The sequence below is a fragment of the Streptomyces sp. NPDC002206 genome, from assembly GCF_053593595.1.
In genome coordinates, this window is sequence record NZ_JBSFCW010000017.1 from 57,672 (window position 1) to 113,330 (window position 55,659).

General features: G+C 67.1%; 48 protein-coding genes and 11 pseudogenes (1 of these 59 cut by a window edge). 33 read left to right on the plus strand and 26 right to left on the minus strand.

All coding sequences use genetic code 11. From position 1 onward, the window contains the following. The 3 genes from alsS to ACWCP8_RS26630 form a co-directional block, all read left to right on the plus strand. Positions 1-54: the end of an acetolactate synthase AlsS gene (gene alsS, locus ACWCP8_RS26620; protein ID WP_451118559.1), read on the plus strand. Its footprint begins 1,629 nt before the window's first position; only the last 54 of its 1,683 coding nucleotides appear in the window; its start codon lies off the left edge, out of view; its stop codon occupies positions 52-54. A 527-nt stretch (positions 55-581) separates the two neighbouring features. Continuing rightward, the gene (locus tag ACWCP8_RS26625; protein WP_352269346.1) at positions 582-1,793 is read left to right on the plus strand and encodes a PP2C family protein-serine/threonine phosphatase; all 1,212 of its coding nucleotides are present in this window, start codon (positions 582-584) and stop codon (positions 1,791-1,793) included. Between the two features lie 179 nt (positions 1,794-1,972). Then, the gene (locus ACWCP8_RS26630) at positions 1,973-2,221 is read left to right on the plus strand and encodes a hypothetical protein (RefSeq protein ID WP_451118561.1); all 249 of its coding nucleotides are present in this window, start codon (positions 1,973-1,975) and stop codon (positions 2,219-2,221) included. Between the two features lie 65 nt (positions 2,222-2,286). On the opposite strand, the gene ACWCP8_RS26635 is transcribed toward ACWCP8_RS26630, so the two are convergent. Further along, entirely contained in the window at positions 2,287-3,147 is an 861-nt protein-coding gene (locus ACWCP8_RS26635) for an alpha/beta hydrolase (protein ID WP_352269343.1), read from the minus strand. Between the two features lie 484 nt (positions 3,148-3,631). On the opposite strand from ACWCP8_RS26635, the gene ACWCP8_RS26640 reads away from it, so the two are divergent. Then, positions 3,632-3,880 carry a GNAT family protein gene (locus tag ACWCP8_RS26640; RefSeq protein WP_352269342.1) on the plus strand — a complete coding sequence of 83 codons (249 nt, stop codon included), beginning with the start codon at positions 3,632-3,634 and terminating at the stop codon, positions 3,878-3,880. Positions 3,881-4,100: 220 nt separating this feature from the next. Here the strand turns inward: ACWCP8_RS26640 and ACWCP8_RS26645 are convergent, their stop codons facing one another. Then, complete coding sequence (locus ACWCP8_RS26645) at positions 4,101-4,622, minus strand: DinB family protein (protein WP_352269341.1); 522 nt, start codon at positions 4,620-4,622, stop codon at positions 4,101-4,103. 590 nt (positions 4,623-5,212) lie between these two features. After that, positions 5,213-5,308, minus strand: a pseudogene (locus ACWCP8_RS26650) (RidA family protein); the annotation flags it as partial. 327 nt (positions 5,309-5,635) lie between these two features. Between ACWCP8_RS26650 and ACWCP8_RS26655 the strand changes: the two are divergent. Beyond that, positions 5,636-6,487 (plus strand): class I SAM-dependent methyltransferase, encoded by an 852-nt coding sequence (locus ACWCP8_RS26655; protein WP_451118564.1) that lies wholly within the window; start codon positions 5,636-5,638, stop codon positions 6,485-6,487. Positions 6,488-7,403: 916 nt separating this feature from the next. Here the strand turns inward: ACWCP8_RS26655 and ACWCP8_RS26660 are convergent. Then, positions 7,404-7,541, minus strand: a pseudogene (locus ACWCP8_RS26660) (helix-turn-helix transcriptional regulator); the annotation flags it as partial. A 674-nt stretch (positions 7,542-8,215) separates the two neighbouring features. Between ACWCP8_RS26660 and ACWCP8_RS26665 the strand changes: the two are divergent. From ACWCP8_RS26665 to arfA, 4 genes are all read left to right on the plus strand, one after another. Next, a complete protein-coding gene (locus ACWCP8_RS26665) occupies positions 8,216-9,514 on the plus strand; it encodes an extracellular solute-binding protein (protein ID WP_352269339.1) in 1,299 nt (432 codons plus the stop codon). 11 nt (positions 9,515-9,525) lie between these two features. After that, entirely contained in the window at positions 9,526-10,548 is a 1,023-nt protein-coding gene (locus ACWCP8_RS26670; protein WP_352269338.1) for a carbohydrate ABC transporter permease, read from the plus strand. Beyond that, positions 10,548-11,450, plus strand: coding sequence for a carbohydrate ABC transporter permease (locus ACWCP8_RS26675; RefSeq protein ID WP_352269337.1), 903 nt, complete (start codon positions 10,548-10,550; stop codon positions 11,448-11,450). Before ACWCP8_RS26670 ends, ACWCP8_RS26675 begins: the two co-directional genes overlap by 1 nt. 134 nt (positions 11,451-11,584) lie before the next feature. Continuing rightward, positions 11,585-13,084, plus strand: coding sequence for an arabinosylfuranosidase ArfA (arfA, locus tag ACWCP8_RS26680; RefSeq protein ID WP_352269336.1), 1,500 nt, complete (start codon positions 11,585-11,587; stop codon positions 13,082-13,084). A 120-nt stretch (positions 13,085-13,204) separates the two neighbouring features. Here the strand turns inward: arfA and ACWCP8_RS26685 are convergent. Further along, positions 13,205-13,420: pseudogene (locus ACWCP8_RS26685) on the minus strand (ATP-binding protein); the annotation flags it as partial. Positions 13,421-13,797: 377 nt separating this feature from the next. Between ACWCP8_RS26685 and ACWCP8_RS26690 the strand changes: the two are divergent. Then, on the plus strand, positions 13,798-14,682 hold the full coding sequence (locus ACWCP8_RS26690) for a fructosamine kinase family protein (protein ID WP_451118567.1): 885 nt from the start codon (positions 13,798-13,800) through the stop codon (positions 14,680-14,682). A gap of 675 nt (positions 14,683-15,357) precedes the next feature. Here the strand turns inward: ACWCP8_RS26690 and ACWCP8_RS26695 are convergent. After that, the gene (locus ACWCP8_RS26695) at positions 15,358-16,275 is read right to left on the minus strand and encodes an NADP-dependent oxidoreductase (RefSeq protein WP_451118646.1); all 918 of its coding nucleotides are present in this window, start codon (positions 16,273-16,275) and stop codon (positions 15,358-15,360) included. A gap of 192 nt (positions 16,276-16,467) precedes the next feature. Here ACWCP8_RS26695 and ACWCP8_RS26700 point away from each other — a divergent pair. After that, positions 16,468-16,678, plus strand: a pseudogene (locus ACWCP8_RS26700) (GntR family transcriptional regulator); the annotation flags it as partial. Here ACWCP8_RS26700 and ACWCP8_RS26705 read toward each other — a convergent pair. Next, positions 16,582-16,821, minus strand: a pseudogene (locus tag ACWCP8_RS26705) (IS481 family transposase); the annotation flags it as partial. The pseudogenes ACWCP8_RS26700 and ACWCP8_RS26705 sit on opposite strands and share 97 nt — an antisense overlap. A gap of 484 nt (positions 16,822-17,305) precedes the next feature. Here ACWCP8_RS26705 and ACWCP8_RS26710 point away from each other — a divergent pair. After that, complete coding sequence (locus tag ACWCP8_RS26710) at positions 17,306-18,331, plus strand: C40 family peptidase (RefSeq protein WP_352269332.1); 1,026 nt, start codon at positions 17,306-17,308, stop codon at positions 18,329-18,331. Between the two features lie 254 nt (positions 18,332-18,585). On the opposite strand, the gene ACWCP8_RS26715 is transcribed toward ACWCP8_RS26710, so the two are convergent. From ACWCP8_RS26715 to ACWCP8_RS26735, 5 genes and pseudogenes are all read right to left on the minus strand, one after another. After that, a complete protein-coding gene (locus ACWCP8_RS26715) occupies positions 18,586-19,941 on the minus strand; it encodes a serine/threonine-protein kinase (protein ID WP_451118570.1) in 1,356 nt (451 codons plus the stop codon). A gap of 384 nt (positions 19,942-20,325) precedes the next feature. Then, positions 20,326-20,932: pseudogene (locus tag ACWCP8_RS26720) on the minus strand (ISAzo13 family transposase); the annotation flags it as partial. Between the two features lie 286 nt (positions 20,933-21,218). Beyond that, positions 21,219-22,349, minus strand: coding sequence for a site-2 protease family protein (locus ACWCP8_RS26725; protein WP_352269330.1), 1,131 nt, complete (start codon positions 22,347-22,349; stop codon positions 21,219-21,221). A gap of 162 nt (positions 22,350-22,511) precedes the next feature. Beyond that, positions 22,512-23,051, minus strand: a pseudogene (locus tag ACWCP8_RS26730) (methyltransferase); the annotation flags it as partial. 77 nt (positions 23,052-23,128) lie between these two features. Continuing rightward, a complete protein-coding gene (locus tag ACWCP8_RS26735; RefSeq protein ID WP_329157625.1) occupies positions 23,129-24,283 on the minus strand; it encodes a magnesium and cobalt transport protein CorA in 1,155 nt (384 codons plus the stop codon). Positions 24,284-24,523: 240 nt separating this feature from the next. On the opposite strand from ACWCP8_RS26735, the gene ACWCP8_RS26740 reads away from it, so the two are divergent. Next, positions 24,524-25,309: a VOC family protein gene (locus tag ACWCP8_RS26740; protein WP_352269328.1), complete on the plus strand. Its 786-nt coding sequence runs from the start codon at positions 24,524-24,526 to the stop codon at positions 25,307-25,309. Positions 25,310-25,484: 175 nt separating this feature from the next. Here the strand turns inward: ACWCP8_RS26740 and ACWCP8_RS26745 are convergent, their stop codons facing one another. Next, positions 25,485-25,937: an SRPBCC family protein gene (locus tag ACWCP8_RS26745; RefSeq protein ID WP_352269327.1), complete on the minus strand. Its 453-nt coding sequence runs from the start codon at positions 25,935-25,937 to the stop codon at positions 25,485-25,487. Between the two features lie 436 nt (positions 25,938-26,373). Between ACWCP8_RS26745 and ACWCP8_RS26750 the strand changes: the two genes are divergently transcribed. The 3 genes from ACWCP8_RS26750 (at position 26,374) to ACWCP8_RS26760 (ending at position 28,131) form a co-directional block, all read left to right on the plus strand. Beyond that, the gene (locus tag ACWCP8_RS26750; protein WP_352269326.1) at positions 26,374-26,646 is read left to right on the plus strand and encodes a DUF5133 domain-containing protein; all 273 of its coding nucleotides are present in this window, start codon (positions 26,374-26,376) and stop codon (positions 26,644-26,646) included. Positions 26,647-27,039: 393 nt separating this feature from the next. Then, the gene (locus tag ACWCP8_RS26755; protein WP_451118573.1) at positions 27,040-27,468 is read left to right on the plus strand and encodes a methyltransferase; all 429 of its coding nucleotides are present in this window, start codon (positions 27,040-27,042) and stop codon (positions 27,466-27,468) included. A 42-nt stretch (positions 27,469-27,510) separates the two neighbouring features. Further along, positions 27,511-28,131 carry a hypothetical protein gene (locus tag ACWCP8_RS26760; RefSeq protein WP_451118575.1) on the plus strand — a complete coding sequence of 207 codons (621 nt, stop codon included), beginning with the start codon at positions 27,511-27,513 and terminating at the stop codon, positions 28,129-28,131. Between the two features lie 98 nt (positions 28,132-28,229). On the opposite strand, the gene ACWCP8_RS26765 is transcribed toward ACWCP8_RS26760, so the two are convergent. Then, the gene (locus ACWCP8_RS26765) at positions 28,230-28,520 is read right to left on the minus strand and encodes a Mu transposase domain-containing protein (protein WP_451118577.1); all 291 of its coding nucleotides are present in this window, start codon (positions 28,518-28,520) and stop codon (positions 28,230-28,232) included. 154 nt (positions 28,521-28,674) lie between these two features. Here ACWCP8_RS26765 and ACWCP8_RS26770 point away from each other — a divergent pair, with 154 nt between their 5' ends. Next, a complete protein-coding gene (locus ACWCP8_RS26770) occupies positions 28,675-29,211 on the plus strand; it encodes a hypothetical protein (protein ID WP_451118579.1) in 537 nt (178 codons plus the stop codon). Further along, positions 29,208-30,001, plus strand: a pseudogene (gene istB, locus ACWCP8_RS26775) (IS21-like element helper ATPase IstB). The gene ACWCP8_RS26770 and the pseudogene istB overlap by 4 nt, the downstream one beginning before the upstream one ends. 154 nt (positions 30,002-30,155) lie before the next feature. Here the strand turns inward: istB and ACWCP8_RS26780 are convergent. Together ACWCP8_RS26780 and ACWCP8_RS26785 are read right to left on the minus strand one after the other, a co-directional pair. After that, positions 30,156-30,941, minus strand: coding sequence for an alpha/beta fold hydrolase (locus ACWCP8_RS26780; protein ID WP_352269321.1), 786 nt, complete (start codon positions 30,939-30,941; stop codon positions 30,156-30,158). 154 nt (positions 30,942-31,095) lie between these two features. Next, a complete protein-coding gene (locus ACWCP8_RS26785; protein ID WP_352269320.1) occupies positions 31,096-31,635 on the minus strand; it encodes a 2'-5' RNA ligase family protein in 540 nt (179 codons plus the stop codon). Positions 31,636-31,836: 201 nt separating this feature from the next. On the opposite strand from ACWCP8_RS26785, the pseudogene ACWCP8_RS26790 reads away from it, so the two are divergent. Then, positions 31,837-32,317: pseudogene (locus tag ACWCP8_RS26790) on the plus strand (carboxylate--amine ligase); the annotation flags it as partial. Between the two features lie 220 nt (positions 32,318-32,537). Here ACWCP8_RS26790 and ACWCP8_RS26795 read toward each other — a convergent pair. Further along, positions 32,538-32,794: pseudogene (locus ACWCP8_RS26795) on the minus strand (transposase); the annotation flags it as partial. 485 nt (positions 32,795-33,279) lie between these two features. On the opposite strand from ACWCP8_RS26795, the gene ACWCP8_RS26800 reads away from it, so the two are divergent. From ACWCP8_RS26800 to ACWCP8_RS26810, 3 genes are all read left to right on the plus strand, one after another. Then, positions 33,280-34,011: a histone protein gene (locus ACWCP8_RS26800; protein WP_451118582.1), complete on the plus strand. Its 732-nt coding sequence runs from the start codon at positions 33,280-33,282 to the stop codon at positions 34,009-34,011. 6 nt (positions 34,012-34,017) lie between these two features. Then, positions 34,018-34,971 (plus strand): SRPBCC family protein, encoded by a 954-nt coding sequence (locus tag ACWCP8_RS26805; RefSeq protein WP_451118584.1) that lies wholly within the window; start codon positions 34,018-34,020, stop codon positions 34,969-34,971. A 1,118-nt stretch (positions 34,972-36,089) separates the two neighbouring features. Then, entirely contained in the window at positions 36,090-36,263 is a 174-nt protein-coding gene (locus ACWCP8_RS26810; RefSeq protein ID WP_352269316.1) for a CsbD family protein, read from the plus strand. A gap of 1,126 nt (positions 36,264-37,389) precedes the next feature. Here ACWCP8_RS26810 and ACWCP8_RS26815 read toward each other — a convergent pair. After that, a complete protein-coding gene (locus ACWCP8_RS26815) occupies positions 37,390-37,821 on the minus strand; it encodes a nuclear transport factor 2 family protein (RefSeq protein WP_352269315.1) in 432 nt (143 codons plus the stop codon). Between the two features lie 87 nt (positions 37,822-37,908). On the opposite strand from ACWCP8_RS26815, the gene ACWCP8_RS26820 reads away from it, so the two are divergent. After that, positions 37,909-38,478 carry a PadR family transcriptional regulator gene (locus ACWCP8_RS26820; protein WP_352269405.1) on the plus strand — a complete coding sequence of 190 codons (570 nt, stop codon included), beginning with the start codon at positions 37,909-37,911 and terminating at the stop codon, positions 38,476-38,478. Further along, entirely contained in the window at positions 38,465-39,283 is an 819-nt protein-coding gene (locus ACWCP8_RS26825; protein WP_451118587.1) for an SGNH/GDSL hydrolase family protein, read from the plus strand. The genes ACWCP8_RS26820 and ACWCP8_RS26825 overlap by 14 nt, the downstream gene beginning before the upstream one ends. A gap of 212 nt (positions 39,284-39,495) precedes the next feature. On the opposite strand, the gene ACWCP8_RS26830 is transcribed toward ACWCP8_RS26825, so the two are convergent. The 4 genes from ACWCP8_RS26830 to ACWCP8_RS26845 all read right to left on the minus strand — a co-directional run bounded on the left by ACWCP8_RS26830 (position 39,496) and on the right by ACWCP8_RS26845 (position 42,458). Then, a complete protein-coding gene (locus ACWCP8_RS26830; RefSeq protein ID WP_352269311.1) occupies positions 39,496-39,681 on the minus strand; it encodes a hypothetical protein in 186 nt (61 codons plus the stop codon). 221 nt (positions 39,682-39,902) lie between these two features. Further along, positions 39,903-40,253, minus strand: coding sequence for a VOC family protein (locus ACWCP8_RS26835; protein ID WP_352269310.1), 351 nt, complete (start codon positions 40,251-40,253; stop codon positions 39,903-39,905). A 772-nt stretch (positions 40,254-41,025) separates the two neighbouring features. Next, entirely contained in the window at positions 41,026-41,226 is a 201-nt protein-coding gene (locus tag ACWCP8_RS26840; RefSeq protein WP_451118590.1) for an integrase core domain-containing protein, read from the minus strand. A gap of 20 nt (positions 41,227-41,246) precedes the next feature. After that, complete coding sequence (locus tag ACWCP8_RS26845) at positions 41,247-42,458, minus strand: HEAT repeat domain-containing protein (protein WP_451118592.1); 1,212 nt, start codon at positions 42,456-42,458, stop codon at positions 41,247-41,249. A 400-nt stretch (positions 42,459-42,858) separates the two neighbouring features. Here ACWCP8_RS26845 and ACWCP8_RS26850 point away from each other — a divergent pair, with 400 nt between their 5' ends. Continuing rightward, the gene (locus tag ACWCP8_RS26850) at positions 42,859-43,452 is read left to right on the plus strand and encodes a DUF6215 domain-containing protein (RefSeq protein WP_451118648.1); all 594 of its coding nucleotides are present in this window, start codon (positions 42,859-42,861) and stop codon (positions 43,450-43,452) included. A 103-nt stretch (positions 43,453-43,555) separates the two neighbouring features. Here ACWCP8_RS26850 and ACWCP8_RS26855 read toward each other — a convergent pair whose 3' ends face one another. Next, the gene (locus tag ACWCP8_RS26855) at positions 43,556-44,272 is read right to left on the minus strand and encodes a class I SAM-dependent DNA methyltransferase (protein WP_352269403.1); all 717 of its coding nucleotides are present in this window, start codon (positions 44,270-44,272) and stop codon (positions 43,556-43,558) included. 500 nt (positions 44,273-44,772) lie between these two features. Between ACWCP8_RS26855 and ACWCP8_RS26860 the strand changes: the two genes are divergently transcribed. Beyond that, positions 44,773-45,258: a MarR family winged helix-turn-helix transcriptional regulator gene (locus tag ACWCP8_RS26860; RefSeq protein ID WP_451118594.1), complete on the plus strand. Its 486-nt coding sequence runs from the start codon at positions 44,773-44,775 to the stop codon at positions 45,256-45,258. A 366-nt stretch (positions 45,259-45,624) separates the two neighbouring features. Here the strand turns inward: ACWCP8_RS26860 and ACWCP8_RS26865 are convergent. After that, positions 45,625-46,274, minus strand: a pseudogene (locus ACWCP8_RS26865) (FMN-dependent NADH-azoreductase). A gap of 160 nt (positions 46,275-46,434) precedes the next feature. Here ACWCP8_RS26865 and ACWCP8_RS26870 point away from each other — a divergent pair. The 4 genes from ACWCP8_RS26870 to ACWCP8_RS26885 all read left to right on the plus strand — a co-directional run bounded on the left by ACWCP8_RS26870 (position 46,435) and on the right by ACWCP8_RS26885 (position 49,141). Next, positions 46,435-47,103: a nitroreductase gene (locus tag ACWCP8_RS26870; protein ID WP_352269301.1), complete on the plus strand. Its 669-nt coding sequence runs from the start codon at positions 46,435-46,437 to the stop codon at positions 47,101-47,103. Between the two features lie 99 nt (positions 47,104-47,202). Continuing rightward, positions 47,203-47,931 (plus strand): SDR family oxidoreductase, encoded by a 729-nt coding sequence (locus ACWCP8_RS26875; RefSeq protein ID WP_451118596.1) that lies wholly within the window; start codon positions 47,203-47,205, stop codon positions 47,929-47,931. Between the two features lie 641 nt (positions 47,932-48,572). Then, a complete protein-coding gene (locus ACWCP8_RS26880) occupies positions 48,573-48,830 on the plus strand; it encodes a hypothetical protein (RefSeq protein WP_451118598.1) in 258 nt (85 codons plus the stop codon). Beyond that, complete coding sequence (locus tag ACWCP8_RS26885; RefSeq protein ID WP_451118600.1) at positions 48,827-49,141, plus strand: transposase; 315 nt, start codon at positions 48,827-48,829, stop codon at positions 49,139-49,141. Before ACWCP8_RS26880 ends, ACWCP8_RS26885 begins: the two co-directional genes overlap by 4 nt. 143 nt (positions 49,142-49,284) lie before the next feature. Here ACWCP8_RS26885 and ACWCP8_RS26890 read toward each other — a convergent pair whose 3' ends face one another. Next, entirely contained in the window at positions 49,285-50,973 is a 1,689-nt protein-coding gene (locus ACWCP8_RS26890; protein WP_451118602.1) for an FAD-binding oxidoreductase, read from the minus strand. Positions 50,974-51,104: 131 nt separating this feature from the next. After that, on the minus strand, positions 51,105-51,905 hold the full coding sequence (locus ACWCP8_RS26895; RefSeq protein ID WP_451118604.1) for an IclR family transcriptional regulator: 801 nt from the start codon (positions 51,903-51,905) through the stop codon (positions 51,105-51,107). Positions 51,906-52,013: 108 nt separating this feature from the next. On the opposite strand from ACWCP8_RS26895, the gene ACWCP8_RS26900 reads away from it, so the two are divergent. The 3 genes from ACWCP8_RS26900 to ACWCP8_RS26910 all read left to right on the plus strand — a co-directional run bounded on the left by ACWCP8_RS26900 (position 52,014) and on the right by ACWCP8_RS26910 (position 55,399). After that, positions 52,014-52,979 carry a 5-dehydro-4-deoxyglucarate dehydratase gene (locus tag ACWCP8_RS26900; RefSeq protein ID WP_451118606.1) on the plus strand — a complete coding sequence of 322 codons (966 nt, stop codon included), beginning with the start codon at positions 52,014-52,016 and terminating at the stop codon, positions 52,977-52,979. Next, positions 52,976-54,271 (plus strand): glucarate dehydratase family protein, encoded by a 1,296-nt coding sequence (locus ACWCP8_RS26905; protein WP_451118608.1) that lies wholly within the window; start codon positions 52,976-52,978, stop codon positions 54,269-54,271. Before ACWCP8_RS26900 ends, ACWCP8_RS26905 begins: the two co-directional genes overlap by 4 nt. Positions 54,272-54,925: 654 nt before the next feature. Beyond that, positions 54,926-55,399: a carboxymuconolactone decarboxylase family protein gene (locus ACWCP8_RS26910; RefSeq protein ID WP_326608056.1), complete on the plus strand. Its 474-nt coding sequence runs from the start codon at positions 54,926-54,928 to the stop codon at positions 55,397-55,399. Positions 55,400-55,659 lie beyond the last annotated feature (260 nt).

Below are 55,659 nucleotides of genomic sequence, written 5' to 3' on the forward strand. Positions count from 1 at the left end.
TACGCACACAACACAGAACTCTTCGCGCAACTCCACGACAGCAATCTGAGATGACGGGCCGACGACCGCGGCTCCGTCGCAGCTCCCTCGGTACGCAGAGGCCCCGGGCACGGCGTCATGAGCGCCCGCTGCTCGCAGCCGGGAAGCCGCAGGGCCCACCGGACAGTCATACGCCGCGTCGGGGGAGACTGACCGCGCCGTGGCGCCAGAGCATGGAGATCCTCATGAGCAACAGCACCGTGCCGGCTCCCGGAACCCCGGCACCCTGGAGACCCCGCTGCGCAGTCGCGGTGCGGCCGTCACACGGCGGGAACGGCGGACCTCGGCCTGGCCGGACGCCTGCGGTCCACGGTGGTGACTGTCGATCAGCAAGCCAACTGGTCCGGTCGGTCGACCCGGCCCACGTTGCCCGATCAGCCGCGGTGAGGCGAGGTGAATGACATGACGCCGACCGAGGCTGCCCTCCGGCCCCACAGGACACCTGTCATGCCAGCCGGACCAGCCCCATGTCGTACGTGGCAGGAGGGTCTCATGACGACGCAGACGACGCAGACGCACATCGTGACAAGCAGGAGGTTCTCATGACGATGCAGACGCACATCGTGACAAGCACAGGCCGCGCGACTGCCGCGGGACTTGCCGTCAGCTTCTCGGCGGTACGGCTACGACCGCTCGTCGCGGTCGTGGTCGCCTCGGCCGTCCTGCTCGGCGTCACCCTGGGGGGCGTGATCGTCCCCGCGGACGTCCACCTGGTAGTGCTGCTGGTGGTGGTGCCGGCTCTCACCGCTCCGGCAGACAACACGCGTACCACCGTCAGTATGACCGCCCTGGCCTGTCTCGGCCTGGTTGCGGTCGACGTCGACGACGGTCTGCCCAGCTCACCGATCCTCCCGATCGACGTCCTGGGCCTGCTGGTCGTCTGCGTCCTGGTCCTCGTGTTCCGGCGCCTGCGGGACGTGGACCATCGAACGCTTCATGCGGTGCGCTCCGTCTCGGAGACAGCGCAAAGGGCGCTGCTGCCCCCGTTGCCCTGCCGTGTGGCAGGTCTGGAAATCGCCACTGCCTATCGCTCGGCCGCCGCCCACGCACACATCGGCGGAGACGTGTACGCCGCCGAACGTGTCGACTGCACGGTCCGAATGTTGATCGGTGACGTGCGGGGCAACGGCTTGGCGGCAGTCGACGACGCCGCAGCCGTCATCGGTGCGTTCCGCGAAGCCGCGCACCGCGACGTGCAACTGGAGCATGTCGCCCTGTCCCTGGACGCCAGCGTGCGCCGCCATGTCGACCAGGCCGGCCAGACGGACAGCAACGCCTCGGAGCGGTTCATCACCGCTCTCGTCCTGGAGATACCCGACGACCTCGACGTCGTCCACGTGATCAGCTGTGGCCACCCGGACTTGATGCGCTCTCACGGCACAGACGTGGACCTCCTCGAAGTGCCGCAGCCGGCACCACCGCTCGGGCTGGGCGGCGACCAGGCGGCCTATCAGGTCAACACCTTCGGATTCGAGCCGGAGGACACGCTGCTCCTGCACACCGACGGCCTCCTCGAGACCCGCGACCCGGCGGGCGTCTTCTACCCGGCGCTGGACCGTTTCGCGCTCCTCGCCGAGGACGAGCCGCACCACCTGATCGAGCGCCTCATGAGCGACCTGACCGTCCATGCGGGCGGGGAGGTCCAGGACGACGTCGCCATGGTCGCGGTGCGCCGCCGGGCCGCACCGTCCACGGCGGGTGCCGACGAGGACGGCCACCATGCTCTCCTCGGGATCGACGGTTCGTCCTGCTGACGGTGCCCCCTTTTCGGCCGGTGGCGGCGGCCTGCTGGTGTGTGCGGACCACTGCGGAGTCGATCTGGACCAGCCAATCGACGTCACCGGCCGCATCGGCCTTGGTCTGGACTTGGAGGTGGGGTGGGATCACTCGCGTATCGCCACGAGGAAGACGGAACTCGTCCAAGGAGCCGGCGGTGACGTCGTCGGTGTCGTCGGACAGCGCGGAAGAGGGTCCTCTCTGCGACCGCGACCAGCAGACTGTCGTAGGGGTGGTTCTCGACGCGAGCTTGGCGACGCTGGTGTGTGCGCCCGTCGCTGCGGCCGCGCTCGGCGGCGAGGTCGAGCGGGTGCAGGTGGCCGACCGCACCTTCCGACGGGCCCGACCCTCGTCAGCCGCCTCCGTCCTGGGCGAGGGGGGCTCCCACTTGACGAAGCGGAGTTAGCCTCCGAATTCTCGAAAAGTACTGCCGTTGAAACCGCCACCCGCGCTGCCCCACACCGCGCTACGTCATTTCACCGCCGCGATCGCCGACTGAATGACCTTGCTCACGGCAGCCGGATCGGACACCAGGGTCAGATGCGAACCGCCTGGGTAGACAGTCACCTTCGCCCCCGCGCGACGCGCCATCTTCTTCTCCGACTCCGGTGTGATGATCTGGTCCCCGCTGCTGATGAAGTACCAGGAGGGGATCGTCTTCCATGCCGCAGCCTTGGAGGGGGTGTTGAAGGCCACTGTGCTGGCAGCCCGCTGGGTGGCCCACAGGTTGATCGCCTGGTCACGTGGCACGCTGCTGGCAAACTTCGTGACGAATACGTCCTTCTTGAGATAGAGGTTGGACGCCTTGGCGGGGGCGTCCGCGTACGACACGACGTCGTACAGCTTGGACGGCGGCCCCGACAGCGCGGACGTCGAGCCGCTGAGCTGCCCCGTCGTCTCCCCGACCGCCGGAGCGGCCGCGTCGACGTATACGAGTGCCTTTACGTTACTCACTCCTGCCGCGGCGTTCGTGATCACCGACCCGCCATAGGAGTGCCCCACCAGCACGATTGGCCCCGAGATGCTCTTGAGGAAGCCTTTGACCGTGCGCGAGTCGGTCGTCAGGTTCTGCAACGGGTTCCCGATGGCACGCACTGTATAGCCCGCGCGGCGCAGGATGTCGACCTCGCCGTTCCAGCTCGACGTGCCCGCCCAGGCCCCGTGCACCAACACCACTGTGGGCTTCGCCTGCGCATTGTCCGCTGCTTTGGCAGCCGGATGCCTGACTGTCGTGGCGCCGTCAGGAGGGGACGCAGCCATGGTCACAACAGTGACTGTGGCCACCGCCAGAGTCATCGGGATGAGCCGCCGCCGTGTAGTGGACGCCTTCATCAGAAGCCTCCTTGCTACAGCTTTGCCGGGGAACGCGTCCTCAAAAGGATGAAGGGCCAGCGCACAAGTCGGAAGCGAACCGCGCTTCAGCCAGCGACACGTCCCGAACCGTTCTCCCGACGTTAGCGCCAGGCCGCTGCATCGGCACCCGGGGCCACGGGGCCCGTCCTGTCGGCGCAGATCCGCCATGGTCACAGCGCCAGCGAAGGCTGCCCCCGCCCGACCGGCGTGCCCCAGGCACCCGTAGTGCAAGGCGTGGCTGGTCACTTTCCATCCGTTGTCTTGCGTGGGTATCCCCGGCTTCAGGCGGGGAGGGCCGCCCGGATCGCCGTCTCGACCACGCCGCCCGCCGTCTGACCGAGGCGATCACACGCGTGCCGAGGAGCGGCGCCGGCGCCGGCGCCTGGCCGCCGCCGGACGAGGCCGGCATGGTCGAGGTCGGCTGCTCGTGCCCGGGTACCGCCGCGAGGGCTATGCCCGCGCCATGCTGACGGCGCTGCTCGTCAGGGCGGCCGCCGAACCCGGTGTCAGGACCGTGCGGGCCACTATCAGATCCGACAACAACGCCTCCCTGGCCACCATCGCGGGCTTCGGTTTCACGCGCGTCGGCGAGCAGGGGGACGAACGCGACGGGCTCGAGATCGTCTTCGAGGTCCCGGCAGACGCGATTCAGGCTGAGCAGCTTTACGGCCTCGGCGGACATGGCGATCGTCCTGGTCGGGCCGTGACATGAGAAGGGCCGTGCAGGTTGGGTGAGTTGTGAAGCTGACCTGGGCCCGTGCAGCCTGCCCTGTCCGGGGTCTCCCGTGCACATTTCGGCGATTTACTCGAAGAGCTCGCTGGCCCGTGGGAAGCCGCCCGGGAATCCGTACTGCGTGCCGAGCGTGGCGGACCTCGTCAGCGGCGCATCCGCATCAACGCCGACAAGCACCGCGGGGGCAGTCGGCGACCCGTCACACCTGCGCGCCAAGGGTGAGCTGCGCGCGGTGGAAGTCAAAGTGCTTGGTCGGATATTGATACACCTCTTCGAGGGTCATCACGTCCTTGAAGAACGGATCCCACCGAGTCGGAAAACCCATCGTCCGGGCCAGCGCCGCGTCCGGCTCGGCCTCCAGATGACGATGAAGTGCCGCAAGCGTGCGATCGAGCTTCGCTCCCATACGCCGGTGGTTGTAGAACCGGGCGCCACCCACGGCACCGAGGTAATTGATCACATCGAATGGTCGTGTGCTGGCGTTCAGTGAACCGGCCCAAGCACGACTTGCGCCCGGCGGGAGGCGACCGAACAGGCGCACCAGCGGAAGCAATGCACGTACGACGATGTAGCCGAACAGCATGTGGTAGAGCAGTTGCTCGTTGGTCCAACGGGTTCCGTCGCTCCGGCGACTCAAGTCCTCCGGAGTGGCCGAGTCCAGGAGCTGGTGGAAGGACGCGCTGGTTTGTCGCAGCTCTGCGTGGACGAGTTCCCTGTCCATTCATGCCTCCTGCTCACAGGCATTGGGGTCGCTGCCTCATGATGACGCTCGCCGCGGCACCCAGCACCAGGTCCGGGCGAGAATTTTGCGGACAACAAACAACATCAACCCTGTCCATAACTTCGACTCGAACCACCACCCCGGCCGGGGGCCGGCGCCCGTGGCGTGCTCGCGTGGTGGTGCCGAGCGCCTCGGGATGGTGGCCGGCGCAGCAGCGCGGATCGTCGAGCCGTTCCACGGCCAGTAAATCCGTCAGGGCGCACGGTCCGTGATCACACGGCCCGGCATACGAAGGCACCGGGGCCGTCAGGACGAGCGGCTCCCCGGGGGCCTGATGTTTACGAAAGTCCACCACGGACCTGATTATGTTGGTGTTTGTCGGTACCTCCGTACCAGGTCCTGTTCGGTCAGCAGGCGGGCTGGCTTTATCGAGCAGCACTGAAGTCACTTGTCGATGGGTCTGGGAGGCGCGTCAATCCACGGAGGGGTGGTGTTGATGAGTTCGGGAGGCGCTGGATCTCTTGCCGGCGCAGCATCGGGATGCCGTTGGTGAAGGCTGCTGATCAGGCGGCCACAGCGTGTCAGTGGGCTCAAGAATCGAGCATGGCGGCGACGGCCTCGATCTCGACGAGTTGGTCCTTGTAGCTGAGCACGGTGACGCCCATCAAGGTGCTGGGGACGTCATGCCATAGTCGTTGGGTCCTTCCCCTCGGGTGTCGAGCTCAGGCATATTGCCAACGCCCCATCGGTTCCTGCCTTCCCTTTTCTTCGCCGCCCCCACGCGCAGCGCCGTCACTTCTGCTCGACAATCACGAGCCGAGAGATCACCAACTGACTTCGGAACCCAGGCTCTGGTCCACTTCGTGTGGTCGCGTACACAGGGTGACTGTTGATCTTCGCCTCATGGTGGTTTTAGTGGTCGTAGGCGGTCAGTGCGCGCATGACTGGCTGGCCGCGCATGAAGCTAGCTCCCCTCATCAGGCCCCTTGGAATCGATCACCTAGGCTGGCGCGGTGACTGATGAGCAGGAGCGGGTGCAGCCGTCGGGTGTGTGGGCCACGGCGGTGGGGGTGGCCAGGGTGCGGGCGCTGGAGACCGAGCGAGAGAACGCACTGTTCCGCGACCCACTGGCACAGGCCTTCGCCACCGCCGGCGGCCTGTGGCCCTCCTCGCCGCCGCTGCCCGATGACGAGGCCGCTCGACGCCGCCGGCTGGCCGTGTCGTTCTCCATCGTCATCAGGACGAAGTTCCTCGACGACCTGTTGCAGCAGGCCTCCGCGTCCGGGGTCCGGCAGGTCGTGCTGCTCGGCGCCGGGATGGACAGCCGGGCCTTCCGGATGGACTGGCCCGAGGGCACCCGGCTGTTCGAGGTCGACACCGCCGCGCCACTGGACTTCAAGGCTTCGGTGCTGCGCCAGGAGCGGGCCGTCGCACGCTGCGAGCGGATCACCGTCGCGGTGGATCTGCGTGAGGACTGGCCAGGCGCGCTGGCCGCCGCAGGGCACGACCCGGCCGTGCCGACCGCGTGGATCGCCGAAGGACTACTGATCTATCTGCCCGAGGACGCGGTGGAGCTACTGCTGGCCCGGATCAGCGCGCAGTCGGCGGCAGGCAGTCGGATGGGGCTGACGTTGGGCTCGCGCGGCGTGATCGAGCGCTTCGGCGCGGACGCCGTGCCGGGATCGGCGGCGTCCATGTGGGTCTCGGAGATGCCTGACGATTCGGTGGGCTGGCTGGCCGGGCACGGCTGGGAGGCCGACAGCCACACCCTGCGCGAGCGCGCTGCCGCCTACGGCCGCCCGATCAGCACCCCGCCGCAGCGCGAGGAGCGGCCCGGCGGACTGATCTCGGCGGTCCGTCGGTAGAGCGCCTCTCGGTTCCCTAGATGATCGATTCCAAGGGGGTCTGATGAGTGGAGCTAGCTTCGAACTCCTGCGCAAACGAGTCCTGTTGGCGTAACCGAGAGTCACGCGACGACACGAAGTGGACCAGAGCCGGAACCCATCGACAAACGCTGTTCCCAGAGATCGACGACGCCAGCGGGCGGTACGCAGGGACAGGTGCCGGACTGTCTGTAAGCGCTTCACGAAAGAACAGCCGCGACGGGTCGGCCGTCCCAGGGCAGGGTGGCCGGTACCGGGGCACCGCGACCGCGACCTGGACTGTGAAGTGGCCGCGCCGGCTCTCGGTGACGGCGGAGAGTTCACCGAGACCCGGCAGGCCGCGTTCAGCGCGCGGGTCGTTGATGTCCAGGTCCTGTGAGAAGCCGGGCCGCCTGAGCCGGATTGGGGACCGCCGCCGGGTCTACCTCCTCGTTGAGTGCCGAGGCGTTCCACGATCCCGTTGAGAGGGTTCTCCGCGAAGTACCCTTTTTCAACTGCCGTGTTGAGCACTTCGCTGAGTGCAGCCCGCTTCCGCCATGCCGTTTTTGCCGCAGCGGCCTTGCCGTCCAACTGGCGACCCAGCGCATCAAGCGCTCGTCGCAGCACGTCGGCTTCCGCAAGCGCACTCACGGGAGTTCCAGTGATCCAGCCCAAATCCTTCTGCCACTCTTCGACTGGTTCTTGGTCCCACGCGTTCTTGTTGAACGCCCACGAATACGGGGCACGTCTCAGCACCCGCGGCTCGGGGTATGCCGCGCCGGGTTGGACCAGCGCAGGCGTGATCGTGGCAAAGGCGTCGGCCAGAGTACGGCGCGTGTTTCCTGGCGTTCGTTCCCAACTTGGAAGCGGCTCAGCCGACCAGGGCGCTCGCGCGTGTCGCGGAATCGGACGTTGTAACTCATCGGCAAATTTCAGAAGCTTTCTCGCACACATCCCACCAGGCATCCAAATCCGTTCGACGGCATCGGAGTTCACCATTGGGCAGTTTGATCATTCGGGGTGCCTGGCTGCGGGCGGGCAGACGGTAGAAGGCCGCGTCGGTGTGCGGCCGGTGCAAAGAAACCGGAAGGCGGCACCGGGCCCTGCAGCTTCGGGCCCTTGCCGACGACCCGGACGTCATTCCCTTACCCGCGCAGCGCATCCATCGCCACGACGTCCTCAGCGGGCTGATCCCTGAGTACCGCAGCACCGCCTGCGAAGATCACGACGGTCCGGAGCGTGCCCCGCTGGACCGGTACGGGGCTCCTCCTCTCCCTTTGCCCCGGTTTGCTTCGGATCGGCTGGTGGCCGGCCGATCCGAAAGTTGCGACACATCTGCGAATGTTTTCGTGACCGTAAGGTCCGACTGACGAGACGTCAAGGGATCGCGCAGCGCGGACCGAAAACGGACGGGCGCGATCCGTGGAGAGCGTCGAAATGTTTCGGTAGCCAACCCTGACGGGCATTTATAAGTTTCGGTGAACTTTCGGAAATGATTCATTGACTGCCGCTCTGCGCTGAGCGCATACTCTCCAGCGATCGGCACCTCCCCGTAATGGACACGACTCCATACGGTCACACCCGTCCACCTGGCACGTCCACACGCGCATGCCCGGAGCCGGAAAGCAGGGGTTGCAGTGGTCGTCACTACTCCCGACCCTCACTGTTGCCACGGCCGTCATGCCGCTTCGCACCATTTGTGTCAATTACGACAGATCAGGGATTTCCACGATGACGAGGAAAACACGCAGCGCGACGGCTGTCGCGATCGGCTTGGGCATCGCACTCGCTGCCACCGGCTGCGCCGGCGGCAGCGACGGCAACGGCAGCAGCGGTTCGTCCGATGGCAAGGTCACGTTGACCGTCTGGGAGAACGCGCAGCCCGGGCCCGGTGCGGAGTACTGGAAGGTCGCCGCGAAGGCATACCACTCGCTGCACCCGAACGTCACGGTCAAGATCCAGGCGGTCCAGAACGAGGACCTCGACGGCAAGTTGCAGACCGCGCTCAACTCGAACTCCGCCCCGGACATCTTCCTGCAGCGCGGTGGCGGCAAGATGCAGGCCATGGTCAACGCCGGCCAGCTCCAGGCGCTGAACCTCACCGACGCTGACAAGGCAAATGCAGGCGCGGCAGGTGTCGCAGGCTATTCGATCGACGGCAAGGTCTACGCGATGCCGCTCGACACCCAGCCCGAGGGCATCTACTACAGCAAGGACCTGTTCCAGCGGGCCGGTATCACCTCGACGCCGACGACGATGGACGAGCTCGAGGCCGATATCGCGAAGCTGAAGGCGATCAAGGTCGCGCCGATCGCGGTCGGTGCCAAGGACGCCTGGCCGGCTGCGCACTGGTACTACAACTTCGCCCTGCGCGCGTGCAGCCAGGACACCATGGCGGCGGCTGCGAAGTCGCTCAAGTTCACCGATCCGTGCTGGACCAAGGCCGGCGACGACCTGGCTTCGTTCCTGAAGGTCGACCCCTTCCAGAAGGGTTTCCTGACGACCTCGGCGCAGCAGGGCGCCGGGTCGTCGGCGGGCATGCTCGCGAACCACAAGGCGGGCATGGAGCTCATGGGCAACTGGAACCCCGGTGTGATCGCCGGCTTGACCAAGGACCAGAAGCCGCTCCCCGACCTGGGCTGGTTCCCCTTCCCTGCCGTGGCCGGTGGCCAGGGCGACCCGACCGCCATCATGGGTGGCCTCGACGGATACTCGCTGTCAAAGAACGCACCGAAGGAGGCCCTTGGCTTCCTCGAGTGGCTTGTGACCAAGGACCAGCAGGAGGCCTACTCCAAGGCCTTCTTCACGATTCCGGTGAACAAGGACGCCCAGGAGGTCGTCACCGACCCCTACAACGTCTCGGCACTGCAAGCCTTCAACAAGGCGGCCTACTCCATGATGTTCCTTGACACCGAGTACGGCCAGAACGTCGGCAACGCCATGAACACCGCCGTCGTGAACCTGCTGGCCGGCAAGGGCACCGCCGCCGACATCGCCAAGGACACCAACGCTGCCGCCGCGAAGGGCTGAGTAAGCAGACGATGAGCAACACCCTGGGTACTGACACGGCCACCGGCCGCCAGTCGCAGGGCACGCCTGGAGTCGGGGGCGCGGCCGAGTCCGCGTCCCCGGCTTCGCTGCGAGCGGCTGCGCGCCGCCGCAGCCGTGCCAAGATGCGACTCGAGATCGCGGTCCTGTCCGGACCGGCGATCATCATGTTCTTGGCCTTCGTGATCTTCCCGGTGGCGCTCGCTGCGTTCTACGGCTTCTACCGGTGGCACGGCTACGGAGCGCCCACCGACTGGGTCGGCCTGAACAACTACAAGCTGATCCTCACTGACCCCGCGTTCCAGCAAGTTCTGTGGCACAACGGCCTGATCCTGGTGCTCTCACTGGTCATCCAGGGCCCGCTGGCGATCATCCTCGCGCTCCTGCTCAACCAGAAGATCCGCGGTCGCTCGATCATCCGCGTCCTGATCTTCGCGCCCTACGTCATCTCCGAGGTCATCGTCGGCACCGGCTGGAGCCTGATGCTCCAGAGCAGCGGCGCCGTCAACGACCTGCTGCAGAACATGGGCCTGGGTTTCCTGCAGACTGAGTGGCTCTCCAACCCGAAGCTGGCCATCTGGACGCTGATGGGCATCATTTCGTGGAAGTACATCGGCTTCGCGGTGATTCTGATGCTCGCCGGCCTGCAGTCGATCCCCGAGGAGCTCTTCGCGGCCGCTCAGATCGACGGCGCCTCCTACTGGCAGATCCAGCGCCGCATCACGCTGCCGCTGCTGGGGCCGACGATCCGCATCTGGGCGTTCCTGTCGATCATCGGCTCGCTGCAGCTGTTCGATCTCGTCTACATCATCTGGGGTCCATACGTCGCGGGCACCGCGGGCACCTCGACCATGGCGATCTACATGGTCGCCCAGGGCCGCAACGCGGGCAACTACGGCTACGGCAGCGCCATCGCGGTCGTGATGTTCCTGATCTCGCTCGTCGTCGCGCTGATCTACCAGCGCTTCGTCCTGCGCCGCGACCTCCAGGGTGCCGTCACTGAAGGAGCCATCTGATGAGCGCGACGACCGCCAACTCGGCGTCTTCCTCCGCCGCGGAGCCGTATGCGCCCATCGGCCGTCGCGGCAATCGTGACAAGCCGCAGAAGTGGGGGAATCCCTTCACCTACTTCATCGCGCTGCTCTTCATCGGGGTCTGCATCGCACCAGTGCTCTACATCGTGCTCGGCGGATTCCGTACCAACTCGCAGATCAGCACGAGCCCGGCCGCCCTACCGCACCCCTGGGTCGTCAGCAACTACATCAGCGTCCTGAAGTCGGTGACGTTCTGGGGTGAATTCGCGAACTCCATCATCGTCGCGCTCGTGAGCACCGTCGGCACCGTCGTCCTCGGCCTGATGGTGAGCTTCGTGCTCGCGCGCTACGACTTCAAGCTCAAGGGCGCGATGTATTCCATGTTCGCCGCCGGCCTGATGTTCCCGATGGTCATCGCGATCACCCCGCTGTACATCGTCATCAAGGAACTCGGCCTTGTCGACAACCTGTTCGGCGTGATCGTCCCGCAGATCGCCTTCGGCCTGCCGACGACCGTCATCATCCTGGTGCCGTTCCTCAGAGCCATTCCGAACGAGATCGAGGAGGCCGCCGCGATCGACGGTGCAAGCCGACTCGGATTCTTCTTCCGCATGGTGATCCCGCTGTCACTGCCCGGTGTGGTGACGGTCGGCATCCTCGGGTTCATCGGCAGCTGGAACAACTACGTCCTGCCCCTGTACGTCCTCAACTCGCAGGCGAACTTCACCCTGCCGCTCGGCGTCCAGGCCTTCTCCTCGCAATACTCCGTGGACACCGCGAGAGTCCTCGCGTTCACCTCACTCGCAATGCTGCCCGCACTGATCTTCTTCGCGATCTTCGAGAAGAAGATCGTCGGCGGTCTCACCGGCGCCGTGAAGGGCTGAAACCGGCACCGGTATCTGCACCGGACCGTCTCACGCCTGCCCCTGCCGTACCTCCGGCAGGGGCAGGCCGCTGACCGGCGGCATCGCTCAGCCCGCGGCGCGCCCCGCGCCATCCCATAGAAAGGACCATTGAATTGCCCCGCGCCCACATCGAGCTCGACAAGCAGGCCGTCATCGCTCCTGTCCGACGCCGCACCTTCGGCTCATTCGTCGAGCACCTCGGCCGCTGCGTGTACACCGGGCTCTACGAGCCGGAACACCCGAGCGCGAACGATGAAGGGTTCCGCATGGACGTCGTCGAACTCGTCAGGGAGCTCGGCAGCACGACCATCCGCTACCCGGGCGGCAACTTCGTCTCCGGCTTCCGCTGGGAGGACTCGGTCGGCCCGCGCGAGAAGCGCCCGGTGCGCCGCGACCTCGCCTGGCACTCGCTCGAATCGAACCAGTTCGGCCTCGACGAGTTCGCCAAGTGGCTCAAGCTCACCGACTCCGAGCTGATGCTGGCGGTCAACGTCGCCACGCGAGGCATCCTGCCCGCCCTGGACCTACTCGAGTACGCCAACCACCCGTCTGGCACGGCGCTGTCGGACTTGCGCATCGCCAACGGCACGCCGGACCCGCACAACGTGCGCATGTGGTGCCTCGGCAACGAAATGGACGGACCGTGGCAGACCGGCTTCATGACGGCGGACGACTACGGCAAGATCGCCGCCCGCACCGCCGCCGCGATGAAGACGGCCGACAAGGACCTCGAACTCGTCGTCTGCGGCTCCTCCGGGTCCGGTATGCCGACATTCGGCGACTGGGAGCGCACGGTGCTCGAGCACAGCTACGACTATGTCGATTACGTCTCGTGCCACGCGTACTACCAGGAGCACGACGGCGACCTCGGCTCCTTCCTCGCTTCGGCGATCGACATGGACTACTTCATCGACACCGTCGTCGCGACAGCCGACCACGTGGGGTACAAGAAACGCTCAAACAAGAAGATCAACGTCTCCTTCGACGAGTGGAACGTCTGGTACCTCAAGGAGCACCAGGAGTCCGAGGAGGTCAACGACGAGTGGCGCTACGCCCCTCGGCAGCTCGAGGACATGTACACGGTGGCGGATGCCGTCGTCGTCGGCAACCTGCTGATGACGCTCCTCAAGCGCAGCGACCGCGTCACCTCGGCATCGCTCGCGCAGCTCGTCAACGTGATCGCGCCGATCATGACCGAGCCCGGCGGCCCGGCCTGGCGGCAGACGACCTTCTACCCGTTCTCGATCACGAGCCGGCTCGCTTCCGGCGAGGTGATCCGGCCCGTGATCGAGACGCCGACGTACAAAACGGCGCGCCACGGCGAGGCATCCGTCATCGACGCCGTCGCGACCGTCGACGAGGACCGGGCCGCGGTCTTCCTCGTCAACCGCGACCTGAACGAGGCCGCGCAGGTCACGATCGACGTGCGCAGCCTCGGCTCGTCGCGCATCGTCGAGGCGGTCACGCTCGCCGACTCCGACGTGTACGCGAAGAACACGCTCGCCGAGCAGCACCGGGTGACCCCGTCCGCAAACACGAGCGCGACACTCGCCGACGGCGTGCTCACCATCGAGTTGCCGCCGATGTCGTGGACGGCGATCGCCCTCCGCTGAGCGACGACACGAAGCAGATCTGGCGCCGTGACGGAGTCCTGTCGCGGCGTCAGATCATGTCACGGCAAACTCGCTCGGAACGTTCGCAACTCAACGAGCCCGCTCGCGACCGTTGGAAGTTCACAGCTCGAACGCCGGGATCCGGGTGTGGTTGAGTCGGTAGGAGTCGGGGCCGGATTCGATGATGGTGCCGTGGAAGGTGAGGCGGTCGACGATCGCGGCGCACGGGCGCAGGTCGGTGAAGGTCTTCGTGCAGCCGGAGAACGCCTCGTTGCCTTCGATCGCGATCGATGTCTTCTCCTCACGCTCCGTCAGCACCTGGAACAGCAGTGCGGCAAATCATCCCGGGGCGGCGAGGGGCAATCCCGGCGCCTTGTAGGCGCCTGAGCCGTCCCGGCAGACGATCTCAGCGCCGGGATGCTCGCGCAGCCACGCCTCAAGGGTGTCCGCACTGCGGTCAGCGTATCGGTCGTGCTGCCGAGGCCACCGGGTCGGAGAAGTGCAGCTCCACGCCGCGTGCGGCCCCGGGAACCCTCACCGAGGCCCTCACCCTCTTCCGAACCTGGGTAACAACGACCGCCTCCTGATCCGGTACATAGCCGGAGATACCAAACCGGTGAACCTATGCGGTCAGATCACTAGGCTCAATGAGTGAGCCGCCGGGGGCTCGGCCGTGATTGCCAGGGTGCGTGACCAGAGAGAGGAGGACGGCCGTGACAGACGCGACGCCCTTCCTGCTCGAACGCCTGCACGCGGCTGGCCTGGCCGACGTCGTCGCGGTCGAGCCAGCCACTGGAGGCCTCGCCGCGATCGCGGGGCTCGCGCGCCGCGGTGACGGCACGTCGGTGTTCGTCAAGGCGTTCGGCGAGCCGCCGTCGGACGACGCCTTCGCCGCGGAGGCCGAAGGGCTCACCGTGCTGAGTGAGGCAGGCGGCGTGGCCACGCCCGAGATCATCCTCGCGGACCGCGACCTGCTCTTGCTGTCCGTGCTGCGGCCCAGACCGTGCACCGAGGCCTTCTGGGAGCAGCTCGCGCATGCACTCGCCCACCTGCACACCACCACTCGATACCCCCGATTCGGGTGGCACCGGGACAACTGGTTGGGCCGTCGCCGACAAGTCAACACCTGGGATGACGATGGGTTCGAGTTCTTCGCCCAGCACCGTCTGCTGCGCTGGCTCGGCGAGCGTCGCGTCCAGGAGGCGCTCGACGCCGCGGACCGGGCGGCGCTGGAGCGGTTGTGCGACCGGCTGCCTGAGTTGTTGCCGGTCAGGCCTGCGTGCCTGACGCACGGCGACCTGTGGGCGCTGAACATCATGGCCACCCCCGACGGGCGGCCCGCGCTGATCGACCCGGCCGTGTCGTATACGTGGGCCGAGGTCGACCTGGCCCACCTGTGGACGACGGCTCCGCCGCCCCATGCGCACGTGTTCTTCGAGCTGTACGCCGAGCTGACCGGGCTCGACCGCGACTGGCGCGAACGCATGCCGATCCTCCAGCTACGCCAGCACCTGGCCGTGATCGCCCAGTTCGACCCCGACTGGGGCGCCGCCGACCTCGTGCGCGCCACGCTCGCCCCGTTCCGGCGGCGGCCCTGAGCTCAGCTACCCGCATCGACGGGGGATCCGCTGCACAGTTCCGGACAACGTCGACCAGGCCGCCAACCGCAAGAAAAGCGGCTCGCGCGGAGGCCGGCCGCCCGAGTTCAACAAGGCCGACCGGAAGGAAAGGCACACCGTTGAGTGCGGCATCAATCGCCTCAGGAGTGCCGCTCAGGCAGCGCTTTCCGGCCGGGCCAGAGCCACCGCGAAGACCGCCAACGGGCCGGTAAAGACGACTGCAAGACCCCCCTCTCGCTCATTCGCTGAGCGCTGTGTTCTCGATGACTCGGCCAAGCCGGCCGCGGAAAGCGCACTCCGGCCCCCAGTCACCCAGAGCCCTAGTTCGGAAGACGCCGTATGCGGATCGCGGCTGACCTGGCAAGGCACTGACCTGGGTCGGAACGCGATCGGCGCCGAGCCCTTACGGCACACCCCTTAGCTGGCTATATCTTGTCGACGAGCTCGATCTCCACAAGTTGCCCGAATGCCAGCCTGGTCGTGCCGACCTGGCGTCCGACGATCGCTGTCGGGCGGCAGCTGGCCGTGGTTACGCGGGGTGCGCACCAGGTAGCGGACGAGTCCGATGACATGTTCCGGTACGAGTCGCCCGACCCGACACGTATCTGACGCTGATCCACGAGCAGGGGAGGACCGGTCACTGTCCCCGAGTCCTCACGGACGAACGCGGATGATCGTCTTCCCCTTGCGTCGCTCGGTCGGATTGAGGGCGGCGACGGCATCGTCGAGGGTCGAGACGTAGCCGATGTTCGTCCGCAGTCGTCCGTCCTGCACCCGCCGGACGATCTCACTCAGTTGGGCACGATCGGACTCGACGACGAAGTCGACCGTCAGGCCGTCGGCGGGCCGCGCCTCCGGTGGCCCGACGATGGACACCAGCGTTCCTCCGGCCCGAATCAGGCCCGCGGACCGCTTCCCGATGTCGCCGCCGATGCCATCGAACACCAGATCGACGCCGCCGACCTCTTCCAGGACGTCGTTCTCAAGGTCGACGAACTCCTTCGCGCCGAAGTCGAGCACCGTCTGACGGTCGGCAGCGCGGCCGGTGCCGATGACGTACGCACCGAACTCACGAGCGAGCTGCGTCACCATAGACCCGACTGCGCCGGCCGCACCGTGCACGAGCACGCTCTGCCCCACCTGAAGGCGGCCGTGCTCGAACAGTCCCTGCCACGCAGTGAGGCCCGAGATCGGCAGGCTCGCGCCCACAGTGAAGTCGACGTCGCCCGGCAGCGGCGCGAGGTTGCGTGCCTCGACGGCCGCGTACTCGGCCAGGGTGCCGTCGCGAGTCCAGTCCGTGAGGCCGAACACCCGCTGTCCCACCGACAGTCCCGTCGTGCCATAGCCGAGGGCGGTGACCACTCCGGCCAGCTCGTGCCCAGGGATCGACGGTGTTCGGTCACGGTCTAGGCGATCGGTCCAGGTCGAGGGCCACGCCATCTCAGTCGGGACGAATCCCGAGGCATGAATCTGAACGACGACATCGTTCAGCGCTGCCTGCGGCTCGGGCCGCTCCACCAGCGTCATCCCGGCCGTTCCCGCAGCCTGGTCCGTCACCACGATCGCTTTCATGGGAATCGTCTCCTCGGCCATTTGTCTCTTTGGTGGAAATGTTGCAGGGATGGAAAGCCTGTTCGACATCCCCTCGGCGGGGCTGATAGGACGCGGCCGGCCGATCTGCACAGCGCCGGCCGGACTGCTATTCGCTCGCCGTCATGTCTCCGATCTTAGGAGCGGAGCAGCCCATGAGTATGGTCCATTTCCATGGCGAAACCTTGGGCCACTCCGGGGTTCGACCTGCATGTCGAGCCGACCGGGCCGGGCCTGCGCAAAGGGCTGACGAAGGCGCTGCGGGAAGCGGTCCGCTCCGGGCGGCTGGCGCCCGGCACCCGGCTGCCCTCCTCCCGCACGCTCGCCGCCGACCTGGGCATCGCGCGCAACACGGTCGCCGAAGCGGCGGCGGATGGGCTCGCCGGTGGCGCGGTCCAGTACGGCGAGAACGGGCAGGCCGTGACGTCGCAGGATGCGGTGGGCGGTGGAGGCGGCGACGCCGGCACGGGCAGCCAGCCGCAGCGGGCCGATACGGTGTTTGCGCCGCAGACGGATGGCACGGCGTTTCCCTCACCCGCCCGCCGGCTGAACCGAGCCTCAGAAGCCGATGTCCCGTGCTTCGTAGCCCAACGGTCAGTAGGGACGGCACCAGTGCGTGGAGGTACCAGCCCACATCGGTGAAGTCGGACGAGCCGGACAGCCTCCGCCTGTTGATGGTCGGGATGAAACTGCAGGCTGTGCGGCGCGGGAAGAAGAGGAGCTGACCGCCCGTTTGTTGCAACTTGCCGGAAATCACGGAACGGACCGTCAAGTCGCCGCTACACCCTGTGTGATGTGAGTAAAAGAAGTACATCCTGTGACGAGATTCCTCCCGTGAAGATTTGAATGATCACAAGATGGTCACTAGGGTCGGGCCTCGAACCTTCGCGCGATTGATCACCCATTCGGGGTGGCAGTGAAGGAACCGCCGAGTCCGTGACGTGCACGGAGCCGGGGATTCACATCCCCTCATAGCCCGGTAGGCGGCTCAAGGAAGAAGGAGCCCGCCTTCGTGGCGTCCCACCGTCGTCCCAAGCAGCCGAGCCGTACCCGCGTGACCGTGCTCACCGCGACCGCCGCTGCGGCCGTTGCCCTGACCTCCCAGGCAGCCCACGCCGACCCCAAACCGACCAAGAGCGAGGTCAAGGCGAAGGTCGACAAGCTCTACCACGAGGCGGAGGAGGCCACCGAGCAGCACAGCCTGGCCAAGGAGAAGCAGGAGAAGCTCCAGAAGCAGATCGGCGCGCTCCAGGACAAGGTGGCCCGCGGTCAGCAGGAGCTCAACAACCTCCGCTTCGGCCTCGGTTCCCTCGCCGCCGCGCAGTACCGTTCCGGAGGCATCGACCCCTCCGTGCAGCTCTTCCTCGCCTCAGACCCGGACAGCTTCCTTGAACAGGCCTCCGCACTCGACCAGTTGACGGCCAAGCAGGCCGAATCGCTGGAGAAGATCCAGGAGAAGCAGCGGTCCCTCGCGCAGGAGCGCAAGGAGGCCCAGGACAAGCTGAGCGACCTCGCGGATGTCCGCAAGACGCTTGGCGAGAAGAAGAAGCAGCAGCAGGCGAAGCTCGCCGAGGCCCGCGAGGTGCTCAATACTCTCACCGTCGCCGAGCGCAACAAGATGCGCCAGGACGACCTGCGTGCCAGCCGCGCCGCCGGTGACCGGGTCGACCTCGGCAACGAGGTCCCCGCCTCCGCCCTCGGCGCCGCCGCCCTCCAGGCCGCCGACACCCGGGTGGGTAAGCCGTATGTCCGCTCCGCCACGGGTCCCGGCTCCTTCGACTGCTCGGGCCTGACCCAGTGGGCCTACGCCCAGGCCGGTGCCCAGATCACCCGCACCACGTACACCCAGATCAACGAGGGCACCCGGATCGCGCGCAGCCAGCTGAAGCCGGGCGACCTGGTCTTCTTCAACAACACCACGCACGTGGGCCTCTACGCAGGCAGCAACACCGTGCTGCACGCCCCGTACCCGGGCGCCTACGTCCGCTACGAGTCGATGAACACCATCGGCAGCTTCCAGGCCGCGGTGCGCATCTGATCACGCCCGACCGGGCGGATTCCCGCGCCGTACTGACTGTCCGTCTAAAGGATGAGGCGGCCTGAGAATAATGTCCGCCCCTGGCTCGATATCCCGATGGTTACTCGATGTCGACTCCGTGTGCGCGGGCGGTGCGCGGTCGAACGGACCAAGCCGAGAAGGCCGACGGTGCAGTCCCCAGCGGAGGATCACTCTTCGAAATCGACCGGCGCCCGCGCCCCTCGCCGACATGCCGCAGGAGAGCGAGCGCACACTCACTGAGCCGACGGAGACGTTCCAGTCGGTTTCTCCGGCTGAGTGGGGCTCGGCGTCAGCGGGCTGCTCACCGTCGGGGTCGGAGTGCTTGTGGGCGAGGGCGTCCTGGTGGTCGTGGGCTTCTCGGAAGGCCTGGGCTTCTTCGTGGGCGTCGGCTTCTCCGACGATGAGGACGACTTGTCCGTCGACGCCTTCTTGTCGTGGGCGGACATCTTCTCTGCCGACGGCGTTGCGGTGGCGGCGGCCGGGTCGGACGGGGGAGGCTGCGTCGCGCTCACTGTGCCGTGTGTCGATGAGGGCCGGGCCGTGGTCGAGGTGTGCGGCTTTCCCCTCCCCTCCTCCGTGATCGGGGGCGCCGCGGAGAGGCTCACGACCGCAGCGGCTGCGACCGCTGCCACAAGCGAGCCGGTGGCGACCCGCGACCGGAGTGAATGCAGGCTGCCGGGCTCCTTCTGCCGCACGGCACCCTGGCTGACGGCCGTCGCGGAGTGACCGGGGACACCCGCGGCAGGAGGGGTGAATTCGCCCGATGACGGCTGCCCGGCGCTCCACTGTTCCGCGGAGGCCAGGAACTCGACGGCTTCGGCAGCGGTCGGCCGCGCCTCGGGGTACTTCGCCAGCAATTGCATGACAAAGGCCGCGAACGCCTTGGGCAGATCTGAACGGTGCCGATTCGGGGAGTCGGGCACCACATCGACGTGCTGGTACAGCATCGCGGCGGGGGTTTCCGCCCGGAAAGGAGGGTGACCCAGCAGCAGTTCGTACAGTACACAGCCCAGTGCGTACATGTCCGCCGGAGGGCCGGCGGGTTGGCCCACGGCTCGTTCGGGCGCCAGATAGGCACTGGTGCCGATGATCTGGCCCTTCAGCGTCAGCCCGGCCGTGGACTCGTCTGTGAAGTGGGCGATCCCGAAATCGCCGACTTTCACCGTGCCGTCGGAAGCCAGCAGGAGATTTCCCGGCTTCACGTCCCGGTGCACCACCCCTTGCCCGTGTGCCGCGGCCAAGGCGTCAGCAACCTGCCCACCGATCCCGGCGACGCGCGCGGGCAACAACGGCCCGCGCGCGGCCAGCTCCTCGGCGAGGCTGCGACCGTCCAGAAACTCCGTCACCAGGTAGTGGCCTTCCAGGTCGGTGCCGGTGTCGTACACAGCGACCACGTGCGGGTGGCTGAGCTGCGCCGCGGTCCGGGCCTCCAGATGGAACCGGGCGATCGCCGCCTCGTCGGCTCTCTGGTTCAGGAGAAGCTTGACCGCCACCGGGCGACCCAGTACTTCGTCCACCCCCCGCCACACCTCGCCCATTCCCCCGCGGCCGAGCCTGGCGACGATCCGGTACCGACCAGCCACCAACACGGAGCACACTCCCTTCTGATCTTCTTGCGATCCGTATCCGGCGGCGGTCACAGAGCTGGCGGGCCGACGGAGGAGTCCACTGCTCCGCCCGGCGCGTAGGGCGGAGGCGGAGCCAGGACACCGGCGAGTCCGCCCGGCCGCCGACCAGCAGGACAGTGCGGCCCGGCGACCGGGACCCTCAGGGAAAGGGAAACCGTGGTGCGGGAGACGCCGGGGTCTCTTCGACCGGTGAGCGTCCGCGCCCTCGGACAGAGGCGGCGCGTTGTCTCAACCAATAGCTGCGGAATATCGGGCATCTACCTCGTGTGCCCGCTACAAGTCCCCCCACTCAGCCGCATGGCTCTCAGGTCTCCGTGCACCGACCGCCGAGCCCTGCGCCGAACCCCGGGCGCGCCGTCGGAAGGGGCCGACCAGTTCCTTCTTCTTCGTGTCCACGCTGATCACCGGGCCCCGCCGTTCTGGTGGTCCCGAGCTCGTTCGTTGAGGTAGTGGAACTGTGCGTCCCGGTCGGGGTGCTGCTTGCCCTCCAGGATCTTGGCGTTGCTCTGCAGGCTGAAGCCCTCCTGGCGCAGGATGTCGCCCACCGTATCCGCGGAGATTCTGTGGCCCTGGCGGGTTAGCTCCTCGGCGAGCTTCCGAGTGGATTTGGTGGTCCAGCGCAGCGGCGACATGGGGTCCCCGCGGACATCCGGCTCGACCAGGGCGAGCAGCGCAGCCCGTAGTGCAGGGTCCAGGTCGACGACGCGTTTGCGGCCACCCCCGGGCCGACGGACCGCCCCAACGGAGCCTCTTTGGCGTTGAGTTCCCGCACCCCGAGCGACACAGTGGCCGCACGGACACCGACGGCACGGGCGACCGCCCTGATCCCGCCGTGGCCGAGCGACCGGGCCTCCGCCCCTATCAACAGACGACGCTGCCGCTCATCCAAATGCGGCAGGGTCGCCCCGAACTGGGCTGACAACATGGCCCGTTGCCCTTCCAACCCACCCATGCCAGACCAACGAACCACCGAGCGGAAAGCCACGGGTTAAAGATCTGCACGCCCTAACCTAAGGGGAATCACTCCGATTGTGTGGCGTGAGCTGAAGGCAGCTCACCGTTCCACACGCGTACCCCCGGAGATCCTCAACACGCACAGTGGCGCAGCACGCTGGGGGACTGGCGTCAGGGCCGGGTCCGCGGGCAGGTGAGCTGCCGTACGCCCGGGCGCGCCCCCGCGGCGCAACACCAGGGCCGGCCCCTGCCGACCTTCGCCGACGACGCTGTGGGCCCCGAACTCAGTTGGGCCCCTGGCCCCCCAGCCCGTGCTGCTGGATCAGCCGTGAAATGTCCTTCGCGGTGACGATCCCCACCAGATGGCCCCCGTCCACGACGAGAATGCGCATGCCACTACCCGGGCGCAGCTTCTCGAGAGCCTCACTCAGAAGATCAGTCGAGGCGGAAACCGCGCACTGTGAGAGCGGCATTGCCACCTCGCGCACGCGTACGGCCTCCCGGCGCGCCTCCGGTATCCGGGCAAGCCTGCGTACCTCAACGATCCCACTGGGGCGGCCCTCGAAGTCGAGCAGCGGCACGGCGGAATGGCGGGAGTTCACTGCCACGTCGTCGATGAAATGCCGGATGGTCAGCCAGTCGGCGCCGGTGGTCACCGGGCTGGACATGGCATCGGCGACCTTGATGCCCCGCAGTGCTGTGCGGATCACGGCGCGCTGCCGTTCGGCGCCGGCGACGACCGTGATGAAGAGACCGACGAAGATGAGCCACAGCCCCCCCGGCACCCCGCGCAGGAAGGAGATCCAGCCGAAGGCCATCAGTAGCCCGCCCATGACCTGACCGCTTCGGGAGGCAGCCCGATCCGCACGGTCCCGGTCTCCGGTGCGCCACCACAACAGCGCCTGCACCGCCCTTCCGCCGTCGAGCGGCGCAGCGGGCAGTAGGTTGAACGCACTCAGGAACAGGTTCGCCCAGCCGAGCCACACCAGCACGGCGGCGGGCACCGCCCAGCCGGACATCGGATGCAGCCCGATTCCCGCTCCGAGCGCGGCGCCCCCGATGACCAGGCTGGTGAGTGGCCCGCTGATCGCCACCGCGAAAGCCACCGCGGCCGTCTGCGGTCTCCCCATCCGGGTCATCCCACCCAGCGCCCACAGCGTCACATCCTGTACCGCGATCTTCTTCCTGCGGGCAGTCGCAGCGTGCGCCGTTTCGTGGAGCAGGAGGCTGCCCATGAGCAGCACGGCCCCCACGGCACTGGCGAACGTGTACACCGCATCCGAGCGCCCTGGAGTCCATGCCGGAAGGGTCTGGTGGCCAAGACCGTACGCGAACAGGATCACCAGCAGCGGCACGCTCCAGTGCATCCGCAGTGGTACCCCGACAACTTGTCCGACACGGACCGATCCGTTCATCGTCGTCTCCTGTCGGCCCGGAACCCGGTCCAGCGGGCAGCATCTCGCGACCTGACGCCGTGAACCGACCAGTACCGGACCCACCCACAATTGTCGCTCTCAAGCTCCCGCCCACGACAGCCCTGGTCTGCCCACAGGCGCCGGAGCCGAGGTAGCTGAGGCTCAGGCAATCCCGAGACGCCACAATGACGTGACCTCGCCCGCACGGGCTCTGTGCAAGGGGTTCGACGGGTCCGTCGCACGCGGGTGCCGCGGCTTCGTGACCGTGCGGGACAGCACGCGCAGGACCGCCGCTGCGATCGCGTCCGGCAGTTCTGTACGGCTGCGCAGCCCTAGGCGTTCCGCGAGGTCGGAGAGGATCAGCCAGCCTTCGCCGCCCGGCTCCAGATGGTCCGCAAGTCCGTCGAGGAAGCGGCGCAGCATCCGGCTGTCCGGGTCGTACACCGCCTGGTCCAGCAGCGTGCGGGGGAGGTCCGGGAGCCAGGGTGGGTTGCAGACGATCAGGTGGGCGCGGCCTGCCGGGAAGAGATCGGCGTGCCGTACGTCGATCCTGTCGGCCAGGCCGAGGCGGGCGGCGTTGTCACGGGCGCAATCCACGGCGCGCGCCTCCTGGTCGGTGGCGACGATGCGGCGCACTCCACGACGGGCGAGGACGGCGGACAGCACTCCCGTACCCGTGCCGATGTCGAAGGCCGTGTCCCCCGCGGGCAGTTCGGTCTGGCTCGCTGCCTGCCCACGGCGTCAACGTCGTGCTGATCCGGCGGGATGGCCACGGGTTGCTAGAGCCAGTCGCGGCGTTTGAAAACTACGTACAGGCCGACGCAGACCACGGCCATCAGGGCGATGGCGAAGGGGTAACCGAGGACCCAGTGCAGCTCGGGCATGTGGTCGAAGTTCATGCCGTAGACGGTGCCGATGAGGGTGGGCGCGAAGAGAATGGCCGCCCAGGCGGAGACCTTCTTGATCTCGTCGTTCTGTGCGTGGCCGGCCTCGGCCAGCTGCTTCATCTCCTCGTTCTGGGCCTGATTGACCAGAGTGGCGTTGACGGTGAGGATGTCGCCGAGCATCTCGCGGAAGCTGTCCACGCGCTCGACCACGGTGGTGTCGTGGTCGGCGACGTCACGCAGGTAGCGCTGAAGCTCCTCGTCCGTGCCGTACTTCTCGAAACCGGCCTCGAGCCCGCGCATGATGGTCAGGAGCGGCCGGGTGGCGCGCTGGAACTCGACAACTTCGCGGGAGAGTTCGTAGATACGGCGGGAGACCTTCGGGTCGCCGCCGAACACCTCGGTCTCGATCTCGTCGATGTCGTGTTGGAGGCCGGCCACCACGGGCGCGTAACCGTCGACCACCGCGTCCAGGATTGCGTACAGCACCGCCTCGGGGCCCAGCGCCAGCAGCTCGGGGTCGCCCTCCAGTCGCTTGCGGACAATGGCCAGGTCGGGTGCCTGGCTGTGCCGTACGGTGAGGACGAATCCGGGGCCGACGAACAGATGGAGTTCCCCGAAGTCCACCTCCTCGGCCTCGTCCATGTACCGGGCCGAGCGCAGTACGACGAAAAGTGTGTCCCCGTAGCGCTCCAGTTTCGGCCGCTGGTGGGCCACGATGGCGTCCTCGACGGCCAGCTCGTGCAGCCCGAACTGCTCCGCCGCCTCCCACAGCTGCGCGGGGGAAGGGCGATACAGCCCGATCCAGGCCATGGTGCCCGGCTCTCCCGGAAGCCGCTCGTAGATCTCCTCCAGCGTCGAGGGCGTCGCGATCCGCCGCCCGTCACGGTAGATCGCCGCGTCCACCACGCTGCGGGCCAGAGACGCGGGGGGCTCTTCCTGCTCCGCCCGTGGATCCATCGAATGCTCGGGGGCCGGGTCCGGCCCGTGTCCGCCCGGGCTCAGCGGCCACTTACCCGCTCGGGCCGCACGCGATCGCCAATCGGACATGACAGAAACCTCCAGAAGGAAATCCACTTGAGTTGGGTCCATGTGGCGGCCCCGAATCAGGTGGTACCTGGCCGGGCGAGGTCTCTTGCAAACCGGCCCTCGGCACAAAACAGCCTATGGGTGGCCGCGACACCTGTCGTGTCGCGGCCGGTATGGCGCCGCTGAGCCCCAGTGGCTCGACCTGCCCGGCGCTACTGTGGGACATGCCGGTTATACGTGACGGTGGAGGAGATGGCAGGCATGTCGACCTCAAGCCACGCGATGTTCGGCGCTCCATGTTGGGTCAGCCTCATGACCCATGATCTCGAAGCGGCGCAGCAGTTCTACGGTTCTGTCCTCGACTGGACGTTCCGCCGCGCTCGGCTCGGGGATGCCTGCTCCGTCGGTCTTCACGAGGGGATTCCGGTCGCCGGCATCGGCGCGCTTGCACGGGATCTCGCTGTGGCCGTGGCGTGGACGCCGTACTTTGCCGTTGACGACGCCGACGTGACCACAGCACGGATCCGCGAGCGCTGCGCCACGCTGGCCGTCGGCCCCCTCTCCTTCGGCACCGGCCGGGCGGCACTGGCCGCGGACCGTGACGGCGCAGTCTTCGGGATCTGGGAGGGAGAGGTCATCCCGGACTGGGGGGTGGGTCGCAAAGGGGCCCCCGCTTGGCTCGAACTGCGTACCAGAGATGCCTTCGATGCCGCCATCTTCTACGGCGAGGTCCTCGACTGGGGCGGCGAGCGCCCGGGCTGCTGCCAAGTCGCCTACGAAAACGATCACGTCGTGCTCCGTCACGGCGAAGACACGGTGGCGCGGCTCAGCGGCGGAGCCGTGGAGGCCGCTCCCGACCCGCAGGTCCGACCGCGCTGGCACGTCCATTTCCGGGTGCCTGACATCGAGGCTGCCGTTCACACGGCCACCGGCCTCGGAGGCAGCAGCGTCTCTCCCGTGGAGCAATCCGAGACCGACCACTGGATCACGTTGCGTGATCCGGAGGGTGGACTGTTCACCGTCACCTCGCCCCGGCTCGGGGACTGAGCCCTCCGGAGGCGGGATCACCGAGCATCCGCCGACACCCGGCCGAGGCCCCGCCCCCGACGGTCCGAGAGCGGACGACACGCAGGCACTTCGACCGGTTCGGAGCCGTCCCTGTTCGGAGCCCTCCCTGGCGGACGGCTGTTCCGTACCGTTGTTGCGGTCAGTCGCCAGTGCGTCACAGGCGGTCGGCGTCGGGCGGCATCTCCTCGACGACCTTGGCCAGTCGCCCGAGCATGGTGCGGTGCCGGATCTGTAGGAGGGCGTCGAGCGCGGCGTTGTGGAACTGCCCTCCCGGTCCGCGCAAAGGGTGTTCGTCGACAATCACGAGAGTGTTGTCGCCCCAGGCCCGGATGTCGAAGGCGATTCGTGCGGTGCCGAGCGGACCGTTGTCCGCCTCGAGCTCGAGTGCACGGGGCCGATCGATGCGACGGACGGTGGTGTGGCCCTGGAACTCCTTGGGGCCCAGACGCACCGTGAAGTCGATCGAAGATCCGACCTCGGGCCATCGGCCTTCCCCCGGGCCGGTTTCGTGCGTGCCGACGACCCAGTCGCCGTAACGGGTTTCGTCCTCGAGGAGAGACCACACCACACCTGGCTTACGGAGGATGAGCCTGTGCCGTACGGCCATGATCGCCTCCTGCGCATTCGGCTCCGCTGTCGAGGTTCTTCGATTGCTCGGCCCGTCGGCAGCCGGTGCACTGCGCCGATTGCCGACGGGCCCAGGACGAACCCTGCCTGTGGGGGTGGGATCCGGTCTGCGAACGCGAAAACTCTTCTCAGCTCCCTTGCGAAAATTCTCCCATTCATGACGAAGGTGGGCACATCGGGTCGATGTCGCATAGCTCTGAGTGCGCACGAGAGTCGCCTCCAATGTTCGAATGAATGTGCGAGGAAAATTTGTCCTCCTACAGGTCCTTCATCGGAAGTGCACACACTCGGCGGAGCGCCTCCCGGCCCCTCGTAACGACGGGGTTGGCGGCCCGGAAGTGTGGCCGCCGCAGCTCGGGGTAGTCGGCCGGTCAGGCCAACGGCCCGTCCAGAGTTGTCGAGCGGAAGGATCGTCCATGTTGATGGCTCACCCGGCCGTACTGCGGAACTTGATCGAGCAGTACGAGACTCTGATGGTGCTGGAGGCAGGGAGCGGCGCCCGTGACGCCCGGCAGCGGATAGGCGATGTGGCATACACGCTGTGTGTGGCCACGGGCACGGGGGACATCGACAGTGCGCTGGTGGCCGCCCGTTATCAATTGCCGGGGGCCCGTCCTCAGGATGACTCCCTGCTAGCGGCCGGACCTGTGAACCTGCCATCAGGCGCAATCACAGGCATCCAGAGATGACTGGAGTGGTCCGTGAGGACGGCCTAACCGGTCAGTGGTGGGTGTCCCCACCCGGACTACGAGCCAACGCCGAGGGGCACGCCCCTGAGCGAGACGACGCCTTCTCAGGCCGAAGGCGAAGAGCGGAACACGAAGAAGATGAGCCCGGGGTTCGAAGGGGCATAGGCGACGCCGAAACGATGCATGAGGCGCTGCGTACGAACGCGTCCCAGGCGTAGGGAGCCCGGAAGGAAGGCCGAATGCACCCGGCGACCAACGCGCAGCACATCTCCGGCCGGTCAGAGGCGCCGCACTGCCATCTCGACCGCCGGGCCATGGCGCGTGAAAATCTCACAGGGAGATTCCTTCATGGCTTCCGAGTCTGCAGAAACAGCAGAATCCCCCTGCCCCTTTGTGATCACGCTGCCCGGCGTCTACGCGCCGCAGTACGACACGCGGCTGCTGATGGTTGCCCTGGACCGGGAACACGTCGCAGCGGGTGCGGATGTGCTGGACCTCGGAACGGGGAGCGGTGCTCTGGCCGTGCGCGCCGCTCAGCTCGGTGGACGGGTGACCGCCGTGGACATCGCGCGCTGTGCCGTGGCGACCACGCGGCTCAACGCGCTGTTGCACCGCCAGCGCATCACTGTTCGCCACAGCGATCTGGCCTCTGCCATGCAGGACCGCCGCTATGACCTCATTCTTTGCAACCCGCCGTACGTCCTGTCGGCGTACGGACTTTCCTCCCCAGTTGCGTACGGACCAACATCCCCAGCTCTGTCCGCGGGCGGCCGCCCGACTATTCCTGGTGTCCGAACTCGGACTTCCCGGCCGTGTCAGTAGCAGCCCGTAGGGTGAGTGCAATGTCTCGAAGGAGGGGGTCCCGTGGGGTTCTCGGGTCACCTGGTCTTTGCTCGAAGCGAGCGTCCGCTGCTGGAAGCACCCATGTTCGACGACATCAATCGGGAGCTGAAGGACACTGTGCAGTCGTGGTGGCCGCGACCGGGCGGCTGGCAGACCCTCCAGTTCGGTCACGGGCTGTGGAAGGACGACTACCTGGTCGCCTTGGTCGAATGGACCGGTGGGCCAGCCTGTGTTGCCGACGTCTCTGACAGCGACATCGCCCTCATCACCGGGCTGGGAACGAATGGTGAGCGTTGGCAGGCGTGGCTCAACCTGGACAACGCGGCAGCACTCCTCACCGAGGAGCCCGAGGAAGTGGACGACGTGAGCCTGTGGATGGGCACACCCGAGTTCGACGAGGCCGTGAGCCGCAAGCGCGCGGAGCTCGAAGTAGAAGTTCCAGCCGATGCTGGGGGATCCCTCGCCTGGGCCGTAGCGGCCGGCATGCCAGTGGCGGTAGCGCAACAGCCCCGGATCGAGGAAATGCTGCGCTCGCGGGAAACCTTCGTGGAGGATCTCTTCAGCACGCTCCTCGACGAGTTGGGCTTCCCCAAGACCACCGAGCCCTCGCCAGAGCCAGAAGGCACCGCTTCCAGTCTCTGACGCTCAGGACAGTCGCGGGACTCGCAGTGTCTTGAGTGCTCTTGACATCGAACCCAGTCGCCGCTGGTCAGCCTTTCTTGTCGACTAGGTTCAACATCTCAGGACAACCGACGCTCAGTGGGCTTATTCGACGACGCGGACCCTGCGGCCGACCGCCCGAGGATGGGTGGCCAGCAGCGCCTCGCCGCTGGCCCCGCGACGGTGGAATGCAGCATGACCTGCGACTTCGTGGCCCGGATCTCCACCAGCTGACGCGGTCGGACCTTGCGGGCAGGCACCGAGTAGAGGTTGCCGCCGCAGGCGACCAGGCAGTCTTTGTCGACCGGACGCAGGTTCCGTTCGGCCACCAGATACGGAGTCGGCGGTAGCGGCGGCGGCCTGAGGGCCATGTGGTCGCGAGCCGCCCGCCCTCCGAACTCCGAGGGTCGACCGCTACAGCCAGATCGCGGTCCGCACGAACCGCTACTCGGTCCCGGCCGGCTGATCGGCAAGTGGGTCCGGGTTGTGCTGCACGCTTCCCACCTGGTGGTTTACGACCGGAACATGGAAGTGGCACGGCATGAGCGTCTGATCGCGAAGGGTGGCTGCCGCCTGGATCTGGACCAATACCTGGAGGCTCTGATCCGCAAGTCGGGGGCCTTCCCCGGCGCTACCGCACTTGAACAGGCCCGCTCCGCCGGCAAGTTCACCCCGGTCCATGACGCCTGGTGGGCAGCGGCGGTCAAGGCCCACGGAGACACTGCCGGCACCAGGGCCTTGATCGAGGTGCTGCTGCTGGCCCGCTACGTCTCGCACGAGCACCTGGTCGCCGGCCTCGCAATGGCTCTGCGGGCCGGGGCACTGACCGCGGACGCGGTCGCCCTCGAGGCCCGCAAGGTCGCCCAGGCCGAGGACGAACCCGCCGGGCACCCTTCGCCCGCCGGCTCCGCCGGTGAGGCGAAGGTGACGTTTCTGCACGAGTGGCGGCTCGCGCATCTTCCCCCGGACACCAGGCCGCTGCCCTCGGTGACCCACTACGACCAGTTGCTCCCACGCCGTCGCGCCAGCGGCGGTGAATACCGCGAGGGAGAAGCACAGTGACCCTGCCCAGCCAGCGCGGATTGACCAAGCGGGCCGCGAACACGGCCATCGACACCGCCTGCCACCTGCTGCGCCTCCCCTCGATCAGAAACGAGTTCGCCGACATCGCCGATCGGGCGATGAAGGACCAGAAGACCTATCGCGGCTTCCTCGCCGAGCTGCTGATGGCCGAGTACGACGACCGGTCCCGGCGCCGTTCGGAACGGCGGATCAAGGCGGCTGGCTTCCCCCGGGACAAGTCGTTGCGGACCTTCGACTTCGACGCGAATCCGAACATCGACGCGGCCACCATCCACACTCTCGCCAGCTGTGAATGGATCAAGAAGAGTCAGCCGCTCTGCCTGATCGGCGGCTCCGGGACAGGCAAGTCCCACATGCTGATCGCGCTGGGAACCGAGGCGGCGATGGCCGGCTACCGGGTCAAGTATGTGCTGGCGACGAAGCTGGCCAACGAGTTCGTCGAGGCCGCCGACGAGAAGCAGCTCTCCAAGACGATCGCCCGCTACGGCCGTGTCGACCTGCTCTGCATTGATGAGCTCGGCTACATGGAACTCGACCGCCGCGGCGCAGAACTCCTCTTTCAAGTCCTGACCGAACGCGAGGAGAAGACAGCGTCGCCATCGCCTCCAACGAGTCGTTCGGCGGCTGGGCCAAGACGTTCACCGATCCCCGCCTCTGCGCGGCCATCGTCGACCGTCTCACCTTCAACGGCACCATCATCGAGACCGGAACGGATTCCTACCGTCTCGCCAGCACCCGAGCACGCGCCGAGCAGGCTGCAGCCAGCTGACTGGAGCCCCCTGCTGGTCCGCTGCCCCAAGGGTGATAGCGGCCAGTTGATGGGGAGTCAACTGGCCGCGATTGTCACTGGTTGTAATGGCACAATCGGCCCGGCCGATCCGCGCAGGCATGGCGACTGCGATCCGCGCGACAGAGCCAGCGAGCTATGGGGTGGTGATGCTGTCGACGGGGGCTAGGAACCGCCGGACGCATTCGGCGAAGGCGTCGGGCTGGTCGTGGTGAACGACGTGTCCGGCGGGCAGCTCGACGAGACGGATCGATCGCTTCGCTGCCATGTCGCGGGCGTGGGGGGCCGACAGTTCGTCGCTGCGCGTGCCCCGGATCAGTAGGGTCGGGCATCGCACGCTCAGCCAATCGTGCCAATGGTCACCGGACAGTGCTTGCTGGGACCGGACCGTGTCGGCCGCGTCGAAGGAGAAGCCCCAGCCTTCTGCTCGCTCCCTGAAGGTCATCTCCAAGTACGGCGCGACGGCGCCCAGGGCTCCGACGAGCCCGTCTCGGGTCGGGACGCGGTCGGGCAGGTTCTTCGCGAAGGTCAGGTCGATGTCGCAGACCGCTCCGATGTCCTCGACGATGAGCGCGGTGACGCGGTCGGGATGCCGGGCGGCGAACTGGTAGGCGTTCACGCCGCCAAGGGAATGACCGAGCAGTGCGACCTCCGCCAGCCCGAGGTGGTCGAGGAAGGCTGTGACGTCGCCGACGTAGCTGCTGCGCTCGTAGTCGGCGGCCTGATCGGACTCGCCATGCCCTCGCTGGTCGAGCGCGATCACTCGCCAATGGAAGTCCAGCCGCTCGGCCAGCGAAGCAAAATCCGCGCCCTCGCTGAAATGCCCGTGCAGAGCGATCAAAACCGGGCCGGGCCCGCCGAAATCGAGATAGGAGAGGCTGCGCCCGTTCACCTCGAAGCTGCCCCGCACACGGTCGTCCATGGCCTGCGAGTCTACGTGACCACTCACTCCCCGTAGCTCCGAGTCGGCCCTTACTCGGCACCCGCAGTCACCGAGCTAAGTGGCCGTACACGGGGAAATCACGCTGGCGCTGTCACCCAAGGGGCAGCGGACCAGCCAAGCCTCATGACCTGCTTCATTCTCCGAGTGCGAACGACGCCCGTTCTTGCCACTTCACGCCGTCGTGCACAATCAGTTCAACCGACGCGACGTGAGACGTGAACGGGAGCCTGCCTGCGAGGTCGGCCTCGATCTCCTCCAGGACGGCGTCTTCCTGGCCTTGAGCGATGGTCAGGTGCGGCACGATCTCGGCAAACCGGCCGCCATACGGCGGAGCCTCAGGCCAACGATCAGCGATCGCCTCCGTGAGCTGCCGCAACTGCGTGTCAGGCTCGGGGACGAGATACAGCACTTCCGGGAGCCGCCCACACCTCTCGAACCGCAGGTCAAAGGCCTCGTGGCCGCTCAGCACGTCCGCGAGAGCGGAGTAGACGAGCGCATCTATTCGGCTCTCATCGAGGAACGGGAAGAGCACGGTGACGTGGGCTGGAACCCCGGCCTGGGCCGAGGGGTCGAGCCGTTCACGCCACCCGCGGACGGACGGCTCCGCCTCCGGGATCCGGACGATGAGCCCCGTCTGGCCCGCCTGAAACGCACTGGTGCTGTCATCTGCCATGACACCGCATGGTGTCACCTCTGCCGCAGACAGCACGGCTCCCTTTTCGCTGAACGATCACGTCGATCTGCGAAGCAGGTCGACGAGCGGGACGACCAAGACGCTGCCGCTATTTCCCGTGAACATCCAGAGCGCCGATGATCACTGAACGCCGCCGGAACCCACGAACAAACGCTGTCGGTTGAAGTGAACGAAGCCAACACCGAAGTGCTGCGCGACAAGGGAATGATCTACTTTGATGCGCGTCTCTCCCACCGCTACCCCACCATCGATGTCAGAGTTGCGGACGTGTGCCTTGATCCGGTGGTCACGGTGCTGCTGGCCACCCTGATTCGTGGTCTGGTCGAGACAGCGGCGCGTGAACGGCGGGCCGGTAAGCCGCCTGCCGAATTCCGTACAACTCTCCTGCGCATGGCTGCCTGAAGCGAGCCGTTCCGGGCGGGATGACCGGCTGCTCCACCCTCTCACCATGCGTCCCGAACCCGCCGAAACCGTGGCTCGTGCGCTACCGGCGCATGTACGCGGGGCCCTGGAGGAGAGCGGCGACCTGAAGGCGGCCGAGGACGCGCTGGACTCTTTGCTCACTGCGGGAAACGGAGCGTATGTCCAGAGAGACCTGATGCAGCGGACCGGTAGCCTCCGCGCCACCATTGCGGAGTGCGTACGGCGCACCCGAGGATGACGACGAGACCTCGCGTTCATCGCAGCACGGGCTGCAGGACGCGAGCCACTTTCTCACCTGCACAGTTGTTCCGCGCCGGGCCGCGGACCATCTGCGCTCCCGTCCGGCCCGGGCCGGAGCGACTTCCCATTCATTTCCCCTGCTGCTCACGGAGAGCCCCGCAGGCATCTACAACCGTACGCGGGTCTATCAAATGAACGTGTGTCCAGGGTGGTTGGGGTTACTGACGTGCTGTCGAGAGGCGACGGTCAAAGGTGATGTCGAACGCGTTCAGGGCAGTCTTCCAGCGCATGGTCCAGCGGGCCCGGCCCTTGCCGGTGGGTCCAGGCTCATGATGGCCATGTAGACGCACTTCAACGCGGCCTGCTCGTTCGGGAAGTGGCCGCGAGCCTTGACCGCCCGCCGGATCCTGGCGTTCACGGACTCGATTGCGTTCGTCGTGCAGACGATGCGCCGGATCGCGGTGTCGAAGCGGAGGCCACCGCTTTCGCCAGCTGCGGCTCGGCCACCCCTCACCCGTCAGCTGCAGGCCCTCGGCCTGGGCGCGGCCCACCAGCTCGTCGATGAGCTGGGCGTCTGGGAAATCGTGTGGGAGGAGTTCACGCCGAGTGAGAACGTGACCGAGGCGGAGTCTGCCGAGGCGTTTTACAGTCCCCAGCGGCCCGCCCCCTCAGCAGGAGGCAGAGCTTTCCAAGATGCGACTGACACAAAACGGGCGAGACTTGTGAGTACAGGACCGGCATTGAGTGATGGCTCTCGTGCCGAGGCGACCGGGCGACGTGGCCTGATTCGCCGGGCTGTAGAGGGCCGGCCCCGCCCGAAGTGAGCAGGACTAGGTTCCCCCTTCGTTGCGCTCCCCAAATCGGCAGTGGCCGCCGTTAGGGCAGAGACCACTGACAGCCACAGAACTGCGTCTGCGCGGCACAGGCGGGTCCCGCAGTAAATTTGAAGGTGACGTGCGCATGGACGATCAGACCAAGGCGACTCTCGCCGCGGCCCTTGTCGGCGGATACGTGCTGGGACGCACGAAGAAGGGCAAGCTCGCGCTGAGCGTGGCGACTTATCTGGCGGGCAAACGGCTCGGTCTTGAGCCGCGCCAACTCGCTACCGAGGGAATGCGCAAGCTGGGGGAGATCCCGCAGGTGGCCGAACTGCAGGATCAGCTGAAGGGGGAGTTCCTCGAGGCCGGCCGCAAGGCAGTGACAGCTGCTGCGACTCGCGGAATGGGGACGCTCTCGGACACGCTCCGTGACCGCACAGCCAGCCTCGGCAAGAAGGAAGAAGCTGAACCGGCGGAGGAGTACGAAGAGGAGCAAGAGGAACCGGAGGAGGAACCGGAAGAGGAAGAGGAACCGGAGGAGGAAGAAGAGGAACCGGAGGAGGAAGAAGAGGAACCGGAGGAGGAAGAGGAGGAACCCGAACGCCCGCAGCGCCGGAGAAGCTCCCGGAAGCCGGCTCGGCCCGAGAGGGGCACCGCGTCAAGGCGAGAGAGGGCCCCCTCCGACCGGAGTTCTCCCGAGGCGGCGGCGAAGGAGCCATCCCGGAAGAAGAAGTCCTCTGCGACGAAGCCGGCCGCGAAGAAGGCAGCCCCAGCGAAGAAGTCTGCCCCCAAGAAGCAGGCTCCCGCAAAGAGGGCGGCGTCCTCAGGGCGGCCAGCGAAGAGGACATCCAAGCGCGCCGATCGACGGAGGTAACCCACCATGGCTGGGAAGGAGACGAAGGAGCGAGAGACGCAGGGGTCGGGGACGGACGGACTGCGTGAGGCGTTGTCGGGTTTCGTCGAAGCACAGGTGGGACGGCTCGCGGAGAAAGCCAGCGACAAGCTCACGGACGTCACGGGACAGCTCACTGATGTGGCCGACAACGGCGGGTCACTGCTCAAAATCGGCTCGCGCGTCCTCGGGGGCGAATCCCCCGTGAAGGCGTTCTTGTCCGAGAAGGCCAAAGGTCTCAAGGACAGTGTCGTGGGCAAGGTCAAGGAGGCGTTCGGCCGCGGCAAGGGCAAGTCCGGCAGTAGTAAGAGCATGAACATCATTGAGGTCCTCGATGTCGGCGTGCCCCTTCGCACGGCTTACGACTACTGGACCCAGTACGACAAGTTCAGCAGCTTTACCAAGGGCGTTCGCAGCGTCTCGATGACCGACGAGATGACCAGCGACTGGAAGGTCAAGGTCGGCCCCTCTTCCCGCAGTTTCAAAGCGACTGTTCAGGAGCAGATTCCGGACGACCGAATCGTCTGGAGCTCCGAAGGCGCCAAGGGGACGACCAAGGGTGCCGTAAGTTTCCACGAACTGGCGCCGGCGCTGACGCGGATCGTCCTGGTCCTGGAGTACTACCCGTCCGGGTTCTTCGAAAAGACCGGAAATATTTGGCGGGCCCAGGGCCGCCGGGTTCGGCTGGACTTCAAGCACTTCCAGCGGTACGTCTCTCTCACTGGGGAAGAGCCGGAAGGCTGGCGTGGCGAGATCCGAGACGGTGAAGTCGTCATGTCGCACGAAGACGCCCTGGAAGAGGAAGAAGCAGCACAGGCCGAGGACTCGGAGAATGACGGCGAGTACGAATCCGCGGAAGACGACGATGCTGAGGACGAAGGAGAGGACGTGGAGGAAGACGAATGGGAGGACGAGGCCGCCGATGAAGACCGGGAGGAGTGATCCCGGCATGCGACATGAATAGGTGGCCTAAACCGCACTGTGACGGTCCGTCTCCTGCATTGTCGCTCGCGAAAAGGTCGACTCATTGGGAGTCGCCGGTCCAGCAGAGGTGCGGCGGCGAACCGTGAACGGCAGCAGCACCGACCATTCTCTCCACGGAATCCGGGAGCGATCGAAGCCGGCCAGCTGAAGTGGGGTGCTCTCGCCACTCGCAGTGCGCCCGTCGCAGATCGGGATTAGGGGGTGGGCATGTTGGGGAACAGGTGGTGTTCGATCTGGTAGTTGAGACTGCCGAGGGCTCTGCCGGTGACCCGGCCGCCGCGCACGAGCAGCGGCAGGAAGGTCTCCAAGGAGGAGTTCGAAATCCGTCCCTCGTGACACCGTCGAGAGCACCAGCCCTCTCGGGGGACAGTGGGGCAAGGGCTCCGGCGAAAATGGGCATGCGCGACGAGGGCCGGAGAGGTCGCTCGCATCGTCGGAGCGGAGGAGAGGACGTCTCCGCCGCGACTGGTTTGGACAACCCAGGACGCGCCCGGCAAACGGAGCGCCGCTAGTAGCCGATACGGTCCCCCTCAGTGCGCAGACTGATGGCCGAACAGTGCAGACTGCCACGGTGACGTGGCCCCGTGTCCGCAGGGCGATCTTCCGACTTGCACCTGGATCGCCTCGGCGACCCGAGTGAAGACCTGATCATGAAGCTCCCCGTCGGCACGAGCGTGTTGCCACGTGACTGGGTGGCGATTGGCGCGCGCCATCAGCAGCGGGAGCATCCCGAGCACAGCCACCGCTCCGATAACGATGCCGTACACGAAGCGCGTCGCGGTGGAACGCGTGACCTCTTAGCCGAAGACCGAGAACCCGCCAGTAAGTCCGTGCGCGCTCTTCGAGAAGACGCCTCCCACGGCGATCAAAACAACGAGTCCGAGGAAGAGGATCATGAAGCACTCTTTAGATCTATAAATCCCAGCCCTTGTTGGCCATGCCTGAGGACGTTCAATCTCATCCGGACTTCACATAATCTCGTTTCGGTCCGACCGGTCGGTAGATTGCGTTTACGGAACCATTTACGGTTGAGGTGGCAGTCATCCATCGAGTTTGAGAAGCGGGATGTGAGTGTCGTGGCCAAGGATGAGAAGGCCAAGGCCAAGGTGGAACAGGCCAAGGGCAAGGTGGAGGAGACCGCCGGCCGCGCGGTAGGCAACGAAGGTTTGACGGCGAAGGGTCGCGCCGAGAAGGCTAAGGGTGACATTCGTCAGGCGAAGGAGAAGGCGAAGGACGCCTTCAAGCGCTGAAATGAGCCAGGCAGGTCCGGTGCGAAAGGATAGTTGCGGGGTCCGCCGTTATGGCCTGGCCGGGAATGCGTTGCGGTCCGGATGCGGCAGATGCTCCCTCGCGAGCCGACGCCACGGCGCCGGTGGACAAGGAGCCACCTCGTGACTTCGTGGCCCCTTTCCTGGGCCGCACATGACGGCAATCCCGCCGGTATTCGGCCCACGCCGGCCCGGCGTCTACTGCCGTTTCGCCCAGCGGAGCCGGGCCAGGGCCCCGGGGATAGTCGCGTTCGCCCGCTTTGACCATGGGCGTGAGCCGGCGCCGGATGCGAGGCGAGCACGGCACTTGTGGGTCATGGAGTCCTACCTTTCTTGATGTGGGTCTGAGCTGGTCATTCGTAAGATCGGCGGGGCCCAGGGGTTCCGGATATGGCTGTCATGGAGTCGCCGCTGGATGGCTCAGAGGACTTGGCCGCCCGGAACCCCGCGACGACTCGACCGCTAATTGGGAGACGCGACGCGACCTGCGCCCCTCGAAAGGGTGCTTGGCCTGCTGGATGGCCGGGGTCTGATGGACGTATCCCCGAGCAGTGCATGCGTGACTCGGCTCTCCTGGAGTTGCAGTACCTGGTGCAGGGGAACGAGCGCGGGCGAGCGGGGGCCGCCCTGAAGCGCGTGTTGGCTCCGCCGACAGGACCACCGCCGTCCGGCTTGAGCGAGAGCGGGAGGCAGCTGCGGCCACCTCACCTCTCGGACGCCGCGCTCAAGCGGCCAGGGCCCGCTCACCCATGGACGAAGCAGCCCGGAAGGCAACGTGCGGCATCAGGCATCGGCGGCAGCCCCTGCGTAGGCCCGGGTGCGTCGCCCGAGCTCATGACACCCGCCACCACCAGCGAATCCTGTGCCCGCTTCCACCCCGCCCGGCTTCGGCGCGCGACTGGTCGCCGACGTGCTCGGCGTTAACGAGGCCGCCGAGCTTCTGTCGCGTCACGCCTTTGTCAGTCCGCACGGACGGCTGGGCGCCCTCATCGCCGACGCCGCTGGAAGGTCGACGACCTCGACCACAAGGGTCCTCGCACTGGAGTGTCGGTGAGGGATCGCTTTGCCCCAAGGTCCGGGGGGCGGCTGTTCCCGCATGCGCCCCCCTTCAGCGGCCGTCGGGCCGGGGAATGAGGCCGTCGGCGACCAGGCCGGCGAGTACCGCCTCGCCCAGGGCGTGCACCGCGGACTGTGGGCGGACCATCACGGTGAATTCCTTGATCCGGCCCGTCTCGTCGAAGTGGAGCAGGTCGATGCCGTGGATCTGCTTGCCATGCACGGTGGCCCGGAAGAGGAGGATCGCCGACGGAGCCTCCTCGCCGTCGGTGCTGGTTTCGGCCGCGCCCTCGAAGTGTCCGATGTAGCGGAAGTCCTCGAAGGTGCGCAGGAGGACGCCGAAGAGTCCCAGCACCATGGGCTTGCCCTCGAAGGGGGTGAACTTCACCGGGCTGTACAGGCGGATGTCCTCGGTGAACAGGTCTTCCAGCGCTGCGAGATCGCGCTTCTCCACGACGGTGCGGAAGCGTTCAGCAGTCTCCATGACCCCTCCTGATACTCAATAATCTGACTAGTCACTTTCTTGAGTATGATGCAGTGGCGGACGAGGAAAGGGAAGGGGTACCCATCGATGGCCTTGCGACATGCCGTACTGGCGGCGCTGCTGGACGGCGAATACAGCGGATACCAACTGGCCAAGGCATTCGACGTCGGCGTCGCGAACTTCTGGCACGCCCTGCCCCAGCAGCTGTACGCCGAGCTGACCAAGCTGGAGAAGGAAGGGCTGGTCGCAGGTCGGCAGGTGGTCCAGGAAACCCGGCCCAACAAACGTCTGTTCCGGGTCACCGACGCCGGTCTCGCCGAGCTGGAAAAGTTTGCCGCATCCGTATCGAAGCCGTCGTTCATCCGCGACGACCTGCTCGTCAAGGTCCAGGCCGCCGACCGCATCGGTACCGCGCCGGTGATCGAGCAGCTCGAAGAGCGAGCGTCCGCAGCCGAGGCCAGAATCGAGCTCTTCGGCAAGCTGCTGCGGCAGATGCGCGGCGATGCGGACGAGGAAGAGTTCCTGCGTCAAGGCGAACGGATCGGGCCGTACCTGACCTGCCTGCGCGGCCTGGCCTTTGAACAGGGCAACCGGGACTGGTGCCTGCGGATCTCAGCCGTACTGCGGGAAAGGCTGACGACCCATGAGCAACGGTGAATACCTGCGCTACGTCGCCCTGGGCGACAGCCAGACCGAAGGACTCGGCGACGGCGACGACACCGTCGGTCTACGGGGCTGGGCCGATCGGCTCGCCGAGCACCTCGCGGCCGTCAACCCCTCTCTCGAGTACGCCAATCTGGCCGTACGAGGACGTGTCGCCGGCCAGGTCCGCGCCGAACAGCTGGGGCCCGCCCTGGCCCTGCGCCCTGACCTGGCCACTGTCGTCGCCGGGGTCAACGACCTGCTCCGGCCCCGGTTCAACGCCGCGGAGGTGGCCGGGCATCTGGAAGAAGTGTTCACCGCGCTCACAGATACCGGGGCCCACGTAGTGACTCTCACCTTCCCCGATGTCGGGAAGATCGCGCCACTTGCCCGACCAGTCAGGTCCCGTGTATTCGACCTCAACGCCCGCATCCGCGCTGCGGCCGCCCGGCACGGGGTCACGGTCGCCGAAACCGCCGGGCACGCTGTCACCACTGACCCACGCCTGTGGAGCGCTGACCGACTCCACGCGAGCCCCCTGGGCCACGAGCGGATCGCCGCAGCCGTCGCCCACGCCATTCACCTGCCCGGAAGCGACGACGCCTGGACGCTCCCGCTGCCTCCACGGGCGGTCCCTGCCGGCTGGCAAGCCGCAGCAGCCGAACTGCGCTGGGCGGCCGCATTCCTCGGCCCCTGGCTCGCACGCCGTCTGCGCGGCCAGTCCTCCGGCGACGGCCGCACCGCAAAACGCCCCCAGCTCCTGCCCCTGAGCGCCACGCCCGACTCCCCGGCGGACACCGGTCCCAGGCAATCGCCGTAGGGAGGGCCTCTGCATCGGTCGGGCTTCTCCCGAAAAGGTTCCACGCTGTGCTGGACACCGGAGTGGGCACGTCCATCCACCCCCGGTTGGGCCCGCTTGCGAGTACGCCGACACCGGGCCGGGTGGAAATGGCTGAAGCCGGAGCCCAGCAGCTCCGGCCTCGGTTCGTGGAGAGCCTGCACTTGAACCGCAGGGTTGTGAGGCGGGCAGGTCTACTGGTCGAGATATCGATAATCGTCGCTGGCGCGGGCGATGAGTATGCCGCCTTCACGGATCTGCCACTCGTTCATGCCTGCGGTTTCGTGACTGGCCAAGAAGAGACCGGTGACCAGGTCGTTGTCCTCGTCGGAGGGTGAGATCCTAGCTATGACCTGTAGCCCGCCCGGGGGAGCGGCCATCCACAGGTTTTGGCAATTGCTCGCACCCCTCGGGCGTAGCCCGGTGTATTGGGCTGCCGGGACGGCTCCGAGGCCGTGATCACACCAGACACGCCAAGACCATCGCGCCTGTGGCCAGCAGTTATGGGACAGGTCTTGGTGGCTCTGATCGGATGGGTGATCCGGTGACTGATCCGCCGTCGGTTATCCAATCTTCCAGGATTCCCCGGTGCTGGGATGCTTCACAGATCGGTAGCTCGCTCGTGGCGGGGCTCGTACATGCCCACCTCGCCGCCGCCCGGCAGGCGGAACCTGGTCAGCCGCCCCCAGCGCGCGTCAGTGACTGCCTGCGTGAACTCCACTCCCTTCGCGGCCAGCTTCTTCATGGTTGCGCTGATGTCGTCGCACATCAGGTAGAGCTCCTGCGTCTCCGGACCGTCTGTGGGATGCACGGCGATCTCGGTCGGCGGAAGTTTGAAGATCAGCCAGCCGCCTCCCGCATCGACATGCGGATACTCCAGCACATCCCGGAAGAAGGCCCGATCCGCTTCCGCGTCACGGCTGTAAATGATGATGTGTCCACCGGTGATCATGCGGTCAGGGTAAGCCCCGACGCGGACACCCGCTGCTGCGACGTCAAACCGTGTGCTTGCGGTTCATGACCGGGTCCGCCGGCTTCACCATGACGGTCACGTCCCCGCTGCATGATCCGCTGTATCGGCCTACCGTCGGGACATGAGCGAGATCTTCGTGATGTATGAGCTCGATCAGCCAAGTGCAGCGCGATCCGTCACCGGTGCATCACTGGTTGAGGGGCGGCCCGTCCGCTGCGTGCACGCGGCGCCCGCAGCCCCTGGGTCCACCACGACTCCAGGGCCGCGCACCCTCTGCGGTAAGGACACCTTCGCCATGGAGCCATCTCCCGGCAGGCCAACAGATCCCGGTTCCTCGTGGTACACCGCAGAGTACGCCCGGCTGGTCTGTGCTCAATGTGATGCTGTGCTGGAGGCGTGATCAGTCCTCCGATCGGCTGTGTTCCCGCTGGTTCCAGTGCTGGTCGAACGACTGCAGTCAGGAATGATCGGCAGGTAGAGCCATATGGCACAGGCCAGGCCCCAGTACCTACGTGACGAGCAGGAGGGATGAGATACCCGGCCGCGGTACTTGCGTCTTCCGCGCATTCGGGTGTGTACCCGTGCCGCTTGGCATAGGGGAGGCCTCGGAGGTAGTTGCGCCCAAGGGACTTGACCGGACTGCGTTCGGTGCCTGGGATGGGGGCCAACCGTGATGACGCACCGGGGCGTGAACCGTTCCGGGTTCGGTAGAGATCTCAGATGGTGGTTGTGGCCTGGGGTTTCGTGGTGGTCAGGTAGTGGTTGGCTTCGTATTCGGCGGGTGGATGTGCCCTATTTCACCGTGGCGTCGGGTGTGGTTGTACCAGTCGGTCCATTCGGCGGTGGCCAGCTCGACCTGGGACAGGGACCGCCAGGGTCTCTTTGCGGAAACTGTGGCAACAAGCCAAAGCCTTGCGCCGGTTGCGGCGGCGAGGAAGGCCAGCGCGAGCATGGCGAGGCGTCGGCGCCAGCCTATTGGCCAGCCTGGACAATCCCGGCGTAGACGCGCAGGTCAGAGTGCCTGGTCGGCACCTTCCACCGACGCAAAGCGTCCATTGCACCGAATGGCCAGGCAGCCTCGTCCTGGTCGGCGACGAAGCGCACGACACGCTGCTGCACGTTGCTCAGGTCACCGAAGGACTGCGGCGGTTCGGCAGGATCGCCCGGGAAAACCAGCGTGAACAACGTATGCCCCGTGTAGTACCTGTCGTAGAACCCTTCGGCGCCCGTACAGTCAGCCAGGCCGACCAGCATGGCATCGACCGCCCGGAGCGTCGTGGCTTCGGACGTTTCGGCCAGGGCCATCGCCGCGAGGCCGCTGTAAGAACCGCTCAGGAACGACATCGTCTCGGTCTTCTCAGGCGGACGGGCGACGACCTGCGTCAGCACGTCGACGACGGCCGGGCCGGCGATGCCGAACCGCGTCAACGCGAAGGCGGAGGCCCAGCGCAGCTCGACGATCGGGCTGTCCAGGTAGCGTCCGATAAAGGGGACGGTCGCCGGCTCGCCGAGCAGACCGAGGGCAACTACTCCCGTTGCTGCCGCGCCAGGCGAGCCTTCATCGGCGATAAACGCCTTCAAGAGCGGAATCGACGTCTCCGCGGACTCGGGGAACCACGCCAGCAAGTTCGCCGTCTCGGCCCGCAGTTCAGAGCTGCCCGAGGTCAGCAGGACGGCGAGTGCGGGAAGTGCTTCCCGGACGGCGTCGTAGGAACGCACCACCGCTTCAGCGTCGATGAGCACTTGCGCGTAACTCTCCTCGCGCTGTTTGCGCTGCTTATCGTCCGCCGCTTCGCCGATCCACTGAGCCCAGTCGTCGGCTTCGCCGCGTAGATTCGCCAGGTTGGCGCGGTCTTCCCGAGGGTCATAGCCGTTCGGCAGATAGTTGTTGTCAAGCCCGATCGCGATGGCGACCAGCAGCCCGACGAACCGATGCCTATTGACCAATCTCGGGTCGAGTGCCATACGCACGAGGAACGGAACGGTATACACCGCAGCCTGCGATCGCGTGCCCTGGTGCACGATATGGTTCGCGAGCTGCGCACTCGGCGGGTACCGACCGTCCCAAACCCCCGACTGCATCGCCCGGAGGTGTCCGGGGACGTCGTCGGCCATGCCGTTGGAGTGCTGCAGCTGGGCCCAGGGCACATCGTCCAGGCCGGCGAGAGGGTTGTCATCCGTCACAGCAGCAGATCCTGGCATACCAGGATTCCGTCCTGCGATCCGACGTCGTCCCAGGTGAGCGGCTGACGGAGCGATGCTCGGCCGGTGCTCCTTTCAGCTCCCCAACCTGCCCGACGGCCTGCGCCTGGGGCTTCTGCCGCATCATCCGTGGCTGGCCGGCATGCTGTCCGTCCTCGAGAGGTGCGTCCCTGAGGGCTTTGATGTGTGGCTGGTTGCCCAGGTGGACCCGGCTGAGGTTGGCAACGCGGTGACGGCCAACTTCCTTGTCCGCCTGATGATCACGGGTTAACGACCCGGGGCACGTATCGGGGGATCAGGGCGGGTGGGGGATATGGCCGACGATATTGACGCGCCCACGAAGGGCGCGGGCGCGTGGGGGCAGGCCGTTGCGGCCGTGGCGATGGTAGCGGCGCTCGGTGTCGGTCTGTGGGCGCTGGGGGAGACTTCGTCCTCGGACACCGACTTGCCGCCTGCCAGGTGCTCGGGCGGGGAGCTCGAGGAGCCGCCGGGGGAGCCCGGGAAGGTGCCTCGGCGCGTCTCCGGGGCGCAACTGTGCGAGGCGCTGAACCGTCCGGACCTCGCTGAACTGCTGGGCACGCCGGGGGAGACCGCGAAGACCGCCGGCGGCAGTGGTGGCGCCGTCAAGCTTGTCGGCGGCAAGGAGATCGCCACTCCCTCGGCCCGGGTCGAGTTCGGGACCTACACCGTGACGCTGTTGGCCACCTACGACCGTTTTCCCGTGGCCGGGTCCGCCGCCCTTCTGGGGGCGGCGCCCGGCAGCAAACGGTTCTGGGCCGCCCGGCGGTCTTCTACTCGGACCGCACCATCAGCATCAGCTTCCGCCTCGACGGGAGCGACACCGACAGCGGTCCCGGCGTCCCGGCCCGCGCCCTCACCGTCGCCCTGGATACAAAGGACAGCGGCGGCTGCTTCGAGGTGGTCCTGTGGCGCGCGGACGGCGGGGTGCCGGACGACGCGGTGCTTCTTCGCGTAGCCGAGAAGGTGCTGCCGACGGTCCCGGGGTGGGCTGCCGACGCGTGACGGGCTCCGGCAGCGCTCGGCATCCGGCGCTCCGGCCGGGGGCAGGCCATGCGTTCCTAGCCTTCGCCGGCATGGCCTGCACTCTGATCTGCCTCCGGCGACTTGCCAGATGAAGTTCTTTGCCGGGTGTCAGGCTGGCGGCGTGCGAGAAGGATTCCCCCGAGCGTGCTCTCGGCTGAGCTGAGAGTTCTGTGTGCCTCGACGGTGAAGCCGGCATCGTTGAGCCAGGCGGTCATTTGGCAGGGCTGGCGACGATGGACGTAGACCTTCATCGGGTGGCCGCCGTAGCCTTGCGTCTTCAGCCGCGACTCATCACCGACGTGGAAGCTGAGCAGCAGCGGACCACCGGGGCGCAGCACTCGCTGGAAATGCGTCAAGACCGAGTCGATCTCGTCGTCGGGGACGTGGATGAGCGAGTACCAGGCGACCAGACCAGCCATCGAAGCATCGGCGAGGTCGAGGTCCGTCATGGAACCGACCTCGAACCGTAGGCCGGGGTGTTCACGCCGAGCTACCTCGATCATCGCGGGCGACAGGTCGATCCCGAACGCGTCCACGCCAAGTTCACGCAAGTGGGCCGTGACCCTTCCCGGCCCGCATCCCACGTCCGCAACCGGCCCCCCGCCGCTGGTGCGCACCAGGTCGGCGAACAGCGCCAAGACCGCGCGCTCCTCGGGCGTTTCATCCAGGAGGTTGCGTACCTGTTCCGCATAGCTGGTGGCGACGGTGTCGTAGGACGTCCGAGTGTCTGCTAGCCAGCCTTCAGTGTTCATTCCGATTCCCACGACCGCAGGCTACCCAACAGCCCAAATGAGATGACCTCCTCGTACTGCAACAGCATCTGGGTTGGGTGGCCTCGGCGTTGGGAGTGGCAGCTGTGGGCTCGGGGCCTGGCTGGTACGTCGGTAGCGTGACCGGTGCAGACGGTGCTCGTTGCTGAGGCGGTGGAGTGTGACGACGCCCCTGCCCGATCAACCGGCGGATCTCCGGAACGCTGAGAGGAATGGGGGTGGGGTTCCCGGCATCCGCTCCCCTCTTTCGGCTTCTCGGGCACGGACGGTGGTCAGATAGGACAGGGCCGCCATACCAGGCCGGGTAGAGCCTCACCTGGCAGTGGTCCAGGCCGCACTCGCCCTTGGCCATGTGGAAGCACACCTCCAACGCGCCCCCCGCGGTCTTGAGTAGTCCTTCCGGCGTGAGCCGCAGCAGACGTAGCCGCATCTAGTTTCAGATGAGACGGTATCGAACGAATGGATGGTTGTAATGTGGCCTCATGACCGCCCACGTTCCTCACGGAACTGCCGCCTCGCGTGTGACCGACCGCCCCGGGGATGCCTCGCCTTTCGCTCTCGGCTTGCTGCTGCGCCGGGCGCACTGGCACGCGGCTGCGGTGATGGAGGAGGCGCTTCGGCCGCTCGGCATCGAGTTGCGGCATTTTGCTGTGCTGATCGTGCTGGTCGACCGCGGACCCACGGTGCAGCGGGACTTGGCGGCCGCGACGGGGTCGGACAAGGCGGGAATCATGCGGGTCGTGGACGACCTGGAGCGTAAGGGGCTGGCCGTACGCAAGACCGTTCCGGGGGACCGGCGGGTGCGGGCAGTGGAGATCACGCCTCAGGGCCTCGAGCTCTTCGATGCAGCTCATGTGGCGGCGACGCCGCTGGCTGAGCGTCTGGTCGCCGAACTGGGGCCCGGCGAGCCCGAGCAACTGACGGATCTACTGACCCGGTTTGCCTATCCCGCACGCGGTGAGGCGTAAGCGCGTCCGCGCACCGGGTTGCCCGCCGCGTGGGCGCGGTTCGTCGCATGCGGCTTTTGCGGCGAACCCTGCCTTGAGAGCTGCGGCCATCCCTGGCTGCGGGCGGTGGTCTGGGCTTCGTCGCCGACGGGGACCGAGCTGTCCGCGCGGCATACCTGGCCGGCGGTGTCCTCTTCGCCCTCGCACGCATCGCCGTCGTCTCGATGTGCGGCCCGCCGGCAGGCCGAGCGCCCTGGCCGCCCCGAGTGCCGGGCCACCGGCCTCCAGGGGCAGAGTGCCAATGCCACCGGCGGAGAGGGTGCAGGCGACGAGGACGCCGTATGACGTCCTGGGTCGAGGCGTCACGCGGCGTCTATGGCCCGGGGGTTATGCGGCGAGGCGCTGCGCGAGCTCCTTGGCTTTGGTGGTCGCTTCCTCGATGGCGCGCTCGCGGGAGGCCTCGTAGAGGGGTATCAGTTCGGACATGGCCGGGTTGCGGGGGGCCATGGTGAGTTCGGGGACGATGAAGTCGAGGTCCAGGCCGAGGGTGCCCTTGAGAACGGCCTCCAGGTAGTTCTGTACGAACTCATAGCCCTCGCGCGGTGTGCCCGGCGCGTAGGAGCCGCCGCGGCTGGCGACGACGGTGACCGGGGTGCCCTGGGCGGAGGGGGTCTCGCCCGTGGTGCGGCCGAGCAGGATCACGTTGTCCAGCCACGCCTTGAGAGTCGACGGGATCGAGTAGTTGTACATGGGGGCGCCGATCAGGACGGCGTTCGCCTGCTCCAGCTCTTCAATGAGCTTCGCGCGCGCGGCGAACGCGGCGGACTGCTCCGGGGTGTGCTCGGACGGGGCGGCGAACCCGGCGTTGTGGGCGTCGGCGGTGATGTGCGGGACAGGGTTGGCGCGAGGTCGCGGTAGATCACCGTGCCGTCCGGATGCTGCTCCTCCCAGGCCTTGCGGAAGACGCCCGTGATCGAACGGGACGAGGACGCCTCGCCGGGAAACACGGACGAGTCGATATGCAGCAGCGTGGACATGGGCTTTCTCCAAAGAGCAATGCCCGAGGCGGGGAGCCAAGGGCTGAGGATTCGTACTCGACGACAGTCAAATACAAGATGGTATTGAATGATACTGTCGTTAGTAATAAGGTAGTGAGTGCAACGAAGGTAGTCGCGTTGAGCAGGGAGATGCGCGTTCATGGACGTCTATGAGGCGGTCACGAGTCGACGGGCAGTGCGCGGATTCACCGACCGGCCTATCCCGAAGGAGGCGCTGGAGCGTGTGCTGTCCGCCGCGGCTTGGGCGCCGTCCGCATCGAACCTTCAGCCGTGGCGCGCGTACGTTTTGACCGGCGCGCCGCTGGCCGAACTCAAGAAGCGCGCCGGTGAGCGCATAGCCGCAGGCGATTCCTGGGACGAGCCGGAGTACGAGCAGTACCCGCCCGCACTGAAGTCCCCGTATCGCGAACGCCGATCCGCCTTCGGCGAGCAGCGCTACGGCGCACTCGGTGTTCCGCGCGAGGACGTGGAGGCGCGCCAGAGGGCCACTTCCGCGAACTGGGACTGTTTCGGTGCGCCCGCCGCGCTGTTCTGCTACATCGACCGCGACCTGGGCCCGGCCCAATGGGCCGACGTCGGCATGTATCTGCAGACTGTCATGCTGCTGCTCCGCACCGAAGGGCTGCACAGCTGCGCGCAGATGGCATGGGCGAAGTATCGCAAGACCGTCGCGGAGGTCCTGTCACCCCCGGACGAGCTCATCCTCTTCTGCGGCATGTCGATCGGGTTCGAAGACGTCACGGTGGGTTACACCCGTACGGGCCGGGCGCCGCTCGACGAGACGGTCACGTTCGTCGATGGTTACTGACCCAGCCCGCCCTCGGCCGGTCGAGGCACCGTTTCTCACCCGTCCGCATAGGGGGCTCATATGCAATATTTCGGACACACTCCCGATGAAAGGCATGTCATGAAGGTCGCAGTCATCGGCGGTACCGGGCTGATCGGATCGCAGGTCGTCAAGAATCTGAACGCCGCCGGGCACGAGGCGGTACCGCACTCGCAGTCCACCGGAGTCGACGTCATCAGCGGCCAGGGACTGGACGAGGCGGTGGCGGGTGCCGACGTCGTCGTCAACCTGACGAATTCCCCGACCTTCGACGAAGCCTCCCCGGCCTTCTTCGAGACCTCGATGGACAACCTTCTGGCCGCGGCCCAAAAGGGCGGCGTCGGCCACTTCGTCATCCTCTCGATCGTCGGCGCGGACCAGGTACCGGAGCTGGACTACTACCGGGCCAAGGTGCTCCAGGAGGACATCCTCGCGGCCGGATCGATCCCCTACTCGATCGTCCGGGCGACGCAGTTCATGGAGTTCATGGACGCCGTCCTGGCCTGGACCGCCGACGGCGACACCGTCCGGTTGCCCGCCACGCCGATCCAGCCGATCGCTTCCAAGGACGTGGCCAATGCGGTGGCGGAGGTAGCCGCGGGCGCCCCGCTGAATGGCATGCGCAACATCGCCGGCCCCGAGATCTTCTCCCTGGACGAGCTGGGCCGGATCACTCTGTCCCGCAAGGGCGACAGCCGCGCCGTCGTCACCGACCCCACCGCCGGCATGTTCGCCGCAGTCAAGGGTGACGTCCTCACCGACAAGGACGCTCACCTCGCCACTACCCGCTACGCCGACTGGCTCTCCTGACCCGCTCGCGCCCTCTCAGGCGCCAGCCGGCGGACCGCACAACGACCAACCATGCCCGAGACGGCACTGAGATCATTTACGGGACAGCCCCATCCGTTCCCTGTCCACGCTGGGCACGTTCCTGCGCGCCTTCACCCACGGCCACGCTCTTCAACTCCACGCCGTGCACCACCGGTTCCTTAGAGCACCCGCCGCGCATACCCCGCTGCTGCCCGGCGCCGACGCGATAGCGTTCATCGACATCGACTCCACCCACAAACGTGTCTACGCACGTGCCAAGCGCGGCGCCGAGTACGGCCGGTTCGAAGGCATCCGCACCCTGCACCCACTGCTCGCCACGATCTGCACCCCGCAGTCGAGACCGGTGATCGTCGGAGTTCGCATACGCTGTGGCAGGGCAGCCGACGCCCGCGGCGCCCCCAATCCGTCAGCGAAGTTTTGGCCACCGTCGTCGAGGCCGGCTCCACCGGCACCCGAATCCTGCGCGCGGACTCCCAGTTCTACAACGCCGGTGTGATCGCCGTCTGCCGCCGGGCCGAAGGCCCACTTCTCGATCACTACCGGCATGAAACTCTCCACCAAACGGGGCAGGCCTCGGCCTTCCCGACGATATATGGCAGCAGATCAGCTACCCGACCGCGGTGCCCGATCCCAAGACCGGCGAACTCATCTCGGACGCCGAAGTCGCCGAGATATCCCGATACACCGCCTTCGTCGGCCGCAAGAAAGCAGAGCGGGTCACCGCCCGGCTGTTCGTGCGCCGCGTCCGTGACCTGGCCAAACCCGCCGTCGTGGGTGAGCAGGGCGAGCTGTTCCCCGTCTGGCGCTACCACCCGTTCTTCACGACAACCCCGCCGAGATGCTCCGGGCCGAGCGGGAACACCGTCACTACGCGGTGATCGAGCAGGTTATCGCGGACAGCGAAGCCTCCGCCCTGGCCCACCTGCCCTCCGGGCACTTCCACGCCAACGCGGCCTGGCTGACTCCGCGGGCGATGACCTACAACCTGCTGCGGGCCACCGGCGCACTGACCTCCGCCTTCCACGCCAAGGCCACCACCGCCACCCTCCGAACCCACCTGGTCCAGGTTTCCGCCCGGATCGCCCGCTCCGCACCACGCATCACCCTGCACCTGCCATACAACTGGCCCTGGCAGCACACCTGGACATACCGGTTCGGCACCGTCCACGGCCCACCCGGCCCGGCCTGACAGCCCCTGCCCACCCCGCCCGCCAGGGCCTGACCACGTCGGTGGATCAAGGCATAGCGGCGTAGGGGTCGCGCCTTTCGGTGAAACCAGTGCCCCCGAAGCCGAGAACGCGGCGAGAGTGTGCCGTTGCGGCCCGCGCAGCGTCACAGGGGCCGGATGTTGTGGTTCATCCGGAACATGTTGGACGGATCGTAAGTGCGCTTCACCCGTGCCAGGTGATCGTAGCGGTCGGCGCCGTAGGCCTGGCGCACCCCTTCGGGCGTTGTCGCCTCGTCACCGGACATGAAGTTCACCATGTTCCGGTCGGCCGCCCAGGGCGCCAGTGCGTCCATGACACGGCCGAGGTGGCCCCGCATCGTTTCGCGCTGCTCGGGACCGCCCACGCCGAAGCCGAACGCGACGAAGGGGATGCCTCGGGTCGACACGGCGTCGGGCACGGCAGGCTCACGGTCGAATGCTCCGCCGAGGGCGCGGACCTCCACGTTGGCGAGCGGGCACTGCGAGTCCGGTCCGGTGAGCTCCACCAGCATATCCACGGCCTCCTCGGGCAGCTCGCGCAGGCAGATGGTCTGGTCGTAGTAGGGCAGCGGGTCGGTGGGGTCCAGGTGCATCTTGGCCATCGTCGAGTACGGCCTGTCCCGGATCGTGTCGAAGAGCGGCGTCGCCAGGTTCCGGAACGGAGCCATCAGCCGCTCGGCGTCCTCGGCCTCGCCGAGGGAGCCGATCCGCAGATGCACCACGAAGGCTCCGCGCAGCCGCTCCGGAAGCTCGGGCCGACCGGGAAGCCGTTGGACGGCGACCGAAGAGGACATCTCCTCCGGCAGATCGTCGACCCATTGGCGCCAGGTGTGCAGCACGTCGGCTATCTGCTCGCCCCGGTACCACAGCCCCCCGCCGTAGAACCGTGCCACTGGGAACGCCTCGAGGTCGACAGAGGTGACCACGCCGAAATTTCCCTTGCCGCCTCGCAGTGCCCAGAACAGGTCGGGCTCACTGTCGGCGGTCACGGACCGCGACACACCCTCGGCGGAGACGACCCTCAGCTCCCGTACATGGTCGGCCGTGTATCCGAAGGAGCGGCCCAGCAAGGGACTCTGTCCGCCCCCCAGTGTGTAACCGACCACGCCCACCGTCGCCGCGGACCCGCTCGCCGGCGCGAGACCATGAGCGGCCGTCGCGCGGACCACATCGCGCGCGCGTGCGCCGGCCTCGATCCGTACGATTCGGCGGTCGGGATCCACGGTGACGCCGTTCATCCGCCCGGTGTTTATCAGCAGCGCGCCGTGGCCGGGCAGGACCACCTGGTGTCCGGTGGCCTTCACCGCCACGGGCAGGGAGTGCGCCGCTGCGAAGCGAACGGCGGCGCACACATCGGCCTCGCAGGTCGCACCCACCGCGAGCGCGGGCTCCAGAACACGGTTCAGGTTGTAGGTGGCGCATTCTCCGGCGTAGCCGCCATCGGTGGGCAGAAGCACCGGGCCGTCGACGTGCCTTGCCAGGTCCGCGGCATGGCCGGCGATCGCGACAGGGGCGACTGGCTCCGCCCCCGTTTCCAGCTCGCCGTCCTCGTCGCTGATGACGTCGCCGACCGTTGCGTAGAAGGCGGCGACGCCGGGCAGGCCGGGCCCCTTGGCGCGGGAGGCGGCGAGGTCTTCGGGCGTGTCCCAGGTGAGGACATCCAGCCACTCGTCGTCCGACAGTCGCACGAGGCGCGCGCCGAGGAAGCCGTCCAGGTCGGCGGCGAAGTCCGCCAGCATCTTGGAGTGGGCGGCGAGCAGATCGGCGACCTGGTCGGGGTTCACCCGGAAGCGAGTCAGTTCCACTGTGGTCATGGATGGTCCTGATGTCGATTCGTACCTTTTTCATAGTATGAGGCACTTGCCGGGCGCCTAAATCCCGACGGCCCCCCGCCCCGCGCATCGGCGCGGGCAGGGGGCCGTTGAGGGCGTCGGCCCCGGCGGGGTCAGCGCCAGTACGGGGCTCCCGCTCCGCCTGGCGTCGTCGCCTCGATCTTTGTTCGGATTTCGCGCATGACCCTGATGATCTGGGACTCATGGGCGGGCGTGAGGCGGGCCACGGGGACCGAGCAGCTGATGGCGTCCTGGGCGGGGGCGTCGTAACGGAGGGCGAAGCCGAAGCCGATGATGCCGAGGACGCCCTCCTCGCGGTCGATGGAGTAGCCGCGGGCGCGGGTTGCCTCGAGGTCGGCCGCCAGGGTGTCGCGGTCTGTGTGGGTGTTGGGTGTGGCCGGCGTGTACGGGCCCTGGGGGAGCGTGGAGTCCGGGCGTTCGGCCAGCAGCGCCTTGCCCAGCGCGCCCGCGTGGGCAGGGAGGCGGCGGCCGACCCGGCTGATCGTGCGCAGGTACTCGTGTGATTCGCGGGTTGCCAGGTACGCCACGTCTCCGCCGTCCAGGCGGCCCATGTGGATCGTTTCGCCGAGTGCCTCCGACGCCTCGTCGAGGTACGGGCGTACGGCCCGGACGCGGGGGTCGGAGTCCAGGTAGCTCGTGCCCGTGAGCAGGGCGTGGATCCCGATGCCGTAGAGGGAGCCCGTCATGTCCGTGCGGACCCAGCCGCGGCTTATCAGGGTCTGGAGCAGGGCGTACATCGAGCTGCGGGGGACCTGGAGTTCGGCCGCGAGTTCCTGGAGTCGGGCGGGGCGATCGCCGCGCTCCGCCAGTACCTCCAGCAGCTCGACCGTGCGCGCGGCGGACTTCACCTCGCGCACTCCACGCTCCTCGTCCGTGTTCATGGGGTCCGGCATGTGCTGATCGTAAGCGAGGGCCGCCGAACCATTGACGGCCCTTGTTTGCGTATCTAACCTTCATCTTCATACGTAGATAACATCTACATACGGAGATGACACGCAGGAATGAACACGGACATGGAAACGGAGGCCGTCGTCGGGCGGCTGCGGGGCGCGATGGCGAACGGCGTGCTGTCGTTCCCGCTCACCAGCTTCCACGACGACGGCTCCCTCGACCTCGATGGATTCCGTGCGTACGTGGCTGCGCAGATCGACGCCGGTCCCGGCGCCGTCTTTCCCGCCTGCGGCACGGGGGAGTTCTTCTCCCTGGACGAGGATGAGTACCGGGAAGTCGTCACCGCCGCGGTGGAGGAGGCGGCGGGGAGGGTGCCCGTCGTGGCCGGCGTCGGGTACGGATGGGCCCAGGCCGTCAGGTTTGCCCGGGTCGCCGAGGAAGCCGGGGCCGATGCTCTGCTCGTGCTGCCGCACTACCTCGTCGCCGCGCCGCAGGACGGGCTCGTCGCGCAGCTGGAGCACCTGGCGGCGCGGACCCGGCTGCCGCTCATCGCGTACCAGCGAGATCAAGTCACCTTCAACGTCGAGTCGTTGAGGCAGATCGCCCGGATTCCCGGGGTCATCGGACTCAAGGACGGGCACAGTGACCTCGACCGGCTGCAGCGCCTCACACTCGCCGCGCCCGACGGTTTCCTGTTCTTCAACGGGGCCGCCACCGCGGAGATCCAGGCCCGCGCGTACGCCACGGTCGGAGTGCCCGCGTATTCGTCGGCCGTCCACGCCTTCGCACCCGAGATCGCCGACGTCTTCTTCGAGGCCCGTAGACGGGGCGACCACGGTGTCATGGATCGGCTGCTGCGAGAGTTCTACGTCCCGCTCGTCGAACTCAGGGACCGGCACCCCGGATACGCCGTCTCGCTCGTGAAGGCCGCCGCCCGGCTGCGCGGGCGTCCCGTCGGGCCCGTACGCGCCCCGCTCACCGACCCCTCGGCCGCCGACCTCGCCGACCTGGAGCGCCTGCTCGCCGTCGGCCTCGACCTCGCGTCCGCCCTCACCCCCGTAGGAGCCGCCCTGTGACTCACGATCTGACCATCACCGAGGTTCGGCTGACCCCGATCCTGGTCGCCGACCCGCCACTGCTCAACACCCAGGGCGTGCACCAGCCGTACACGCCGCGACTGATCGTGGAGGTCGTCACGGCGGGTGGCGTGACGGGGGTGGGGGAGACGTACGGCGACAGCAAGTATCTGGAGCTCGCCCGGCCCTTCGCCGAAAAGCTCGTCGGGCGCCAAGTCTCCGATCTCAATGCGCTGTTCGTCGTGGCGGACGAGGTTGCCGTCGATCAGGGACGGGTCGAGAACCAGGTCGACGTGGGTGGGCTGCGGGGGGTGCAGACCGCCGACAAGTTGCGGTTGTCCGTGGTGTCCGGCTTCGAGGTCGCCTGCCTTGACGCGCTCGGCAAGACGCTCGGGCTGCCCGTGCACGCGCTGCTCGGCGGCAAGCTGCGGGACGCGGTGGAGTACAGCGCCTATCTCTTCTACAAGTGGGCCGACCACCCGGCGGGGGTCGCCTCCGAGAAGGATGACTGGGGGGCCGCCGTCGATCCGGCTGGCGTCGTGGAGCAGGCGCGGAAGTTCACCGAGCGGTACGGGTTCACCTCGTTCAAGCTCAAGGGCGGTGTCTTCGCACCGGAGGAGGAGATCGCCGCCGTACGGGCACTCGCCGAGGCCTTTCCCGGGCATCCGTTGCGGCTCGACCCCAACGGGGCCTGGTCCGTGGAGACGTCGCTGAAGGTCGCTCAGGAGCTGGGCGACGTACTCGAATATCTGGAGGACCCGGCGCTCGGCACGCCGGCCATGGCCGAGATCGCCGCGAAGACGGACGTGCCGCTCGCCACCAACATGTGCGTGACCACCTTCGCCGAGATCCAGGAGGCCTTCACCCAGGGGGCCGTACAGGTCGTACTGTCCGACCACCACTATTGGGGCGGGCTGCGCAACACCCGTGAACTGGCCGCTATGTGCCGTACGTTCGGCGTCGGAGTGTCAATGCACTCCAACACCCATCTGGGAATCAGCCTTGCCGCGATGACCCATGTCGCGTCGACCGTGCCGAATCTCCACCACGCCTGCGACTCCCACTACCCCTGGCAGTCCGAGGACGTGCTCACCGAACGTCTCACCTTCGAAGACGGGTTGGTCAAGGTGTCCGACGCGCCCGGTCTCGGCGTCGAACTCGACCGCGAAAAGCTGGCGTTCCTGCATCAGCGGTGGCTCGACGACGACGGCCGCCTGCGGGACCGCGACGACGCGGCCGCGATGCGGATCGCCGACCCGGAGTGGGTCACGCCGACCGTCCCGCGCTGGTAACTCCACTCGCGGGACCGGAAGTTCGTGCGACCCGGTCCCGCTCCCCCCTCTCCCTGCCCACGATCGGAGCCGCTCGTATCCGCAGTACCACCAGCACAAGTGCGTGCTGTTGTGCACCCGCCCGCCGTCCAGTCCGCCATCCGTAAGATCTTCCGGCGCGTCGTCCCTCTCTTCTTCGTGATGTCCGTCGCGAACTACATGGACCGCGTGAATCTCGGCTTCGCCCAGGACCAACTCCGCTCGGACGTCGGGCTGTCCGCCGCAGCGTTCGGGCTCGGCGCCGGGATCTTCTTCATCGCGTACGCCATTTTCGAAGTGCCCTCCAACATGATGATGGAGCGCTTCGGGGCGAAGATCTGGCTCACCCGGATCATGATCACCTGGGGGCTCGACTCCGCCCCCGGTGCGTGCGACCGAGTCCTGGGCACTCGGGATGGGGTGGAGCCCCGGCTGTGTGGCGAACATGACGACGGCGTCGGCCCGCCTCGGGCCGCTCAGGACCTTCCCCCCGGCGGCTCGACCACTACGTCGTCCTGGGTGGTCGCTGACGGGGCGGGGGAGGGGAGAGGCAGGTCACATTCACCCATGTCACAACTTGCTGGAGCTGTTCCGTCCAAGAGGTGTAGCCACCAACCACGACAATGGGAGTGCACCATGGAAGCTCGGTTGAACCTCTTCGCCAGCCCGGTCGCAGCCAAGTTCGGGAAGCACATCGTCGCTGCGGGCAAGGTGCTCGCAGACTCGACGCTGCCGGTCGCGACACAGGAACTGGTGAAGCTCCGCGCCAGCCAGATCAATGGCTGCGGCTTCTGCACCGACATGCACACCAAGGACGCCGCGCACGCCGGGGAGACCTCGACGCGTCTCAACCTGGTCGCGGCCTGGCGCGAGGCCACGGTGTTCACCGACGCCGAGCGCGCCGCCCTGGAGCTGACGGAGCAGGGCACCCGCATCGCCGACGCGGCCGGCGGTGTCACGGACGAGGCCTGGGCGAACGCCGCCAAGCACTACGACGAGGAACAACTCGCCACCCTGGTGTGCACCATCGCCCTCATCAACGCCTTCAACCGCGGGAACGTCATCGTCCAGCAGCCCGCCGGCGACTACCAGCCCGGCCAGTTCGCATAACCCAGGAGTGCCTGGCCGGGACCGCCCGTGCCCCGCACCTGCAGCAGCACACACCCCGGGCGCCCTCATCGGGGCCCGGGGCGTTGTCCTGGTCCCGCCCGGCAGGCCGACATACCCAGCAAATCGGCCTGGCCAAGACGTTCGTTTCCATAGCCGTCTGGCTGTGGGTGAGCGTGTTGGTGCGCTGTCTCTGTCGCAGTCTCCTCGCGTGGACGATCTCGTTGGCACCCAGCACCGCGCTGCCGTCTGACCGGCCCTGC

Excerpts from the sequence above, each read along its gene's own strand:
- ACWCP8_RS26830 (WP_352269311.1), bottom strand. The coding sequence starts at position 39,681 with ATGGCCGCTCCCCCGGGCGGGCTACAGGTCATAGCTAGGATCTCACCC.
- ACWCP8_RS26800 (WP_451118582.1), top strand. The coding sequence starts at position 33,280 with ATGGACGATCAGACCAAGGCGACTCTCGCCGCGGCCCTTGTCGGCGGA.
- ACWCP8_RS26725 (WP_352269330.1), bottom strand. The coding sequence starts at position 22,349 with ATGAACGGATCGGTCCGTGTCGGACAAGTTGTCGGGGTACCACTGCGG.
- ACWCP8_RS26765 (WP_451118577.1), bottom strand. The coding sequence starts at position 28,520 with ATGGCCCTCAGGCCGCCGCCGCTACCGCCGACTCCGTATCTGGTGGCC.
- ACWCP8_RS26825 (WP_451118587.1), top strand. The coding sequence starts at position 38,465 with ATGAGCAACGGTGAATACCTGCGCTACGTCGCCCTGGGCGACAGCCAG.
- ACWCP8_RS26840 (WP_451118590.1), bottom strand. The coding sequence starts at position 41,226 with ATGCTCGCGCTGGCCTTCCTCGCCGCCGCAACCGGCGCAAGGCTTTGG.
- ACWCP8_RS26640 (WP_352269342.1), top strand. The coding sequence starts at position 3,632 with ATGCTGACGGCGCTGCTCGTCAGGGCGGCCGCCGAACCCGGTGTCAGG.
- ACWCP8_RS26850 (WP_451118648.1), top strand. The coding sequence starts at position 42,859 with ATGGTAGCGGCGCTCGGTGTCGGTCTGTGGGCGCTGGGGGAGACTTCG.
- ACWCP8_RS26665 (WP_352269339.1), top strand. The coding sequence starts at position 8,216 with ATGACGAGGAAAACACGCAGCGCGACGGCTGTCGCGATCGGCTTGGGC.
- ACWCP8_RS26785 (WP_352269320.1), bottom strand. The coding sequence starts at position 31,635 with ATGGCAGATGACAGCACCAGTGCGTTTCAGGCGGGCCAGACGGGGCTC.
- ACWCP8_RS26770 (WP_451118579.1), top strand. The coding sequence starts at position 28,675 with ATGGAAGTGGCACGGCATGAGCGTCTGATCGCGAAGGGTGGCTGCCGC.
- ACWCP8_RS26910 (WP_326608056.1), top strand. The coding sequence starts at position 54,926 with ATGGAAGCTCGGTTGAACCTCTTCGCCAGCCCGGTCGCAGCCAAGTTC.
- ACWCP8_RS26895 (WP_451118604.1), bottom strand. The coding sequence starts at position 51,905 with ATGCCGGACCCCATGAACACGGACGAGGAGCGTGGAGTGCGCGAGGTG.
- ACWCP8_RS26875 (WP_451118596.1), top strand. The coding sequence starts at position 47,203 with ATGAAGGTCGCAGTCATCGGCGGTACCGGGCTGATCGGATCGCAGGTC.
- ACWCP8_RS26695 (WP_451118646.1), bottom strand. The coding sequence starts at position 16,275 with ATGAAAGCGATCGTGGTGACGGACCAGGCTGCGGGAACGGCCGGGATG.
- ACWCP8_RS26750 (WP_352269326.1), top strand. The coding sequence starts at position 26,374 with ATGTTGATGGCTCACCCGGCCGTACTGCGGAACTTGATCGAGCAGTAC.
- ACWCP8_RS26855 (WP_352269403.1), bottom strand. The coding sequence starts at position 44,272 with ATGAACACTGAAGGCTGGCTAGCAGACACTCGGACGTCCTACGACACC.
- ACWCP8_RS26860 (WP_451118594.1), top strand. The coding sequence starts at position 44,773 with ATGACCGCCCACGTTCCTCACGGAACTGCCGCCTCGCGTGTGACCGAC.
- ACWCP8_RS26890 (WP_451118602.1), bottom strand. The coding sequence starts at position 50,973 with ATGACCACAGTGGAACTGACTCGCTTCCGGGTGAACCCCGACCAGGTC.
- ACWCP8_RS26745 (WP_352269327.1), bottom strand. The coding sequence starts at position 25,937 with ATGGCCGTACGGCACAGGCTCATCCTCCGTAAGCCAGGTGTGGTGTGG.
- ACWCP8_RS26900 (WP_451118606.1), top strand. The coding sequence starts at position 52,014 with ATGAACACGGACATGGAAACGGAGGCCGTCGTCGGGCGGCTGCGGGGC.
- ACWCP8_RS26645 (WP_352269341.1), bottom strand. The coding sequence starts at position 4,622 with ATGGACAGGGAACTCGTCCACGCAGAGCTGCGACAAACCAGCGCGTCC.
- ACWCP8_RS26835 (WP_352269310.1), bottom strand. The coding sequence starts at position 40,253 with ATGATCACCGGTGGACACATCATCATTTACAGCCGTGACGCGGAAGCG.
- ACWCP8_RS26635 (WP_352269343.1), bottom strand. The coding sequence starts at position 3,147 with ATGAAGGCGTCCACTACACGGCGGCGGCTCATCCCGATGACTCTGGCG.
- ACWCP8_RS26670 (WP_352269338.1), top strand. The coding sequence starts at position 9,526 with ATGAGCAACACCCTGGGTACTGACACGGCCACCGGCCGCCAGTCGCAG.
- ACWCP8_RS26805 (WP_451118584.1), top strand. The coding sequence starts at position 34,018 with ATGGCTGGGAAGGAGACGAAGGAGCGAGAGACGCAGGGGTCGGGGACG.
- ACWCP8_RS26735 (WP_329157625.1), bottom strand. The coding sequence starts at position 24,283 with ATGTCCGATTGGCGATCGCGTGCGGCCCGAGCGGGTAAGTGGCCGCTG.
- ACWCP8_RS26815 (WP_352269315.1), bottom strand. The coding sequence starts at position 37,821 with ATGGAGACTGCTGAACGCTTCCGCACCGTCGTGGAGAAGCGCGATCTC.
- ACWCP8_RS26870 (WP_352269301.1), top strand. The coding sequence starts at position 46,435 with ATGGACGTCTATGAGGCGGTCACGAGTCGACGGGCAGTGCGCGGATTC.
- ACWCP8_RS26820 (WP_352269405.1), top strand. The coding sequence starts at position 37,909 with ATGGCCTTGCGACATGCCGTACTGGCGGCGCTGCTGGACGGCGAATAC.
- ACWCP8_RS26675 (WP_352269337.1), top strand. The coding sequence starts at position 10,548 with ATGAGCGCGACGACCGCCAACTCGGCGTCTTCCTCCGCCGCGGAGCCG.
- ACWCP8_RS26625 (WP_352269346.1), top strand. The coding sequence starts at position 582 with ATGACGATGCAGACGCACATCGTGACAAGCACAGGCCGCGCGACTGCC.
- ACWCP8_RS26780 (WP_352269321.1), bottom strand. The coding sequence starts at position 30,941 with ATGGACGACCGTGTGCGGGGCAGCTTCGAGGTGAACGGGCGCAGCCTC.
- ACWCP8_RS26740 (WP_352269328.1), top strand. The coding sequence starts at position 24,524 with ATGTCGACCTCAAGCCACGCGATGTTCGGCGCTCCATGTTGGGTCAGC.